Raw genomic sequence first — 56,332 nt, 5'->3', positions numbered from 1 at the left:
TACCGACTATCTCAAAAAAATCCTGACCGCGCGCGTCTATGACGTCGCCGAACAAACGCCCCTCGATCTGGCGCCCACGCTGTCCGCTCGCATGGGTAACCGCATCTATTTCAAGCGCGAGGACATGCAGAGCGTGTTCAGCTTCAAGCTGCGCGGCGCCTACAACAAGATGGCCAACCTGACGCCCGAGCAGCGCGCCCGCGGCGTGATCTGTGCCTCGGCCGGCAACCATGCCCAGGGCGTGGCCCTGTCGGCCTGTCGTCTCGGCTGCCGCGCGCTGATCGTGATGCCCACGACCACGCCGGGCGTCAAGATCGACGCCGTCAAGGCGCGCGGCGGCGCCAGCGTCGAGATCGTGCTGCACGGCGACTCGTACACCGACGCCTACAACCACGCCCTGCTGCTGGAAAAAGAACAGCGCATGACCTTCGTGCACCCGTTCGACGATCCGGACGTGATCGCCGGCCAGGGCACGATCGGCATGGAAATCCTGCGCCAGCATTCCGGCCCGATCCACGCGATCTTCGTCGCCATCGGCGGCGGCGGCCTGATCGCGGGCATCGGCGCCTACGTCAAGGAAATTCGCCCTGACATCAAGATCATCGGCGTGCAGACGCTCGATTCGGACGCGATGGCGCGCAGCCTGAAGGCCGGCCACCGTGTCACGCTGAACGATGTCGGCCTGTTTTCCGACGGCACCGCGGTGCGCCTGGTGGGCGAAGAAACCTTCCGCGTCGCCCAGATGGTGGTCGACGAGATCATCCTGGTCGACACCGACGCGATCTGCGCCGCGATCCAGGACGTGTTCCAGGACACGCGCAGCATTCTCGAGCCGGCCGGCGCGCTGGCCATCGCCGGCGCCAAGGCATACATCGAGCGCTCGCAGATGGACCGCGAGCCGGTCAAGGGTGAAACGCTGGTGGCCGTGGCCTGCGGCGCCAACATGAACTTCGACCGCCTGCGCTTCGTTGCCGAGCGCGCCGAACTGGGCGAGTCGCGCGAAGCCGTGTTTGCCGTGACCGTGCCCGAGCAGCGCGGGAGCTTCCGCCGCTTCTGCGGCCTGGTCGGGCCACGCAACGTGACCGAATTCAATTACCGCATCAGCGATGCCAGCGAAGCCCATGTGTTCGTTGGCGTGCAGGTGGGCAGCCGCAGCGAATCCGGACTGCTGGCGCGCACGTTCGAAGAGCATGGCTACAAGACGCTTGACCTGACCGGCGACGAGCTGGCCAAGCTGCATATCCGCCATCTGGTGGGCGGCAAAAGTTCGCTGGCCCACGATGAATTGCTGTATCGTTTCGAGTTCCCTGAACGGCCGGGCGCGCTGATGCGCTTCCTGGACAGCATGGCGCCGAACTGGAATATCTCGCTGTTTCACTACCGCAACCAGGGCGGCGATGTGGGCCGCATTCTCGTGGGGCTGCAAGTGCCGCCGACCGAAATGGCCGAGTTCCGGCAATTCCTGGCATCGCTCGGTTACCGTTACTGGGACGAAAGCAGCAATCCCGTCTATAAATTGTTCTTGGGCGCCTGACGCCCCATCTCCATGAATACACCTGACCAATCGCCCCTCGGCAAATCCTCCGCCTACCAGAGCCAGTACGCGCCCGAGCTGCTGTTCCCGATCGCGCGCCAGCAAAAGCGCGATGAGCTCGGCCTGTTTGCGGATGCCGGCACCATGCCGTTCTTCGGTGTCGACATCTGGAACGCCTACGAACTGTCGTGGCTGAACATGCGCGGCAAGCCGCAGGTGGCGATTGCGACGATCACGGTCCCGGCCGATTCGCCGAACATCGTCGAATCGAAATCGTTCAAGCTGTACTTGAATTCGTTCAACCAGACCCGCCTGGCCGGTCCGGAAGCCTTGCTGGCCCTGCTGCGCGACGATCTGTCGGACGGCTTCGGTGCGCCGGTCCACGTCACGCTGACCAGCCCGGACGCGTTCGGTGCGATCAAGATGGGCGAACTCGACGGCGTGCTGCTGGATCGTCTCGATGTCGAGATCGACGGCTATTCGCCATCCCCGGAACTGCTCAGCGCAGACCACGAAAACGGCCAGGTCGAAGAAACGCTGGTATCGCACCTGCTCAAGTCGAACTGCCTGGTCACGGGTCAGCCGGACTGGGGCACCGTGCAGATCCGCTATGTCGGCCCGCAGATCGACCAGGAAGGCTTGCTGAAGTACCTGATCGGCTTCCGTGAACACAACGAGTTTCATGAACAGTGTGTCGAGCGCATCTTCATGGACGTGCTGCGCCAGTGCAAGCCTATCAAACTGGCCGTGTACGCTCGCTACACGCGGCGCGGCGGCCTGGATATCAACCCGTGGCGCGCCAACTTCTCCACCGGCAAACCGCCCAATCTGCGTGGCGCGCGCCAGTAAATATCGCATTTCTGACAGGATGCGACTCGCACGCCTGTACGTTTTTGGCGACAGCCGTGCGCCGGGCCTGGCATCACGCCCGGCGTAGTGCAGTACTGAAGCTGCTTGTTTTTTCAGCAGAACTCGTGCAAAAATCGGCCAATCTCAGCGCAAGCATGTATTTACCGGCTGCGTTCTGCGATTTGTTAAAAAAATTGCGTGGTGGCGTTAACCTGAATCAACGCCGCTGCTGCCCTGTTTCGACGGGTATCGTGCGACCGTCCCGCCAACTGGCCTGACGCTCGCGATTTCGAGTGTCCCGGCCATAAAACAGGCCTATAATCCGTGCTCGCAAGCACGCCACTTGTGCTGCGCACTTGTGCCACGCACCTCACGTTATGACCAATTTAAGCAAAATCCTTTCTCTCGAAAACGTCCAACTCGACATTGAAGTGTCGAGCAAAAAGCGCGCCTTCGAGCAAGCCGGCCTGATCTTCGAGAACAATTGCGGTATTGCCCGTTCGATTGTGTCCGACAACCTGTTCGCACGTGAGCGTCTCGGCTCTACCGGCCTCGGCCACGGCGTGGCCGTCCCCCATGGCCGCATCAAGGGCAGCAAGAGCCTGAAGGCGCCTCTGGCCGCGTTCGTGCGCCTGAAGGAACCGATTCCGTTCGAGTCGCCCGACGGCCAGCCGGTGAGCCTGTTGTTCTTCCTGCTGATTCCGGACCACGTCACGCAGCAGCACCTCGAGATCCTGTCCGAAATCGCCGAGCTGTTCTCGGACGAAGCCATCCGCACTGCGCTGGCGACCGACCCCGATCCGAAGGCCGTCCACGAGCGCATTATCAACTGGCAACCCAGCCTGCAAGCTCTGGGTTAAACTTCACGTCACTGCGAACGCGCGGCAATCATGTCGCGCGCCTTTTTTTGTGACGAAGACGATGCCCATGCTGCAGTCCCCGCTGACCATTCAACGGCTGTACGACGATAACCGCGACAGCCTGCAGCTCGGCTGGTTCGCGGGCTTTCCCGGCGGCGAACGCCAGATCGCCGGCGACGCCGCGTCGGCCGCCGACCAGGTCGGCCACCTGAACCTGATCCACCCGGGCCGCATCCAGGTCTTCGGGCACCAGGAACTCAATTACTACCACCGCCTGAAAGCCAATTCGCGCACCCACGTGATTGGCGAACTGATCGGCGGCGGGCCGCCGGCGCTGATCATCGCGCAGGGTCTCGAGACACCGCCCGACATCCTCGCGATCTGCGACGAGCAAAACATTCCGCTGTTTTCGACGCCGCTGCCGGCAGCGCAGGTGATCGACTTCCTGCGCGTGTATCTGTCCAAGAAACTGGCCCAGCGCGTGATCATGCATGGCGTGTTCATGGACGTGCTGGGCGTGGGCGTGCTGATCACCGGCGAATCCGGCCTGGGCAAGAGCGAACTGGGCCTGGAACTGATTTCGCGTTCGCACGGTCTGGTGGCCGACGATGCGGTGGAATTTTCACGCATCGCACCGAACATGATCGAGGGCCGCTGCCCGCCGCTGCTGCAAAACCTGCTCGAGGTGCGTGGCCTGGGCCTGCTGGACATCAAGGCGATCTTCGGCGAGACGGCAGTGCGCCGCAAGATGCGCCTGAAGCTGATCGTCCACCTGGTCAAACGCGGCGCGGCCGATGAAGAAGTCGAGCGCCTGCCCTTCCATTTCCCGACCGAAGACGTGCTGGGCCTGCCAATCCGCAAGGTTGTCATCCCGGTGGCGGCCGGCCGCAACATCGCCGTGCTGCTCGAAGCCGCCGTGCGCAACACGATCCTGCAACTGCGCGGCATCGACACGCTGCAGGAATTCATGGAGCGCCAGCGCCAGGCCATGAGCGCCGATTGACCCGGTGCCCGCGGCCGCGGGTGTACGGCTGACCGGCGCTTGCGGTATCATCGCCCCTATGCACATCGTCCTCATCACCGGAATTTCCGGCTCGGGTAAATCCGTGGCCCTGAATGTCCTGGAAGACGCCGGTTACTACTGCGTCGACAACCTGCCGCCGGCCCTGCTGACGGCCCTCGTTAATACTGTCAGCGAAAGCGGCGGCGGCAAGATCGCCGTCGCAGTCGATGCGCGCAGCGCCGAATCGCTGGCCGAACTGCCAGTGAGCGTGCGGCGCCTGCGCGAGGACGGCCACTCAGTCAAGGTCATATTCCTGACAGCGAGCACCCATTCGCTCGTGGCGCGTTTTTCCGAGACGCGCCGCAGCCATCCGCTGTCGCACGAACTGCGTCCGGGCGAAAACCCGGCATCGCGCCGGACCCTGATCGAGTGCATCGCCGAAGAACGCGAGCGCCTGTCGTCGATCGAGAACCTGGGCCACGTGATCGACACGTCCGAGCTCTCGTCCAACAAACTGCGCGGCTGGATCAAGGAACTCGCCGAGATCGACCACGCGCCGATGACACTGTTCTTCGAGTCGTTCGCCTTCAAGGTCGGCGTGCCGCTCGACGCCGACTTCGTGTTCGACGTGCGCGCGATCCCCAATCCTTACTATGATGTGGCGCTGCGCCCGCTCACCGGCAAGGATGCACCCGTGATCGCCTTCCTCGACGCGCAACCGAGCGCGCTCGAGATGCTGTCCGACATCCAGGGCTTCGTCGCCAAGTGGCTGCCATCGTTCAAGACCGACAACCGCAGCTACCTGACGGTGGCGATCGGCTGCACGGGCGGACAGCATCGTTCGGTGTACATGGCCGAACACCTGGGCGCGCACTTCGGCACGACCGAGCGCGTGATTGTCAGGCATCGCGAGCAGCCGAAGCATCCGGCGGCGTAGGCTTGCTGCCTGCCCTGCCACACGTTTAACGCTGACGACGAAATTCCATCGTCCAGTTGGTTTCCCATGTATTTCCCGCATCGGCAGAAAAAGCCTGGTCCCACTGCAGCAAGTTTTGATCGATCTGGCGCCAGATGAATCTGACGATAATCGGGATTTCCTGGAAAGTATCGTTGGCGAAGAACGTACCAACGCCATCAATGAATTCGCCTACCACCGGAACGTCGATCTGACTCGGAAGACGACCGTCAAGCCACCAGATCGACCATTTCTTCGTGTTCTGATCGTAGGAGCGTAACGCGATAGCGCGAAAGACCTCGTCATTCAGGCGCAAGACGTTGTCTTCAAGGTTGCCGAAGCCACCCAGAATTTTTTGGGTCGACATCTCACCATCAAACTCAACCCATTCATTGCAGTTTGCCAGGCGTTCCTTGAGCCGCCGATGCCTGACAACCCAATCCCCAATAACGAAATCGAAGTCAGTCGGTGCTGAACTCATCAGTTCCAGTGCCATGCCACTCCTTGAATATCAGGTGGTCCGTCGGCCCGCACACTTGTGGCCACCGACATCAATATGGTGCCTCGTCACTTCAGTACCGGCCCCGCATCCACGATCCGCACATCATGCATCTGATGCAGATACGATTCCAGATACCCCTTGTGCGACGCGCCGACGATGACCAGCATGCGCTGGCCCGGCATCAATCCCAGCACGTCCCGGATATTGGCCGCCATGCGCAGGTTGCGCGTTTCCCAGTAACCCACGTACTGACGGCCGAAGCGCTGCGCTGACGGCTCGTTGAGCGCCGCGCCGAAGTCGCCGTGGTAAATCAGGGCCGCCTGGCCAGGCGCATTTCTGGCGCGGTACATTGCCAGCACGCCTTCGGCACTCGCCAGCCCGCCCTCCTGCGCCTTGTCCACTGCCATGCGCTGTTTGAGGGCTGGGTTGTCCCACGCGGTCATTAGCGCATCGCCAAGCGCCTTCTGGTCTTCAGACGCGCTGTCGGCGGTATGGTCGTCCATCGCGTACAGGCGCTCGTGCCCGAGCCGGGCCGCCAGGCGCGCACCGATCATCAGGCTTTCGTCGCGCCTGGTTTCCAGCTTCACCAGCACGCCGACCAGTGTGGCGTCCAGGCCGTCGCCGGCACGGCGCTCGGCCTCGGGCAGGCGCAGCCACTGCACCAGGGCCGAGGCTTCCTCGCCGCCAGCAAAGAACAGTGCCGCCAGGCGCCGGCGCTGCGCGGGCGTGGGTGCGGCGGGCCAGACTGCCAGCAAGGCTTCGGCAGCCTCGGTCGCTGCCGGGACATCCAGCCCCGTGGCCAGCCGTGCCGGCGCGGGATCCCGGCAGTAGGAATCGATCGAATCCTTGTAGCGGGCCGGGTAGCGTCGCATGAAGTCGCACTGCGGCCCGGATACCGCCTCGATCGCAATCGCCTGCGGCTTCCATGCCGCCAGACGCTCGTTCAGCAGCGTCAGGCTGGCGGTCTGGAAGGTTTTCGGCAATTGCGACAAATGGGGCGAGCCTAATACCAGCACCTCGTTGGCAGGCCCGGAGGCCGGCCCCTTGAATGCGCTCGCATCGAAATCAGGCTGCCAGGCCTGCGCAGCGGCGCTGCCGCACAACGTCATCGACAGCAGCAAGGCGGTCATGCGCATCGGGGGTCCTCATCGGTTCATGAAGCCACGATGGTTGCACCGCCTGCACGAAAAGTCACGCGCAAACGGATATGCATGAAGACGCTTACGCGAGATGGCGCAGCGGATGCGCATGCGCCGGCCACACCGGCGTGAAGAAGTGCGCCACCATCGCATCGGTCACGAGATCGAGCGACGGCGGATTCCATTGCGGCGCATTGTCCTTGTCGATGACGAGCGCGCGCACGCCTTCGAGCACCTCGCCATGCTCGAAGTTGCGGCGCACGAGCGAGCGCTCCAGGCGCAGACAGGCGGCGACATTGAGCGACGCGCCGCGCAGCAGCAGCTCGCGCGTCACGCACATCATCAACGGCGAGCGCTGACGCATCGCATTCAATGCCTTCTGCGCGAACGGCGTGTCGTCACCCTCGAGCGACGCCATGATCGCCGCCACCGAATCCGCGCCGAAGTACATATCGATGCGCGCACGGTTGGCCTGCAATTGACTCTCGCCGGCATGCTGGATGGCGAACGTGCGGATCGCCGCCGGCAGATCCGCGCCCGGCGTCGCTTCGATCAGCGCGTGCAAGGCCGGCAGGTCGGCGCCTGGCACGAACACGTCGGCCAGGCCCACGTACAGCGCGTCGGCCGCGCCGATCGTCAGGCCGGTCAGGCCCAGGAACATCCCCAGTCGCCCCGGCGCGTGCGACAGAAAATGGCTGCCGCCGACATCGGGGAACAGGCCGATATTCACTTCGGGCATCGCCATCTTGGTGCGCTCGGTGACGATGCGCAGGCCGCAATCGGGCCCGCCCTGCGCGATGCCCATGCCGCCGCCCATGACCACGCCGTCCATCAGCGCGATATACGGTTTCGGATAAAAATGGATCAGGTGGTTCAGCGCGTATTCTTCGGTGAAGAAATCCTCGAGCAATGCGCTGCCGCCTTGCGGCGAGGCGTTGCCGACGTCGTGGAAGAAACGGATATCGCCGCCCGCGCACAGCGCTTTTTCGCTGCTGCTGGTGATCACGACCGCATCGACGGCGGCGTCGAGCTGCCAGTCAAGAAGGATCGCGGTCAGCGCGCGCACCATGTCCAGCGACAGCGAATTGAGCGCCTTGGGACGGTCGAGGGTGATGATGCCGGTGCGGTTGGCGATGCGGGTCAGGACGTGTTCGGACATGGCGTGATCCATCGAAAGGAAACACGTATTTTACCGGCAGCGGGATGCAAAAAGGGCGTCCCGAAAAGACGCCCCTGGCGGTGGTGACCTGCGCTCGATCAGGCGGCAGCGACGTCTGCTTCGTCGACGTCCAGGCGTTTGATCGCTGTGCGGTTATGGTCTTTGAGCATCTGCTTGTGCTTCAGGATTTGTCGATCCAGTTTATCCATCAACATGTCGATCGCGGCATACAGGTCTTGCGCGACGCTCGCCACGTGCAGGGTCTTGCCCGACACCTGGACATTGATTTCAGCTTTTTGCCTTTTTTCTTTTTCAGTGAGGTTATCGACGGCCAGGAAGACGTGGGTATCTATGACTTGATCGAAATGGCGAATAATGCGTTCCAGCTTATTCTGAACGTATTCACGGATGGCAGGGGTTACTTCGAGATGGTGACCACTGATGGTGAGGTTCATACACACTCCTTTGAAGATGTCACGTCGCTTGCACCACACAGGAGCTGAAGGCACAGACTGTATGAGCGGCGTTGTTACAAGGCTTTGCGGAGACTGACGGGGGGGATCTTGAGCGCTTCACGGTATTTTGCGACCGTCCTGCGCGCAATGACCATGCCTTGTTCCCCGAGCATTTCCGCGATCTTGCTGTCGGATAATGGATTCTTAGGGTCTTCTGCTCCTGTCAATTGTGCGATGAGCGCACGGATTGCCGTTGAGGATGCTTCGCCTCCCGCTTCGGTGGCAACGTGGCTACCGAAGAAATACTTCAACTCGAACATGCCGTGCGGGGTCAGCATGTATTTCTGGGTTGTGACACGAGAGATGGTGCTCTCATGCAGACCTAGTGTATCAGCTATCTCACGCAAAACAAGGGGCCGCATGGCAACTGCGCCATGGCTGAAAAAGTTGCGCTGGCGTTCGACAATCGCCTCGGCCACACGCAGGATCGTGTCGAAACGCTGGCGCATATTCTTGATGAGCCACTTCGCCTCTTGCATCTGCGCGCCCATCTGGCTCTCGCTGCGGCCCTGCTTGAGCATGGTCGCGTACAGGCTGTTGACGCGCAGGCGCGGCATCACGTCCTGGTTCAGCGTGACCGCCCAGCCATTCTTGGCGCGCCGCACGATCACGTCCGGCACCACGTAATCTGACACGTTCGACGCGAACGCGGCGCCCGGATGCGGATTGCACTGGCGGACCACGGCCTGCACTTCGCGCAGGTCTTCGTCGTCGCAATCGAGCGCTTTTTTCAGTTTGCTGTATTCGCGCTGCGCGAACCAGGTCAGGTAGCCTTCGACGATCTTCAGGGCCATGCGGCGCGTGACCATCGGCACGCCCGGCATGCGCCGGATCTGCAGCGCCAGGCATTCGGCCGCGCTGCGCGCGCCCACGCCCACCGGGTCCATGCTCTGCACCATCGCCAGCGCGCAGCGCAGTTCGTCGAGGTCGACCTCGAGTTCTTCGGGCAGGCGTGCGTGGATGTCGTCGAGCGGTTCTTCCAGGTAGCCGTTGTCGTCGAGCGCGTCGATCACCAGTTCGGCCAGCGCGCGGTCGCGCGTTGACAGCAGCGTTTCGCGCACCTGTTCCATCAGGTGTTCGCGCAGCGTGATCGCGCACGCCTCCAGCTGCGGGCGGCCGTCTTCGTCGTCGCTGCTGGCGCTGCCGGACGACGTTCCGCTGCCTTCGCTCCACTCGTTGTCGGGCCGGTCGCCATCGACCGCACCGCCTTCAGCGCCCTCGCCCTCAGCCGGCGCGCTGCCCTCGCCTTCGGCCTGCTGGCCTGGCGCCGGCGGCGCCTCGCCAGGTGCCGGCGCATTGTTGATGGCCCCATCGGCCAGCAGGCGCACCGAATGATCGAGCGGGTCGTCGAGCCTTTCGAGCAGCGGGTTATCGCCCAGTATCTGCTCGATCTCCTGATGCAGTTCGAGCGTCGACAGCTGCAGCAACCGGATCGATTGCTGCAGCTGTGGCGTGAGCGCCAGGTGCTGCGAAGTGCGGAGCTGAAGGGACTGTTTCATCAATTGAGTATGGCTTACATGCGGAAATGTTCACCAAGGTACACGCGGCGCACCGACTCGTCGGCGATGATATCGTCGGGACGGCCGGATGCGAGCACCGCGCCCTGATTGATGATGTAGGCGCGGTCGCAGATGCCAAGCGTCTCGCGGACATTGTGGTCGGTGATCAGGACGCCGATCTTGCGCTCCTTGAGGAAGCGTACGATGCGCTGGATCTCGATCACGGCGATCGGGTCGACGCCGGCAAACGGTTCGTCGAGCAGGACGAAGCGCGGGTTGGTCGCCAGGGCGCGCGCGATCTCCACGCGGCGCCGCTCGCCGCCCGACAGCGACAGTGCCGGATTCTCGCGCAGCTTCTCGATCTGCAGGTCGGCCAGCAAGGTATCGAGGCGGTCGCTGATCTCGGTTTTGGTGAGCGACTTGCCGTTAACCTTCTGCAGTTCGAGCACGGCGCGGATGTTCTCTTCCACCGTCAGCTTGCGAAACACCGAGGCTTCCTGCGGCAGGTACGACAGGCCGAGCACCGCGCGGCGATGGATCGGCAGGCTGGTGATGTCGGTGCCGTTGATGCTGATCGAGCCGGCGTCCGACGGCACCAGGCCGACGATCATGTAGAACGAAGTAGTCTTGCCGGCGCCGTTCGGGCCCAGCAACCCCACCACTTCGCCGCATTCGACATCCAGCGACACGTCGCGCACGACCAGGCGCTTGCCATAGCTTTTCTGCAGGCCCTTGACGACCAGCGTGCTGCGATCGTTCAGTTCCGTCATTGCGTGCCTCCGGCCGGCGCACGCTTGGGCGCCAGGATCAGCGTGCCGCGCCCGCCGCCAACCTTGCTCTCGCCGCTGACGTCATTGCGCACGGCGACGACTTCCTTGCGGTTGTCGTACGAGATGAACGGGCCGGTCATCTGGTTGGTCATCCGGTCGTTTTCGAGTTCCTTGACGATGGCGTTCGAGTACAGGCGCACCAGCTCCGAACGTTCGTCATATTCGATGCGTTCGGCCTGGCCTTCGACCCACAGGTTCGGGCCGCCGTCGCGCTTCTGGCGGAACGTGGCGGGCTTGCCGTTGGCCGCGGTGAGCGTCACGCTCATATAGCCTTCGGGCGTCTCCCTGACCACGGCGCGTTCGGCCTTGACCAGCAGCGTGCCGCGGGTCAGGATCACGTTGCCGGTGAAGGTGCGCACGCCTGCGACGCCATCGAGGTCGCCGTTGTCGTATTCGAGCGCCGCCTGCTTGAGCGAGTCGGCCTTTTCGGCCATGGCGGTCAAGGAAAGGAGTGACAAGAAAGCGGCAGCAAAGAGTTTTTTCATTGTGGTGCTGGTCCTGGGTTAGCACGCGCGCATGGCTGATGGCCTTCAGCGCTGGCGTGGCGGATAGACGATACGGCCGCGGCCTGACAATTGCATCTGCATGGTCGCGTTGTTGGCCATCATGCCGGTGGCCTTGAGGCTGGACGCGCCAAGCTCCATGTCGATCGGCTGGTCGGTCTTGACGATTTCTTCGTCGGGCAACACGGTCATGGCCTGCGTGCGCACGCGCAGTGCTTCGCTGGCGGGCGTCTTCGGGCGCTGCAGATCGACGTCGCCGAACAGTTCGACGCGGTGTTCTTCGTGGAAGATGCGCGCGTTCTTGGCCACCACCGTCATCGGCGGACGGCCCGGTTCGACGCCGCGCATCAGCGGCTGCTCGACGTTCGACACGTCGCCCAGCGGGATATGCGCCAGGCGCTTGCCCGACACCACGTAGCTCGGCTGGCCGTTGGGCGTCATGCGGACGAACGAGAAATTCTCGACGATGTAATCCGGCTCGTCGGGCGGGCCGCCCAGCTGCGCATCGATGTCGGTCGCCTGCATCAGCTGCAGCAGCCAGAAGCTGCCGAAGGCGAAGAACACGCCGATCACGATCATCGCCAGCAGATTCCAGCGATGCGCGGTGCGTTTGTTGGAGGCGATCGTGGCCATGGCGGTCAGGCGAAATACGGCGCGAGCGCCTGGTCATAGGTGCCCTGCGCGCGCATGACGAGGTCGCAGATCTCGCGCACCGCGCCACGTCCGCCACCGTTCCTGGTCACGTAATGCGCGCGGTGCTGCACGTCCGGATGGCCGGATGGCACCGCAACGGCAAAGCCCACGCGCGCGAACAGCGGCAGGTCGATCACGTCGTCGCCGATGTAGCCACATTGGTCGGCGGTAAAGCCGGTGGCGTCGAGCAGATTGGCAAAGCCGATGCGCTTGTCGTGGTTGCCCTGGTAGACGTGCGAGATGCCCAGATCGGCGGCGCGGCGGACGACGATCGGCGACAGGCGCGCGCTGATGATTGCAGTCTGCACACCGGATTTATTCAGCATCTGGATGCCCAGGCCATCGAGCACATTGAAGGTCTTGGTCACTTCGCCATCGGGGCCATAGGTCAGGCTGCCGTCGGTGAGCACACCGTCGACGTCGAAGATCATGACCTTGATGCGCGCGGCGCGTTCGATGTGGGCCAATACGGGAGTGTTCATCAGATTACCTTTGCGCGGGTCAGGTCGTGGATGTGCAGCGCGCCGACCAGCTGGCCCGCCTCATCGATCACGAGCATCTGGTTGATGCGGAATTCTTCCATCACGGCGACCGCGTCGACCGCCAGCTGCTCGGGGCGCACGCTGCGCGGATTGGCGTGCATGACGTCGCGAATCAGCACGTTCGAAAAATCGTGCATGCGCTCGATCACGCGGCGCAAGTCGCCGTCGGTGAACACGCCCAGCGGCCGGCCAGCAGCATCGACCACGGCGGTCATGCCCATGCCCTTCTGGCTGATCTCGAGCAGCGCCTTGACCAGCGGGACATCCAGGCCCACCGACGGGATGGCGTCACCGGTGCGCATCACATCGCGCACGTGCGTCAGCAGGCGCCGGCCCAGCGCGCCGCCCGGATGCGACAGCGCGAAATCCTGCTCGCGAAAACCGCGCACGTCGAGCAGCGCCACGGCCAGCGCATCGCCCATGGCCAGCGTGACGGTGGTGCTGGTGGTCGGCGCCAGGTTGAGCGTGCAGGCTTCTTTGGCTACCGCGATGTTAAGGTGGACGTCGGCCAGCCTGGCCAGGCGCGAGGCCGGCTTGCCGGTCATGGCGATCACGCGCGCGCCCAGGCGCTTCACGGCCGGCAGGATGTCGAGCAGTTCGGACGATTCGCCCGAATTGGAAATGGCGATCAGGATGTCATTCGCGGTGACCATGCCCAGGTCGCCGTGCGCCGCTTCGCCCGGGTGCATGAAGAACGCCGGCGTACCGGTGGACGACAGCGTGGCGGCGATCTTGCGGCCGATGTGGCCCGACTTGCCCATGCCCGAAACGACCACGCGGCCGGTGCCGGCGTAGATCAGCTGCGCGGCGTCGACGAAGCTGCTGTCGTCGCCCAGGCGCGCGTGCAGCGCCACGATGGCGTCGGCCTCGATGGCAAGCGTCTGGCGACCCAGTTCCAGCACGCGCTGCGCCAGGGTTTCGTCAAAACTTTTCAGCATTATTTGGTCATCAGTTACACTCATTCCAGAAGTATAAACGAATTGCGAAAGCAAAAAACTTGCCAGTCGTAACATTCGATGACAAGCACGCCTCGCGGCGCATCGCCACCACAACCACCGCCCGCTTCACCCCATGCATTCTGGTCTCGAACTTACCCTGTTGCTGCTTGGCTGCGCCGTCCTCGGCGTGGTCGCCTTTCGCACCCTGCAGCTGCCGCCGATGCTCGGCTACCTGGCCGTCGGCGTCCTGATCGGCCCCCACGCCCTGGCCCTGGCCGAAGACAGCCCCACCACCCACGCGCTGGGCGAATTCGGCATCGTCTTTTTGATGTTCTCGATCGGGCTCGAATTCTCGCTCGGGCAACTGCGCTCGATGCGGCGCATCGTGTTCGGGCTGGGGCTTGGCCAAGTGGTGACGACCGTCGCTGCGGCCATGGGCATCGGCCTGCTGGCGGCCTACCTGATGCCCCACCTGACGCTGGCCTGGCAGGCCGCGTTCGCACTGGGCGGCGCGCTGGCCATGTCGTCCACGGCCATCGTCGTCAAGCTGCTTACCGAGCGCCTCGAGCTCGAGAGCGAACATGGGCGGCGCATCATCGGCATCCTGCTGTTCCAGGACCTGGCGGTGGTGCCGCTGTTGATCATGATCCCGGCGCTGGCGCGCGATCCGGAAGACATGGCCATCACGCTCGGCCTGGCCGCGCTCAAGGCCGGCCTGGTGCTGGCACTGCTGCTGTTCTTCGGCCAGAAGCTGATGGGCCGGTGGTTCACGATCGTGGCCAAGCGCCGCTCGCAGGAGCTGTTCATGCTCAACCTGCTGCTCGTCACACTGGGGTCGGCCTGGATCACCGAGCAGGCCGGCCTGTCGCTGGCGCTCGGCGCGTTCGTCGCCGGCATGCTCATTTCCGAGACGCCCTACAAGCACCAGGTGGAAGAAGACATCAAGCCGTTTCGCGACGTGCTGCTTGGCCTGTTCTTCATCACGATCGGCATGCTGCTCGACCTGCGCCTGGTGAGCCAGTACTGGTGGCAGGTCACGCTGCTGCTGGCGCTCGTGGTGCTGCTCAAGGCCGGCCTCATTGTGCTGATGGCGCGCGCATTCGGCGCGCCGCTGGGCACCGCGCTGCGCACGGGTCTCGCGCTGGCGCAGGCCGGCGAATTCAGCTTCGTGCTGCTCAGCCATGCATCGGGCTCGAAGCTGATCGATCCGTTCGTGATGCAGCTGGTGCTGGCCTCGATGGTGCTGTCGATGCTGCTGGCACCCTTCATCATCGGCTACATGGACCGGATCGTGATGAAGGTCGCGGCCAACGAATGGATGATGCAGTCGCTGCAATTGACGCAGCTGGCCACGCGCACCATGACCACCCAGAAGCACGTGATCATCGCCGGCTTCGGGCGCAGTGGCCAGAGCCTGGCGACGCTGCTGAAAGAAGAGGCCTTGCCGTGGTACGCGCTCGACCTGGATCCGGAGCGCGTGCAGAAAGCGCAGGCGGCCGGCGCCTCGGTCTCGTACGGCGATGCGGCGCGCCGCGAAAGCCTGATCGCGGCCGGCGTACACCGCGCCAGCGCGCTGGTGATCACGTTTGCCGACACGCGCCAGGCACTGAAGGTGCTGCACCTGGTGCACGAACTGGCGCCCGCCCTGCCCGTGATCGTGCGCAGCCACGACGACGGCGACATGGATGTGCTCAAGGCGGCCGGTGCGACCGAGGTGGTGCCGGAAGCCCTTGAGAGCAGCCTGATGCTCGCCTCGCACGCGCTGGTGACGCTCGGCGTGCCGCTGCGCCGCGTGGTGCACCGGGTGCAGGCTGCGCGCAAGGGCCGCTACGCCACGCTGCGCGGCTACTTCCATGGTGCGGACGATAGCGGCGCAGACCTCGAACATGGCCAGGTGAAGCTGCATTCGGTACGCCTGCACGCGCAGGCGGGGGCAATCGGCCTGTCGCTGGACGCGTTGCGGCTGGCCGACGTGGCGGTGGAGGTAACCGCCTTGCGACGCGGCGGCCAGAATATCGCGCCCGGCCCGGCCGTGCTGCTGGCGGCGGGCGATGTTGTGGTGCTTCGCGGGGACAGCGAAGCGGTCAGCCGCGCCGAGGAGCGGCTGCTGTAGCCATCAGGCAGCCGTGACGACCTGGTTGCGGCCCGCGGCCTTGGCCTGGTACAGCGCCGCGTCGGCCGACGCGATCAGCTCTTGCGCGACGCCTTCGATGGCATGATCGCGCTCGAAATCAGTCAGCGCCGCCACGCCGATCGACACCGTCACGCTCACCTGCTCGCCCGTGCTCAGGTCCACCGGCAAGCCGGCCACGCTAGTACGGATGCGGTTGGCGACGATGCTGGCGTTTTCCAGGTCGGCGTCGATCAGCACCACGACAAATTCCTCGCCGCCGAAGCGGCACAATGTATCGGACATCCGCAGTTCAGCCTTGATGCGGGTGCACACCTCGCGCAGCACGTCGTCCCCGCCCTGGTGGCCGACCGTATCGTTGACGCGCTTGAAGTGGTCGATGTCGATGTACATGCAGGACAGGCGGTAGCCCTGGCGCCGCGCACGCGCGATTTCTTCGGCCAGGCGTCGGTCCATGTAGCGCCGGTTATAGGCGCCGGTGAGCGAATCGGTCAGGCCGATGTACTTGAGCATCTCGTTGCTGATCACGTTCTCGAGGCAGATCGCGATGATCGAGCCCATATGCTCGACGAAATCGGTGCCCAGCGCCGGCGTGAACCGGCTCGCGTCGGCGCTGCCCAGGTTCAGGCTGCCGATCAGGCGCTTGTTGCGCATCAAAGGCACCAGCGCCACGCTGCGCAGGTTGGCCGGTGGTTGCGGGAACATCGCACGGTGCTGGCCCGGCGCATAGGCGCCCAGGATGGGCCGCAGCGGAGATTCCGGCGCCATGTCAAAGCCAAGTTCGACCGCATGCTCGCAGAAGATCAGGTTGGGCAGCGTTTCGAAATCGACGCCCAGTCGATGCATGACTGTGTAGATATCGGCGTTCTGATCGATCAGCGACAGCGTGACGATATCGAGGTCCGAGATCACCGGCAGCGTGGTAAAAATCGTGCCGACCAGATCAGGGAAACTGCTGGCACCGACGATCTGCAGGTCGAATGCCTGGTGGCGGCACATGATCGCGTGATTACGCTCGGCCTGTTCGAGCAGATACGCCATGCGTGCGCGCAAGGTCTCGTTTTCCGCCATCAGTTCCCGCGACGACACGCTCGGCTCGTGCATGAAGAATTCCTTTCAGCAATAACCGTAACATTACGCCATCCTCCTGGGCTTGGATACGAAAAACCGCCTGATCACGCAGGCGGTTAGGCGATTTTGCGACAGTGGCGTGGTCTGTTTAGAAAGCCAGTTCGGCGTTCAGTGGCTGGCCGACGCGCAGCGTCTGGCCGATCCCATTCTGCACGATCACGTTCATGCCCACCGTGACGGCGCCATCCATGCGCGGGTTGGCGCGCCAGGCTTGCAGGATGTCGAGCGGATCAGGGCCGGGAATGCCGGTGGCCTGGTCGACGGCCGGGATTGGGCAGCGCGCGCAGGGCTTGACGGGGCGCAGCGTCATTCCGTCGCCGTGGAAGGCCGCGACGAAATCTTCCTCGAACGCGGCGATGCCATCGACGATGACGTTCGGGCGGAAGCGGTTCATCGGCAGCTTGTCGCGACCGGCCTGCACGAGTTTTGTGTTGATGTCGTCGAGCGAGGCTTGGCCGATCAGCAGGATCGGGTAGCCGTCCGAAAACCGGGTGGCGGCAGGGACGCCTTGCGTCCATTTGGTGCTGGTCGGGCGGTGCACGTCAGGGCGAAAGCGCACCAGGCGGCATGGGGCGTTGAGGGCGGTGGTGAACCAATTGGCGGCCGCGTCACCGCAATCGGCGGCGGGGAGGCGGTGTTCCCACAGCAGGACCTCGATGGTGGGCGCGGCGGCGTCGTGCGCGAGCGGCAGGTGCAGGGGCGGCATGCCGGGGGCGTTGACGATCAGCGCTGTGGCGTCGATGCGCGACGTGACCGTGGCCATGCGCGGCACCTCGCGCTGGGTCAGGAACAGGCCGTCGGGCGTGACGAGCATCCATTCGCGGTCGTGCACGCCGTTTGCGAAGAGGCCGTCGAGGGCAAGACGGGCTTCAGGGACAGACAGGCCGGCGCAGGATTTGATCGGGTAGATAACGAGTTCGGTAACGGTGGCCATGTGGTCGAAATAGGACGGCGTCAAAAAAGGGCCCCGGAGGGCCCTTTCGCGATAATCAGATCAGACGTTGAACAGGAAGTTCAACACATCGCCATCCTTGACGACATATTCCTTGCCTTCAGCGCGCATCTTGCCCGCTTCTTTCGCGCCGGCCTCGCCCTTGTACGCCAAAAAGTCGTCATACGCGATCGTCTGCGCGCGGATGAAGCCGCGTTCGAAGTCGGTATGGATCACGCCCGCCGCCTGTGGCGCGGTATCGCCCACGTGGATGGTCCAGGCGCGCACTTCCTTCACGCCTGCGGTGAAGTACGTCTGCAGGCCGAGCAGCTTGTAGGCGGCGCGGATCAGGCGGTCCAGGCCCGGCTCTTCCATGCCCATGTCGGACAGGAAGTCGGCCTTGTCGGCATCGTCCATCTCGGCGATTTCGGACTCGATCGCGGCGCTGATGGCGACGATCGGGGCATTCTGCTCTTTCGCGTACGCGGTCAGCAGGTCCAGCAGCGGGTTATTGGTAAAGCCCGTGTCGGACACGTTGGCCACGAACATTGCCGGCTTGGCCGTGATCAGGTGCAGCGTCTTGATCATTTCCATTTCGTCGGCGTCCAGGCCCAGCGTGCGCACTGGTTTGCCCTGGTCCAGATGCGGCATCAGGCGTTCGCAGACGGCGACCAGCTTGGCGGCATCCTTGTCGCCCGAACGCGCTTTCTTGCCTTCGCGGTGGATCGCTTTTTCGACGGCGGTCATGTCGGCCAGCGCCAGCTCGGTCTGGATGACTTCGATGTCGTCCAGCGGGCTGACCTTGCCGGCCACGTGGATCACGTTATCGTCCTGGAAGCAGCGCACGACGTTGATGATGGCGTCGGTTTCGCGGATGTGCGACAGGAACTGGTTGCCCAGGCCCTCGCCCTTCGATGCACCGGCAACCAGGCCGGCGATGTCGACGAATTCGACGATGGCATTGACCATGCGCTCAGGCTTGACGATGGCCGACAGCGCATCCATGCGTGGATCCGGCACTTCGACGACGCCGACGTTCGGTTCGATGGTGCAGAACGGATAATTTTCAGCCGGGATACCGGCCTTGGTCAGCGCGTTGAACAGGGTGGACTTGCCGACGTTTGGCAGGCCGACGATGCCGCATTTGAGAGTCATGAGAAATCTTTCAGATTCGGTAAAAAGCGAGCGATCAATGAACCGCCCTAAACCCTGCATTGTAACCCGGACCGGCTTTTCTGCTGAAAAAAAAGGCGCATTGCCCCATGCTGCAACGTATCGATTGTCCCAATGACAAGCTAGATTGGCTGGACGCGCGCCAGGTCGGGCCGCAGCGCGAATTCGGCCAGTTCATCGCGCAGGCGCTCACCCTCCCCGATCGCGCGGCGCCACACCCGGATGCGCTCGTCATGATCGAGGCCGAATGACGTGAAGTCGGTCCGGTCCGGCAATTTGCCGCGCGGCAGCGAGCGCAGGAATTCTGCGGAAGGCGTCACCAGCAGCACATTCTCCAGCCAGCTGCGGTTGGGACCGCGCGCGGCGCGCCGCCACGGCATGCTCTTGTCGAGCCAGCCCGGCACGATGTGATCGGTGAAATGCGGATACAGCACCAGTTCGCTTTTGTCGGCGCCGACCGCGCGCGCATATGGCAAGGCCAGGTGGTAGTCGATGATGCCGCCATCCCAGTAGCTGCCGGGAGGCGCCTCGGCGATATCCGTCACCGCTTTCATGATCAAGGGCAGCGTGCCCGAGGCCAGCAAGCCAGAGGCCAGATTCGCGCGCGTCAATGCCGAAAAATGCGTCGTGAAACGATCGAACGGCTCGCGCAACCATGGCGCCTGGCTGCGTGCGTCATGGATGACCACCCTCTCCATCAGGCGCCCCAGCCAGGCCCGTGAGCCGGCGTTGTGCAGCGCGGCCGAGGCGAAGCCGCGCAGTTCGGCGTGGCGGCCGACCGGCGCGGCCAGCGAACGCAGGCCACGGTCGGCCAGGATGTGCAGGCGATGATGGGGATGTCCGATGATGTCGTCTTCATGCCCGCTCACCAGTTCGGCCAGCAGGGCTTGCACGACCTCGTCGATCTCCTGCGCACTGGGTTTCAGGCGCGTGTAACGCTGGCCGGTGTAGAGTTCGGCCAGGCGGGCAAACGCCTTTGCCGGATCCTTCTGGCACGCGGCCGCCATGCGCCAGGCGCCGATGGAGGCGCCGATCAGGGTTCGTTCGCGTGGCGCTGTGGGCAACCACTCGCCGAACAGCCACGCATCGAGCGAGGCGAAGATCAGGCCCTTGGGGCCGCCCGCCGCAGCAGGCACGATGGCAATGTCCTGCGCGCGCAAGCCATGCGCGGCGATCTGGGCCATGGCAAGGGGGCCGGCCTGGAAGGTGAGCGCTCTCATCGTGAAATTATCGCAGAAGTCGGGCCGACAGCAGGCGCTTGCGCGACATCAATCCTGCACGGACACCGCCCCGTACCATGGGTCGGTCGTGTATCTGGAGATTGCCATGATGCTGCGCTTTGTCGTCATGCTGTGTCTGCTTCTGTGGCCATTACTCGGCCTGCAGCCGGCATGCGCGCGTGATACGGGCGTCGACCGCCACGTACGCCACTTTGTCGTCGAACCCAGTGGCGCTTACCTGCTCACGGTCGAACAAACCAGGAGCATCGCCCAGAACAATGCACTGCACGACTACGCCCGGTACGAGATCGGCTACAACCAGGCGCTCGAGGACATCATCGCCATCGAGGCATATACCGAAAAGGCCGACGGACGCCGGCTCGCCGTGCAGCCGCACCAGATTCGCGACCAGCAACAAGCCGCGTCGGTCGACGCTCCGATGTTCCGGGACACACGCCTGAAGATTGTCATGTTTCCTGACGTCGACGTCGGCGACCGGGTGGCCGTGCGCTACGTCGTGCGGCGCCACACGCCGCTGTTTCCCGGCCACTTCGAAGACCTGTCCAGTGCCCGCCTCCAGCGCCAGCGCGACTTCCGGCTGGTCTATGACATGCCGGCCGCGATGGTTCTGCAGGCCGACGCCATCGGTTTTTTGCCCACGACGGTTACCGACCTGCCTGCGCCGGCAGCTGGCAAGCGGCGCTACGCGTGGCGCTATCTCGATGGCGACGATGCGCGGCCAGAGACCGACTCGGTCAGTTATCTTGATTACGGCAAGCGGCTCGCCGTCTCCACTTTCTCCGATTACGCCGCACTTGCCCGCGCCTACCAGGACCGCGCTGCCGCAAGCGCACTGCCCGACGACACGGTGATGGCGCTCGCAGCGCGCGTGACCGGTGATGTGGTCGAGCCCCGTGCGCGTGCGATCGCGTTATCCGACTGGGTGCGCCGCAACGTGCGCTACGTGGACATGCACCTCGGCCCCGGCGGCGTGGTGCCGCACGCGGCGGCCAGCGTGCTGACGAACCGCTACGGCGACGCCAAGGACCACACAACGCTGCTCGTCGCCCTGCTGGCCAGCGCTGGCATCGACAGCACCGTCGCTCTCGTCAACAACGGCAACGCCTACCAGTTGCCGGCCGTGCCCACGCTCGGTGTGCTCAATCATGCCATCGTCTACGTGCCATCGCTGCAGCTGTATCTCGATTCGACGGCCAACAGCGTGGCCGGCGGCTTCTTGCCGGCGGTTTTGCTCGGCAAACCGGCAGTGCTGACGCGCTCGGGCGAGTTCGCGATGGTCCCCTTCTTCCAGCAGGCGCGTAGCCACACGCTCACGCAATTCACCATCCAGCCCGATGGCAGCAGCCGCTTTACGGTCACGCGCACCGGCAGCGGCGCCCTGGCAGAACTGTATCGGGACGTCCCGGACGGCGATGTCGCAATATCGTTGCGCGGCGCCAGCAACGGTTTCACGCAACTGCCCGGCCCGGCGCGGCTGGCCACGAGCTACGATCTGAAGGGTAGCCTGGGCGATGCCGTGTTCGCGTTCGCGCAGGAACCCGAGCGACACCAGGACTTCGTGTGCCCGGCGATCGATGCCGAGGACGAATTGCGCTTTCATCTGCCGACGCGCTCGCGTGTGCAGGCCTTGCCCCGCGCCGTGCACGTAGACGACGCCAACTTTGCCTACCACTCGCGCTATGCGCGGCGCGGCGCGCTGGTAACGGTGCAGCGCCAGCTCAAGTTTCGCCACACGGCGGCAACCTGCACGCCCGACGACTACCGGCGCATGCGACCCGCGATCGAGCGCATGGTGCGCGACCTGCGCTCACAGGTCGTGTTCAAGCGCGGCTGAAAACGGCGAAGCACCGCCTGTCAGGCGGTGTGCAACCGCATCGTGGCCGTGTCGAACTTGCCTTCGCAGACGAGTGGAATGATGTGCAGGCTCTTGTCGATCGATTCTTCGATCAGGCTCTGCTCTTCGCGGCGCGGGCGGTGCAGAACGAAGTCAGCCACCACCTGTTGCAGATTCATCGTGCGCGGGTGGCCGATGCCCAGGCGCAGGCGCCAGTAATCCTGGGTACCCAGCGCCGCCGTGATGTCCTTCAGGCCGTTGTGCCCGCCGGACGAACCGCCCTTCTTGAGCTTGGCGACGCCCGGTGGCAGGTCGAGTTCGTCGTGCACGACCAGCACTTCGTCCGGATTGATTTTATAAAACCGCGCCAGGCCGCCGACCGACTGGCCGGAGCGGTTCATATAGGTCTGCGGCTCGAGCAGCCAGACGTCGTTGCCGGCAATGGATGTCTTGGCGACCAGCGCATTAAAACGCGATTCGCGCTGCAGACGGCAGCCGGGCAAGCCATTGGCCAGGTTGTCCACGAGCCAGAAGCCGGCATTGTGGCGGGTTTGTTCGTACTCGGGGCCGGGATTGCCGAGGCCAACGATCAGTCGAATGGACATGCGTGAGATTCTGTCGAGAAAAGGCGATTATCGCCGAAACGTGCAAATCAAAAAATAAAAACCCGCCGGGCAAGCCGCGGCGGGTTTCTGTGCGATGCGTCGCCGGAGCGACGCGTCAGCTGCGATTACTCGGCAGCTGGGGTCTCTTCAGCGGTGACTGCGCCGCGTGGGATGGTTGCGGTGACGATGGTCAGGTTCTGGCCATGGGTCAGTGCGGTGACGCCTTCTGGCAGGACCAGGTCGTCGGTGTGGATCGAGTTACCGGCTTCCAGGTTTGCCAGATCGACTTCGATGAACTCTGGCAGTTTGCCTGGCAGGCACGACACTTCCAGCTCGTTCAGGACGTGCGAGATGACAGCGCTGTTCAGCTTGACGGCTGGCGAGTTCTCGGCGTTGACGAAGTGGAAAGCGACCTTGGTGTGCACTGGCTTCGACGAATCGACGCGCTGGAAGTCAGCGTGCAGGACCAGTTGCTTGAACGCGTGCATCTGGAAGTCACGCAGCAGGACTTGCTGGGTCTTGCCGTCGATTTCCAGGTCCAGAACCGAACCGTGGAACGCTTCTTTTTTCAGCGCGTGCCACAGGGCGTTGCCGTCCAGGGCGATCAGCTCAGGCGTACCTGCGCCACCGTAGATGATGCCTGGCGTTTGACCAGCTTTACGCAGGCGGCGGCTCGCTCCGGTCCCCTGCAGAGTGCGGTTGAATGCGACTACTTTCATGTGATACTCCAAAAATAAAACAGGCCCGAATGCCGAAGAAAACGATCAACAGCCCGGTAGCCAAGTGGCGACCACCCCCGCGACCAGGGGCAGTCAGGAAAGAGCGCATTGTTACGCGCTCAAAAGATACGGAAATCCTGGATGCTACAACGGCGCGCCGGCTAATCAGCCAGGCGCGCCGTGGAATACAACGTCGATGAAGCTTAGTCGACGAACAGCGAAATCACCGAGTCACCCTTGACGATCCGCTTGAAGGTCTCGGCCAGCAGCGGTGCGCAGGTCAGCTGGCGGATCTTGCCGCAAGCGGCGCCGGCGGCGCTGAGCGGGATCGTGTCGGTGACGACCAGTTCGTCCAGCGGCGAGTTCGCGATGCGTTCGATCGCCGGGCCGGACAGCACCGGGTGCGTACAGTAAGCAACCACCTTCTTGGCGCCGCGCTCCTTGAGCACTTCGGCAGCCTTGCACAGCGTGCCTGCGGTGTCGACCATGTCATCCATGATCACGCAGTTGCGGCCTTCGACTTCACCGATGATGTTCATCACTTCGGACACGTTCGCCTTCGGGCGACGCTTGTCGATGATCGCCAGGTCGCAGCCCAGGCGCTTGGCCAGGGCACGGGCGCGGACCACACCGCCGACGTCCGGCGAGACGACCAGCAGGTCGTCGTAGTTGCGCTTCTGCAGATCGCTCAGCAGGATTGGCGATGCGTAGATATTGTCAACCGGGATATCGAAGAAACCCTGGATCTGGTCAGCGTGCAGATCCATGATCAGGACGCGCTCGACGCCGGCTTTTTCCAGCATGTTTGCCACGACCTTGGCCGAGATCGCAACGCGCGCCGAACGCGGGCGACGATCTTGACGGGCATAACCGAAGTAAGGAATCGCTGCAGTGATACGGCCAGCCGAGGCGCGTTTGAGAGCGTCGACCATCAGGATGATTTCCATCAGGCTGTCGTTGGTCGGTGCGCAGGTCGATTGCAGGACGAAGACATCCTTGCCGCGCACGTTCTCATTGATTTCGACCATGACTTCGCCGTCAGAAAACTTCGAGACGACAGCCTTGCCGAGTGGAATACCGAGGCTTTTTGCGACCCCTTCTGCTAGCGCCGGATTGGCATTGCCGGTAAAAACCATCAGGTTTTCGTAAGCCATGGGAGTCCCAAAAGGTAAGAAGCGTTAATACAGTAGAAAAACAATCAGCCGGCTATACCGGCTGATTAACATGCTGATGTGGTGCTTGGCACCGCATCGCGATTCTCTTGCTGGACGCATCGGCATCGACAGAACAAGAAAACTTTGGCAGGGGAACAAGGATTCGAACCTTGGAATGCCGGAATCAAAATCCGGTGCCTTAACCAACTTGGCGATTCCCCTACACGACCTGTAGTGCTTGCCGCTTCACATTGTGCTGCACATCTTTCTGTGCTGCTCAGCGTCGCGACAGGCAAAATTTTATTCTACAACTCACTGATTTGCAAGAGCGATTTTTTCAGCGGGTGTGTCTTCAACGACTTCGCTTTCCATGCCGCATACTTCTGCGGCACCTGCGCCAACACCTGGTCGGCAGCGTCTTCGCTGGAGACTGCGCAAAACACGCATGCCCCTGAGCCAGTCATCCTGGCATCACCGTAGCTGCTCAACCATTCAACCGCTTCGGCTACCGGCGGGAACAGGCGCATCGCCACGTTCTGCAAATCATTTTTACCAAACCCCACCATGCTGCCTGAATTGGTGTGGCTGGAAAAGTCCGCTATTCTGACCGGCTTTGCGTCTCTTGTCAAATCTGCCGCAGAAAAAATGGCAGGTGTTGGCACGGCGACACCGGGCTCGAGCACGACGTACCAGCAATCGGGGCCCTCTACGGCCTGCAAGGTCTCCCCCACCCCTTCGGCAAACGCCGTCTCGCCAAACAGGAAGAACGGGATATCGGCGCCCAGTGGCAAGCCCAGCGCCATCAATTCTTCACGTGTAAGGCCCGCCTGCCACAGGTGGTTCACGGCCATCAGCGCCGTGGCGGCATCGGACGAACCACCACCCAACCCGCCACCCATTGGCAGGATCTTGTCAACCGCCACATCGATGCCCGGCGGCAGACGTCCATGGCGGCGTGCGTATTCTGCCTGCAACAGGCGCAGCGCGCGCACGATCAGGTCCTGGTCATGCGGCACGCCGGGCACGTCGGTCGTGCGCACGATGCGCTCGTCGTCGCGCAGGTCGAAGTGCAGACGGTCAGCGCGGTCGATCAGCTGGAATACGCTTTGCAGCAGGTGGTAGCCATCGGCGCGCCGGCCGATGACGTGCAAAAACAGGTTGAGCTTGGCCGGGGCCGGGCAATCGTGCAGGGAACGCATGGAATCAGGCCGCCGGATTGACGACGATGCGGATCGCCAGATCCTGGATGTCGCCCGACGCGGCGCGCTCGGCCTGAATCAGGCGCGGCACCGGAGCAGCCGCAGCAGCACCAGCCGCTGCGTCACCAGCCCCGGCCGCTTGCCAGTCGATGAAGCGCAGGCGCCAGCCATCCTTCGTTGTCACGCTGTTGCTGGCCGGCGAAGCGCGAAAACGCTGCCCCTGTGCATCGACCGCATACCCCTGCAGCCAGTCGCGCAAGCCCGACACGGGCAGTGGCCAGCCCAGCGTCTGCTGGGTCAGGCTATCGATGTCGGCGGCCGTGCGCGGCGCCTGGCCGGCCTGCGTGAGCGTGGCCGAGCCTGGCGTGACATTGATCGCAGCAACTGTCTGGCCCAGCGGCGACATCAGGGTGACGTCGATCGTGCCCGGGCGCTGTTCCCAATTGAAACTGCCACTGATGGATTCGGGCCGGCCATCCTTTTGATAGTTCACCGACAGGCGCCCTGCCAGGTCAATGGTTTCGCGGTACGCGCCGACCGTGGCGGTGGACAGGTTGGCGGTACTTGTCGCGCAACCGGTCAGAACCGTGGCGGCAAGGGCGAGGATGGCAAGGCGTCGGGTAAGCAGCATCATGGGGCAGCAAAAAATCGCAGCAAATCAATTGAACGGAAGTGGATTATTTCACAAGGACAGGCCAAGGCGGGCCAGCGTCTCGCGCAGGGCCTCGTTCTGCGGGTCCTTGGCGCGGGCGTCGCGCCAGAGTGCCTGGGCAGCCGACTTATCGCCCTTTTGCCACAGCACTTCACCCAGGTGAATACCGATTTCAGCATCCTTGCGCACACCATACGCGCGGCGCAGGAACTTTTCGGCTTCGTTCAAGTTGCCCATGCGGTAGTGAATCCAGCCCATGCTATCCATGATGAACGGATCGTCGGGCGCCATCTCGAGCGCCTTCGCGATCAGCCCGTAGGCTTCCTGCAGGCGCACATTGCGTTCGGCCAGCGAGTAGCCGAGCGCATTGTAGGCGTGGTGATTGTCGGGTGCCTGCGCCATTACTTCGCGCAGTTGCGCCTCCATCACATCGACCTTGCCCATTTTTTCGGCCAGCAGCGCGAAGTCGTACAGCAGATCGGGATTCTTCGGGAAGCGCCGGGCCGCTGCTTCCATCACCGCATACGCTTCCGGCAGCTGATTCGCCTGACGCAGCAGTTGCGCGTCGGCCGCCATCAACTGGGCTTGGCGCGCCGGCTCGGTCGGCTTGACCTCGGCCAGCAGCGCACGCGCAGCAGTCAGGTCGCCGCCCTTGTTCGTCAAATGCGCACGGCGCAATTGCGCGTTGAAACGGGTTTGTTCGTCGGTGTTGTCAGGCACCTTGTTCAGCCACAGCAGCGCGCCAGCCAGGTCGCCCCGTTCTTCGGCCAGTTGCGACAGGATCAGGAGTGCGCGCGACGGATCGCGTTCGTCGTTCGGATTGCGGCCGAGCACGTCCACGAAGCGGGTGAAATAGGTTTCAGCGCCACGGGCATCGTCCGTTTGCGTGGCCAGGATGCCCAGCGCGTACAGCGTCGCGGCATTGTCGGGCTGCACCTTGAGCAGCGACTCGAATTCGCGCCGCGCCGCCGGATAATCCTTGCGGTTGACCAGCACGCGCGCATAGGCGGCGCGCACGTCGTTGGCCTTTGGATAGCTCTTGAGGAATTTCTCCATCATGACCACCACCTGCGCCTCGTCGTCGGTGACCTGCGCCAGCATCAGCAGAGCGATCTCGGCGTCGGGCTTGGCGGTCAGCGCCGACTGCGCGTAAGTGCGCGCCAGTGCCTTGTCACCGCGCACCAGCGCGATCTGGGAGCGCACGATGCGCGCTTCCATCATCTTGTCGTACGGCTCGATCAGGCGCTCGAGCATGGCGAGCGCGGCGTCCTTGTCCTTGGCCCGGCCCAGCAACTGCTGGACCTGGAACATCAGGATGCCGCGCCGGGCCACCGGCGCTTCGCGCAGGCGCTCTTCGAATACGGGCTCGAGCTCGGCGATCTTTTCGGACGTGACCACCATGCCGACGAAATACTGGGTCGCTTCATCCGACTCGGGATCGAGCCGGTACCACAGACGCACCGCGGCGAGCGTGTCGTCGGCCTGCTTGGCAGCGACCGCCATCTCGGCAGCGCGGCGGGCCAGGCGCGGATCGCGCGTCTGCTGGGCCAGGCTCAGCACCGTAAGGTACGGGCCTTGCCAGTCGCCATTGCGAAACGCAAATTCGGCCTTAAGTAACTGGTCGAGCATGACCGGGGTCATTTCGACCTTCGGCAGGCGGGCTTCTTCCTCGGCTTTTTGCCTGGCGGCCTGCGCTTCGTCATCGAGCAAGGGCTCGGCGGCGGGCGTGGACGAGGCCTGGACATCGGCAGCGACGGATTGCTGTTGCGGCGCGGCAGCACATGCCGTCAACAGACCGGAGAGGGTTACAATGGCGAAAGCGTTTTTCAAAGCAAGTCCAGAAGTCCAAAGTGAGTTTGATTCTACGCTCATGCGCAGACCTGCCGCGCATGCGCTGCGCCGTCAACTGACTCTACACGAATCCCCTTAGGCATGCCTGAACTCCCAGAAGTCGAAGTTACCCGGCGCGGCGTCGCGCCCCATCTCGAAGGCCGCATCGTCGAGCACGTCATTTGCCGTCGCGAAGGGTTGCGCTGGCCCTTCCCGCCCGGCCTGTCCGCGTTGCTGGAAGGCCGCCGCATCCTGCATATCGGCCGGCGCGGCAAATATCTTTTAATCAATTTTGAGCACGGCACCCTGATCATCCACCTTGGCATGTCGGGTCACCTGCGCGTGCTGCCTCCGGGTATCGAGCCGCGCACGCACGATCACTTCGATCTGGTCGTGAACGGCCCCGAGGGCCGGCAAGTGCTGCGCCTGAACGACCCGCGCCGCTTCGGCGCCGTGCTGTGGCACGCCAACGAAGACGGGCCGCTGGCCGAGTATGTGCTGCTGCGCGGCCTGGGTGTGGAGCCGCTCGACGAGGGTTTCGACGGCGCCCTGCTGTTTCGCGAAACCCGCCGCCGCAGCGCCCCGATCAAGCAGGTGCTGCTGGCTGGCGACATCGTTGTTGGCGTGGGCAATATCTACGCGTGCGAAAGCCTGTTCCGCGCCGGCATCAACCCGAAGACGGCGGCCTCGCGCATCAGCCGTGCGCGCTACGACCGGCTGGCCGAAGCGATCCGCGTCATCCTGGCTGAAGCGATCGTCCAGGGCGGCAGCACGCTGCGTGACTTTATTGCCGTAAATGGCCAATCTGGATATTTCCAGCAGACATATTTCGTCTATGATCGTGCTGGCGTGCCCTGTCGCCAATGCGCGCTGCCGGTACGCCAGATCAAGCAAGGGCAACGTTCGACGTTCTACTGCGCCCAGTGCCAGCGCTAGTCATCCCTACGAGCAAACACGATGCAGGATTTACAACAGTACGGCGCCTGGCGCGCCCGGGTCGCCGCCTCCCTCACCGGCTACGGCAGCGCACTGCGCGACGCCGGGCTGATCGATGCGGCCGGCGAGCAGTTGCTGGCGCGCGCGCTGGGGCGTCTGCGTGACGACCGCCTGTCGGTCGCCTTCGTGGCTGAATTCTCGCGCGGTAAAACCGAGCTGATCAACGCACTGTTCTTCGCCGACTACGGCCAGCGCATCCTGCCATCCAGCGCCGGCCGCACCACCATGTGCCCGACCGAACTGCTGTGGGATGCGAGCCTGCCGCCCTGCCTGCGCCTGCTGCCGATCGACACCCGCGCCGGCCACCTGTCCACCGGCGACTACCGCGACGATCCTGCCGCCTGGACCTTGTTTCCGCTCGATCTCGATTCGCCGGCGGCCATGCACGACACGCTGCGCCAGGTCAGCCAGACCCGGCGCGTCTCGACCGTCGAAGCGCAGCGCTACGGCCTGTACGATGCCGACGATCCCGACCTGGCGGCCACTCTCGACCCGGATGGCACGATCGAAATCCCGCGCTGGCGTCACGCGATCATCAACCTGCCGCACCCGCTGCTCAAGCAAGGCCTGGTGATTCTCGATACGCCGGGCCTGAACGCCATCGGCACCGAGCCGGAACTGACGCTGAACCTGATCCCGAACGCGCATGCGGTGCTGTTCGTGCTGGCCGCCGAAACGGGCGTGACCAGGAGCGACATCGAGGTCTGGCGCACGCATATCGGCGCCGGCCCAGGGCGTCTGGCTGTGCTCAACAAGATCGACGCCATGTGGGACGAGCTCAAGTCGCTAGAGGCGGTGGACGCCGACATCGCGCGCCAGCAGCACGACGTGGCGCGCCAGCTGGGCCTGTCTGCCAGCCAGGTGTATCCGGTGTCGGCACACAAGGCGCTGGTCGGTCGTATCGGCGGCGACATGGCCCTGTTCGAGCGCAGCCGCCTGGGCGCGCTCGAAGCAGCGCTGTTCCATGAACTGATTCCGGCGCGACGCGCGATCGTCCAGCGCCAGCTGCGCGCCGATCTCGATGCGCTGGTGGCCAGCCAGCAGATGCTGGTGGCCACGCGCCTGCGCGAGCTGGTCGAGCAGTTGCAGGAACTGCGCAGCCTGCGCGGCAAGAACCAGGGCGTGATCGCGCACATGGTGCGCCGGGTCGAGGCCGAGAAGAAGGAATTCGATGCCGGCCTGTTCAAGCTGCAGGGCACGCGCGCCGTGTTCACGCGCCTGTCGACCGAGCTGTACACGCTGCTGGGCATGGACGTGCTGCAGGACCGGACCGAGACCGTGCGCGTGGCGATGAGCGCAGTGCGCTTTGCTACCGGCATGCGCGCACCGGTGCGCAACTACTTCGACGGCGCCCGCGCCGGCCTGGCCGACGCCGACGCCAAGCTCACCGAAATCACGTCGATGATGGACGCCATGCACCGCAAGTTCGCCGCCGAGCATGGCATGAGCCTGGGCCTGCCGCCGACCCTGTCGCTGGCGCGCCACCGCGACGAGATCGACGCCATCGAAGAACTCTTTTCGCGCCAGTTTGGCACCGCCACCTTGTGGATGAACAGCCGCGCCACGCTGCTCGAGCGCTTCTTCGATTCGATCGCTTCGCGCGTGCGCCGCGTGTATCGCGCCGCCAACGCCGATATCGAAGCGTGGCTGAAAGTGGCCAACGCGCCGCTCGAAGCGCAGATCCGCCAGCACCGCGACAACCTGCGCCAGCGTCAGGCAACGGTAAAACGCATCCACGAAGCGAGCGACAGCCTGGAACAGAAAATCGGCGCCTTCGAGAGCGGCCAGGCCGAACTCGATGTCACCCGCACGCGCCTTGGTTCGCTGGCCGCCGGCGTGACCGCCACCTTGTCCGACAACCTACCCAACTCCGCGACGGCCACCAGCGCCGACGCCCACTACACGACTGCATGAAGCGACTGACCGAGTTCGACCAGCTGGCCGATCCGACCTTTTCCCGGGCCGTGATCGACTGGCAGCGCAGCCATGGCCGCCACACCCTGCCATGGCAAAACACCACCGACGCGTATCGCGTGTGGCTCTCCGAAATCATGCTGCAGCAGACGCAGGTCGCCGCGGTGCTGGGTTACTACGCGCGCTTCCTGGAACGCTTCCCGACCGTGCACGCGCTGGCCGAAGCCCCGGCGGAAGACGTCATGGCCCACTGGAGTGGCCTGGGTTACTACACCCGCGCGCGCAATCTGCACGCCTGCGCCAAGCGCGTCGTGGCGGACTACGACGGCGTGTTCCCGAGCGACCCGGCGCTGCTGGCCGACCTGCCCGGCATTGGCCGCTCGACTGCCGCCGCCATCGCCGCCTTCTCGGGCGGCGTGCGCGCCGCGATCATGGATGGCAACGTCAAGCGCGTCTTCGCCCGCGTGTTCGGGATCGATGCCTACCCCGGCATCAAGCCGGTCGAGGACGCGCTGTGGCGCCGCGCCGAAGCGCTGCTGCCGGAAGATGGCGGCATCGAGTCATACACGCAGGGCCTGATGGACCTGGGCGCCACGCTGTGCACGCGCTCGCGCCCCGACTGCGGCCGCTGCCCGCTGCAGGCGCGCTGTGTGGCCTTCGCCACCGGCCGCACGGCCGAACTGCCGGTGCGCAAACCGAAGAAGACGACGCCCGAAAAACGCACTGCGATGCTGGTGCTGATCGACCGCGGTGAAGTGCTGCTCGAACAGCGCCCGCAAACGGGCATCTGGGGCGGCCTCTTGTCGCTGCCGGAAGTGGGCGGCCATGTCGCGATGGATGGTGATGCCGATCCCGTCTGCACGGCGGACATCGCCGCGGCCAGCAGCGCCTTCGGCACGATTGACGAAGTGCGCGCGCTCACGCCGTTAATGCACGGGTTTACGCACTACAAGCTGCACATCGCGCCGTTCGCCGTGACGCTGGCTGCGCGTGGCCAGCATGGCGCCGGGCATGTGTGGTGGAAGCTCGACGCGATTGGTGATGCGCCGTTGCCAGCGCCGGTCAAGAAGTTGTTGCTGGATCTGGCGACGCCGAATCTGTTCGATTGATCATCGGCGCCGCGCAGCCCTAGAAGTGATCGAGCGAGAAAATGCGCCGGTGCTCACGGATCGCATAGCGATCGGTCATGCCCGCAATGTAATCGGCAATCTTGCGCGCCTGCTTGTGCGGATCGCCCTGCACCTGGTAGTCGCCCGGCAGCAGCACGGGATCAGCAAGGAACGCCTCGAACAGCTCGCGCACGATGCGGCTGGCCTTCACGCGCATGCGGTTGACCTGGAAATGGCGGTACAGGTTCGCGTACAAGAAGCGTTTCAGCGCCACGGTCTCGGCGCGCATCGCGTCCGAGAAGCGGATCAGCGGCGGCGCGGCGCGCACGTCGTCGATGGTCGCTGGCGCTGCCTCGGCAATCAGGCGCGCTGACGTGTCGACCAGGTCGGCCGTCATCGCCGTGATCATCAGGCGGATCGTCTCGTACAGGGCGCGCCGGCCGGGCAAGCCCGGATAGCGCGCCTCGACCTCGCGATGCAGGCGCGCGAACAGTTCGACTTCTTCCATCTGCGCCATCGTGAGCAGACCCGAACGCAGGCCGTCGTCGATATCGTGGTTGTTGTACGCGATCTCGTCGGCCAGGTTGGTCAGTTGCGCTTCGAGGCTGGGCTGGCTGCGCTCGATGAAGCGCTGGCCCAGGTCGCCCAGCTGGCGCGCGTTGTTCAGCGAGCAGTGCTTGAGGATGCCCTCGCGCGTCTCGAACGTCAGGTTCAGGCCATCGAAGGCGCCGTAGTGTTCTTCGAGATGGTCGACCACGCGCAGGCTTTGCAGGTTGTGCTCGAAACCGCCAAAGTCCTTCATGCATTCGTTGAGCACATCCTGGCCCACATGGCCGAACGGCGTGTGGCCAAGATCGTGCGCCAGCGCCGTGGCCTCGACCAGGTCTTCGTTCAGGCGCAGGCTGCGCGCCAGCGTGCGGCCGATCTGGGCCACTTCGATGCTGTGGGTCAGGCGCGTGCGAAACAGGTCGCCTTCGTGGTTGATAAAGACCTGCGTCTTGTACTCAAGGCGGCGAAACGCGGTCGAGTGGATGATGCGGTCGCGATCGCGCTGGTACTCGCTGCGCGAACCGGGGCCCGGCTCGGCGTGCGTGCGCCCGCGCGACTGGGCCGAATGCGCCGCGTACGGGGCCAGGCCCGCGTCGAAGTCGCGCATCAGGCTGCTCATGCGCTGCAGGCCGCAAGCGTCGAGCGCAGCACGTCCAGCGGCGCGGTCGTGATCGACGGGCTGCCCAGCGGTTTGAGCAGAATGAAGCGGATTTCGCCGCCCTCGTTCTTCTTGTCGACTTCCATCAGCTCGATCCAGCGCGCTTCACCGAGATCCGGCGCCACGGCCGGCAGGCCGGCAGCGCGCACCAGCGCGCGCACGCGCTCCACGGCGGCCGGCTCGATCAGGCCCAGGCGCGCCGACATGTCGGCCGCCATCACCATGCCGCAGCCGACGGCTTCGCCGTGCAGCCAGGCGCCGTAGCCGAGGCCATTCTCGATCGCGTGGCCGAAGGTATGGCCGAAGTTGAGCACCGCGCGCAGGCCGCCTTCGCGCTCGTCCTTGCGCACGACGTCGGATTTGATTTCGCACGAGCGGGCGATCGCGTAACCGATGGCCTGGCGATCGCGCGCGATCAGTGGCTCGATGTTCGCTTCGATCCAGTCGAAGAAATCGGCGTCGAGGATCGCGCCATGCTTGATCACTTCGGCCAGGCCCGCCGACAGCTCGCGCGCCGGCAGCGTGTCGAGCGTGGCGGTGTCGGCAATCACGGCGCGCGGCTGATAGAACGCGCCGATCATGTTCTTGCCGAGCGGGTGATTGATGCCGGTCTTGCCGCCCACCGATGAATCAACCTGCGCCAGGAGCGTGGTCGGGATCTGTACGAACGGCACGCCGCGCATGTAGCTCGATGCGGCAAAGCCGGTCAGGTCGCCGATCACACCGCCGCCCAGCGCCACCAGCGTGGTCTTGCGGTCGCATTTGTTCTGCAGCAGCGCGTCGTAGACGAGGTTCAGCGACTGCCAGTTCTTGTGCTCTTCGCCGTCCGGCAAAATAATCTCGAGCACGTCGCGGCCCGCCGCGCGCAGGTGGCCCGCGACCTTGTCGAGGTACAGTGGGGCAACCGTGGTGTTGGTGACGATCGCGACCTTGTGGCCGCCGATGTGGCGCGCCAGCAGCGCGGCGTCGTCCAGCAGGCCGGCGCCGATCTCGATCGGGTAGCTGCGCTCGCCAAGTTCGACGTTGAGGGTGATGTGTGCCTGTTCGTTCATTGCTGTCCTTGCATGCTTGCGCGCGCGGGCGTTCTCCTGCGCGGCCAGCTGGTCCAATATGGTTTGAACCATCGATTGTACGTTAGGCCTGCCGGTATCGATGACGAGGTCGGCGATCTCGCGGTACAGCGGATCGCGTTCGGTCCAGAGTTGCTCGAGTTTGCCGCGCGGGTCGGCGGTCTGCAGCAGCGGGCGGTTCTTGTCGTGCGCGGTGCGCTGAAGGATGCTGCCAATTGACGCGCGCAGGTAGATCACGGTGCCGCGCTCGGCCAGCAAGGCGCGGCTGACCGGATTGAGCACGGCGCCCCCGCCGGTGGCCAGCACCAGGCCCTGCTGCGCCGACAGGTCGCGGATCACATCGGCTTCGCGCCGGCGAAAGCAGGCTTCGCCCTCGATCTCGAAGATCCATGGAATGGTGGCGCCGGTGCGCGCTTCGATCTCATGATCGGCGTCGACGAAGCGGCGATTGAGCTTGCGAGCAAGCAATCGACCGATCGTGGTCTTCCCTGCCCCCATCAGGCCAACAAGGAAGATATTGTTGTTCTTGGGATGTGGCACAACCAGACCCGTTGAGATGAAAAAGACGGCCAGTATAGACTGGCCGCCTCTCATTCCGCCAATTTTACGGGCAGGTGAAGTTGAGTGTGAACGGGATCGAGGTGACTGCACCGCGCGGTGTGGTTGCACGCACGCTGAAGTTGGCCACACTGGCGGCGGTACACGGCTTGGCACCGGTGGCAGCCACCGTGATGCGGTGATTCGATCCCTGTGGACCGTTGCCAGGCGCAGCAAAGATGCTCGGCACGGTTTCGGGCGCCACTTCGACGCTGCTCGCGTTGACTGCACCACTGACTGCGATGGTGGTGCCAGCAGGCAGCGCGTTGCCATTCCGATCAACCAGCTGGACCGAGAACACCTTCGATTCGTTTGCGCTGGCATTGCCAAGGCTGATCGGGAACACGGTGCTCGGGCTGGCGGCGCCGTTGACGTACACAGCAGCCACCGATTCATCGCTGAACGTGATCGTGGTCTTGGCAAACTGGGTGTTCAGACCGTCGGTCGTGCTGGCGCAGATCGTGGCAACACCAGCCCGCGTGGTGTCGGCGGTCGAACCGGCCCCGGAATTGCACGGCGTGACCGGCGTGCCGGGCGCGGCGACGCGGGGATTCTGGGTACGGAAAGCAACCGAGCAGCCGCCATTGACCGTATTGCAGCCGCCTTTGCTCGACGACCCGATGGCGCCGAGGTTGGTCTGGAACACGATCGGCGTGCCATCCGCGACAGGATTGCCAAAGTTATCGGCCAACAGCACATTGACAGTGGCAGCCGGGGTAGTCGGACCGCTGTCAAACGACCAGCCGTCCACATTGCCCTGGCTGACGCTGAGCGAGAAGGCGCGCTGCACCGGCAGGCCTGTGGTCACGACGATCGAATCGGAGGTCGTCGAAATATCCGGGCGGCTGGCGTTCGCAGTGCCTGGCAACACGGCCTGGACGCGGAAGGTGGTCGGCACGTCCAGCGAATTGACCGTGGTGATCACTTCGCCATTCTGGTCGGTGCTGTCGGTGGCCTTGTTCAGGGCCACGGCGCCGCTTGGCACGATGCTGAAATCGACGCGACGACCGGCCAGCGGCCGATCGAACACGTCGAACACGCGGAAGCGCAGCGTGGCGGTCTCGGTGCGATTGATGCCACCCTGGCCACGGATCACGATCGATTTGTCGGTCGGCAGCGCTTCAACGAACTGGACCGAAGCAGCGCTCGGCGGCGCGATGGCCAGTGCTGCCGAGGCCGCCGTGGCGACACCGTCGGCGGTCGCAGTAATGATGTCGTTATTGCCGCAACCCTGGTCGCGGTAGACGGTCTGGGCAGTACCATTGTTGGTGGCGACGGTCGCCGCCAAGGTCGCCTTGCCGGATGTGACGCACGCCGAGCTGAAGCGGACATTGACCTGCTGGCTGGTGTACTTGACGCCATTGGCCAGCAGATCGACCGAGATCACCGTCGAACCATAGGCATCGATGCTGGTCGGGGCCAGGGTCAGGGCGCTGAACGCCAGCGAAGTGGCGTTGACCGAGTACGCGGCATCACCCGTTACGGTAACACCGGCCACGCTCGCGCTCGCAGTCACGCGACCGGCGCCACCGGCAGCCAGGCTGGCGCTGCGCAGCGTGATGGTGGCCGTGCCACTCGCATCGGCCAGTGCAGTGCCCGCGCCCGGCGCAAATACGGCCAGGTCGGCATCGGTAGTAAACGTCACCAGCGCATTCGGCACCGGCTGGTTGGCCGCATCGCGCACCACAGCGCGCACCGTCAATGGCGTGGCGCCGCTCAAGGCATTGCTGGCCTGACCACTGGCATTGACGAGGCTGACACCGACGGTCGGGCTGGCAGGCGTGGTCGGTGTAGTCGGTGTGGTCGGCGCGGTGCCGCCGCCAACGGTGCCCGGGCTGCCGCCGCCGCCGCCGCACGCACTGAGGGCTGCAGCCAGGAGCAGTGCCAGACTGCCGTAGGTGATTTTCTGATTTTTCATATCGGTTCGTTGTTGTTATCGGTCATTGATCAAACAAGAATCAGCGTGCGCCCGCCACGTTGTCGTTCACGATCTTCGGGGTAATGAAGACCAGCAGTTCGGTCTTGCTGCTTTCGCGTGCGGTGGTCTTGAACAGATAGCCCAGCAGCGGCACGTCGCCCAGGAACGGCACCTTGCTCTCGTTGGTGCGCTCGGTCTGCTGGTAAATTCCGCCCAGTACCACGGTGCCGCCGTTTTCGACCATCACCTTGGTCTTGACGTGCTGGGTATTGATGGCAAAGCCCGCGCGGGTGTCTTCGCCCTTCGAATCCTTGCTCACGTCCACTTCCAGCACCACGTTGCCGTCCGGCGTGATCTGCGGCGTGACTTCCAGGCGCAGATTGGCCTTCTTGAATTCGATAGCGGTGGCGCCGCTGCTGGTGCTGTTTTCGTAAGGCAGCTCGACGCCCTGCTCGATCAGTGCGACCTGCTTGTCTTCGGTGACCACGCGCGGGCTCGAGATGATCTTGCCCTTGCCGTCCGCTTCCAGCGCCGACAGTTCCAGGTTCAGGAAGCGGTTGGCCGCCGACGAGAACAGCGAGAACGCCAGCGACGACGCCGGAATGCCGCCGATGCCGGCCGCCGGCAGGTTGACCATCGTCGTGTTGTTGAAGCTGTCGGCGCTGTTGGCCACCTGGCCGGTGGTCTGGCCCACGCCGACCAGGTTGCCGCCGATGGCGATGCGTTCGTTGCCATTGACCTGCCAGCCCGAATCGCCGCCGCGCATCGTGCGCATGTCGGCAAAGCCCAGCTTGGCGCCGAGGTTGCGCGAGAAGCCGTCATTGGCTTCCACCAGGCGCGCTTCGATCAGGACCTGCTTCGAGGCGACGTCGGTTTTCTGGATCAGCTTGCGGATGTCTTCGATCTTCGCTGCGATATCGGTCACGAACAGCTGATTGGTGCGCGGATCGATGATCGCGCTGCCGCGCCGGGACAGCACGCGGTTGCGGCCCGCATCGCCGGCAGCGCCGGCGCCGACGCCATTCTGGTCCAGGCCGAACACATTACGGAACGATTCGGCTTTCTGGTAATTGAGCTGGAAGATCTCGGAGCGCAGCGGCTCCAGTTCGGCGATCTGGGCGCGCTGCTCGAGTTCGAGCTTTTCCTTGGTCAGCAGTTCTTCCTTCGGCGCGATCCACAGCACGGTGCCGTTCTTGCGCATGTCCAGGCCCTTGGCGGTCAGGATCACGTCCAGTGCCTGGTCCCATGGCACGTCCTTCAGGCGCAGCGTCAGAAAGCCCGCCACCGAATCGCTGGCGATGATGTTCAGGCCCGAGATGTCGGCCACGGCCTGCAGCGCGGCGCGCACTTCGACGTTCTGGAAATCGAACGAGAGTTTTTCGCCGCGGTAGCCCTGCGGGTTGTTGCTCGAGCCGGGGCTGTTGCGGTTCGGGTCTTCCACGACCGGGCGCACTTCGACCACCAGCTGCGAGTCGCTCTGGAACACCGACTGCTCCCAGGCGCCCTGCGCCTCGATCGTCATGCGCACGTTGTCGCCCTGGGCGCTGGTGGCCACGCGCGTGACCGGCGTGCCGAAGTCGGTCACGTCCAGGCGACGGCGCAGCGATTCGGGCAGGCGCGCGCCGATGAAGTCGACCGTCACGCCGGTGCCGGTCTGGCGCACATCGACGGCGACCTGGTTGTTTGGCAGGTCGACCACGACGCGACCAGCGCCGTTGGCGCCGCGCTTGAAATCGAGGTCGCGCAGTTGCGGCCGCGCTGCGGGCGCCGCAGCAACTAGTGCGGCGCTGGTGGCGACCGGCAGGCCGCTGGCGTTGACCGCGCGCGCCACGCCGCCCGTGCCTTCGACGGTCACGATGATCGACTTGCCGTCGATGGCGGTCGCGTAGTTCAGCGCGCGCGCCAGGTTGACCACCATGCGGGTGCGCTCGCCGGCCTGCACCAGGTTCAGGCTGCGCACGTCGCCGAGGTTCAGCTCTTGCATGTTCTTGCCGGTGGCGTTCGCGGTCGCGCCGAAGTCGAGCGCGATGCGCGCCGGGTTGGTGATCGCAAAACCGATCGGCGCGCGGCTTGGCGCATCGCGCATGGTCACGTTGATGACCACGTTGCTGCCTTGCTGGTTGGCCGTGATCGATTCGATCGCATTGCCCTGGGCCAGGGCGGCGCCGGCGCACGTCAACAGCACGAGTGCGGTAGCAGCGCGCGCCAGCCAGGCCGGCATGGCGAAGCGAATCTGGACATTGGGGGTCATTTACTGCTCTCCTGGTTGTGCTGCAGCTCGATGTTGGCTAGTCGTTCCACCCAATCGCCGGTGGCGTCCTGCACCGATTCCCTGATTTCGATCGCCTCGTCACTCACGCGGGTGACGCGGCCATAGTTCTGTCCCATCCGCTGGCCGGGCCGGACGCGGTACAGCGCCCGGTCGATCTGCACCAGCGCGTAGCTCACGCCGCCTTTTTTCATCGTGCCGACCATCCGCATCGTGTCGAGCGGGAAGTGCTCGAGCGGCTCTTTCGGGCGGTTCAGGTCAGGCTGGTTGGCGTTGGGGCTGGACTGCGCCATGCGCGCCAGTTCACCCAGCAGCTTGGTCTGATCGAACGGGTCGAGCGCTTCGCCCGGCACGTAGCCATGCGGCTGGAACGTCTTTGGCTCCGGCAGCGGCTTGACCTTCGAGACGGTGCGGCCCTCGACCTGTTTCATCCAGGCGCGGGTTTCACCGACGCCGCCATCGCCGCAACCGGCCAGCAAGGCCGCCGTGGCGAGCAGCGCAATCACGTGAGCTCGTATCATCACTTGCCTTTGCCTTTACCCTTGCCTTTGCCTTTGGCGGCTTTCTTCTCGGCCGCGCGCGCGGCGCGTTGGGCGATCAGTTCTTCCTGGTCGAGATAGCGGAAGGTCTTGGCGATCGCCTCCATCTCGAGGTTGCCTTCCTTGACGCTCGCCAGCGACAGGTTGTTGAGCGTGACGATGCGCGGCAGGTTCGCCATGTCGGCGGCAAACGCGCCCATGTCGTGGTATTGCCCGCTCACCTTGATGCTGATCGGCAGCTCGGCGTAGTAGTCGCGCACCACTTCCTGGCCCGGCTTGAACAGCTCGAACTGCAGGCCGCGGCCCACGCCAGCCTGGTTGATGTCCGACAGCAGCGCGGCCATTTCCGACTTGCTCGGCAACTGCTTCTCCAGGCGCACCACGTACTGGTCGACCTGCGCCTTCTGCGCCTTGAGCGCCTCGAGGTTGATCGCCTGCGCCATCTTGGTTTCGTACTCGCCGCGCAGCCGCACTTCTTCCTGCGCGAGCGTTTCCTGCTGGGCGAACTGGTCGCTCCAGTAGAAATAGTAGCCCAGGCCGACCACCAGCGCCACCACGCCTGCCGCGCACAACAGGCGCGGCGCGAGCGGCCACTGGCCAGGCTGACGGCCTTGAAGGTCTTCGAATTGCGCCGCGAACTGGGCGAACAGCGCCTTGATATCGATGTTCATGATTTCCCCGGCGCGCCAGGCTTGGTCGCGGCGCCGTCGTCAAGCGCATCGCTGTTGCGGGCGCGCTTGATCGACACGGCCAGCGTGAATTCGACCACCTTGCGCGCGCTCTTGCTCTGGGTGATGGTCGCGGCGCGCACTTCGGTCAGGTCGGGTTTTTCCAGCCATGCCGACTGGCTCGACAGGTTGCGCAGCAATTCGGCGACGCGCTCCTGCGACTGGGCGGCGCCGGTCAGGATAACGCGCTGGCCATCCTGCTTGACGGTCTTGAGGTGCACGCCGTCGGGCGTCTGGCGCACCAGTTCGTCGAGCAGGTAGACCGGCTGGTTGCGGTCGCCCTGCAAGTCTTCGACCGCCTGCTGGCGTGCTTGCAGCGCGGCGATTTCTTCCTTCAGCGTGGTGATTTCGCCGATTTTCTTGTCGAGATCGGCGCTGGCCTGCTTGAGCACCTCGTTGCGCTCGTTCTGGACCGAAATCTGGCTGGCGTTGTAGCCGCCCACCAGCAGCACGATGCCGGCGCCGACCAGGCCGCCAAGCGCCATCAGCGCCACGAACGCCGATTGCTTCTGCTTGCGTTTTGCCTCGCGGTGAGGCAACAGGTTAATGCGGATCATCAGCCGAACCTCCGCAACGCCAGGCCGCAGGCGACCAGGTAGGCCGGCGCTTCCTGGCGCAGCTGGTGTTCACGCACGCCGGGGCCGAACGCCATATTGTCGAACGGCGACGCCAGGCTGGTGGCAATGCGGGTGCGGCCAGCCACGATGTCCATGATCCCCGGCAGCAGCGCGCAGCCGCCAGCCAGGTAGATACGGTCGATGCGCGTGTACGGCGTCGAGGTGTAGAAGAACTGGATCGCACGCGTGACTTCCAGCGCCGCGTTCTCCAGAAATGGCGCGAGCAGGTCGGCGCGGTAGTTTTCCGGCAGGTCGCCCGCCTTCTTGCGCGTTTCGGCTTCCTCGAACGCCATGCCATAGGCGCGCACGATGTCTTGCGTGAGCGTGTTGCCGCCGAACGGCTGCTCGCGCTCGTAGACCGCTTCGCCATTGAACAGCACCGACACGTGGGTGGCTTGGGCGCCGATCTGAAACAGCGCCACGATCTGGTCGCGCATCAGGCCGGCGGCGTTTTCCAGGGCACTGCGCGCGGCGTAGGATTCGATGTCCATCACGGTCGCGAGCAGGCCGGCGCCTTCGGCGATGGCGATGCGGTCCTCGACTTTTTCGCGGCGGGCAGCGGCCAGCATCACTTCCATGTCGTCCGCTGAATTGGGCGCCGGGCCGATCACGTCGAAATCGAGGCTGACTTCATCGAGGGCAAACGGGATGTACTGGCTGGCTTCGGATTCGACCTGCACTTCGAGCTGGTCTTCCGACAAACCGGCCGGCAGGATGATTTTCTTGGTGATCACGGCAGCCGGCGGCATGCCCAGCGCGACGTGTTTGGCGCGCGTGCCGCTCTTTTTCCAGACCCGGCGCACGGCGTCGGCCACCTGGTCCATGTTTTCGATATTGCCATCGACCACGGCGCCGCGCGGCAGCGATTCGGTCGCATAGCGCTCGAGACGCACGAGTCCCTTGCCGGCGTCGGCCAGCTCGACCAGACGAACGCCGGACGTGCTGATATCGAGCCCGATCATTGGCGGACTCGACTTTCCAAACAAGGAACCCAGATTGATCACCAAACACTCCTTGACACCGATTGGGGCAGAATCTGGCTGTAGACGCCCTTGCAACGGTCGTTGTCGTTAACCAAACACCTGTTATTTTCTTATAAAAATCCGATACTTACGTGAAAGCACCGTCTCGGATCGTAGCAATAAAGGATGATGCGGGACAAGATATTTCTACTCGGGAACATCAGAATGCGGGGCATGCGCACCACACTTTGCCGATTCGTTGCCAGCTAAATATTGTTCTGTGGTTCGATTAAGCTCGGGCCAGTATCGGGTGCCAAACTGCTGTCTTATAATGAGGCGGATCAACAAAGCGAAAGTCAGCATGAAAGAGAAACAGGCAGCACCTTCTTCCTCCTCGAAGTTCAGCCCCAAGCGCCTGATCCTCATCGCATTCGCCAGCCTGTTCGGTCTGGGTGCGATTGGCGTACTCGTGCTCGTGTTCGCTCTGGCCATGGCGTACCCGAACCTGCCGGCGCTGGACACGATCACCGATTACCGGCCCAAGATGCCACTGCGGATCTTTACGGCCGATAACGTCCTGATCGGCGAATTCGGCGAAGAGCGCCGCACGCTGGTTCATTTCAAGGACATCCCCGATGTCATGAAGAAGGCCGTGCTGTCGATCGAAGACGACCGCTTCTATGAACACAGCGGCATCGATTACCTGGGCATCATGCGCGCGGCCTTCCGCAACGCCACCGGCGGCGCGCGCCAGGGCGCATCCACCATCACCCAGCAAGTAGCGCGCAACTTCTTCCTGTCGTCGGAGCAGACCTTCAAGCGCAAGGCATATGAAGCGATGCTGGCCTGGAAGATCGAGAAGAACCTGTCCAAGGACCAGATTCTCGAGCTGTACATGAACCAGATCTACCTGGGCCAGCGCGCCTTCGGCTTTCAGTCGGCGGCCCAGATCTATTTCGGCAAGGACCTGCGCGACATCACCGTGGCCGAAGCGGCCATGCTGGCCGGCCTGCCGAAAGCGCCATCGGCCTATAACCCCGTGGTCAATCCGACCCGCGCCAAGACGCGCCAGCAGTACATCCTGGTGCGCATGCACCAGCTGGGCTATATCAGCGACGCGCAGTTCGCCCAGGCCAAGGTCGAGCCACTCAAGATCAAGACCGACAGCGCCGCCTTCGGCGTGCACGCCGAGTACGTGGCTGAAATGGCGCGCCAGCTGGTCTATGAACAGTTCAAGGAAGACACCTACACGCGCGGCCTGAACGTATTTACCACCATTACCAAGGCTGACCAGGACGCTGCCTACCTGGCGCTGCGCCGGGGCGTGATGGACTATGAACGCCGCCGTGCCTATCGTGGCCCGGAATCGTTCATCGACCTGCCATCGGGTAAAGCGGCGGCCGACGAAGCGATCGAAGCCGAACTGGCCGAGCATCCGGACAGCGACAACATCATCGCGGCCGTCGTGCTGCAGGCATCGAGCACGCAGGTCCAGGCAGCGATCGCATCGGGCGAGACGATCACGCTGTCGGGCCCGGGCCTGGCGTTTGCCAAAGCCTGGCTGTCGGACAAGGCCGCGCCGAACCGGGGCGTGCGCCGCGGCGCCGTGATCCGCGTGATGCAGGATGACGAATCGAAGTGGCTGATCACGCAGATGCCCGAAGTGGAATCGGCCTTTGTGGCGGCCAATACCGAAGACGGCGCGATCCGTGCGCTGGTGGGCGGCTTCGACTTCAACCGCAACAAGTTCAACCACGTGACGCAAGCGTGGCGCCAGCCCGGTTCGTCGTTCAAGCCGTTCATCTATTCGGCCTCGCTCGAGCGCGGGCTGTCGCCAGCCACCATCATCAACGATGCGCCGATCAGTTTCGATGCCGGCCAGACGGGCGGCCAGGCGTGGGAACCGAAGAACTACGACAGCAAGTACGATGGCCCGATGACGATGCGCCGCGGTCTGCAGCAGTCGAAGAACATGATCTCGATCCGCATCCTGAACAAGATCGGCGCGCGCTATGGCCAGGAATACGCGGCCCGTTTCGGTTTTGACCCGGAACGGAATCCGGCGTACCTGACGCTGGCACTGGGCGCCGGCGCGACCAATCCGCTGCAGATGGCCGGCGCCTACGCGGTGTTCGCCAACGGCGGCTACCGCGTCAGCCCGTACCTGATCTCGAAGGTCACCGACAGCGACGGCAAGGTGCTGTCCGAAGCGCGGCCGGCGCGCGCGGGTGATGAAGCGAACCGCGTGATCGATGCGCGCAACGCCTTCCTGATGGACAGCATGCTCAAGGACGTGGTCCGCCACGGCACCGCGAACAAGGCGATGGCCCTGAAGCGCACCGACCTGGCCGGCAAGACCGGTACCACCAACGACTCGATCGACGCCTGGTTTGCCGGCTACCAGCCGAAGCTGGTGGGCATTGCCTGGATGGGCTACGACAAGCCGCGCAATCTGGGTGCGCGCGAGACCGGCGGCGGCCTGGCCCTGCCGATCTGGATCGGCTACATGCAAAAGGCGCTGAAAGACCAGCCGATGGTCGAACGTGAAGTGCCGGCCGGCCTGGTGCAGTACGGGTCCGAGTACTACTACGCCGAGACGCCGCCGGGCAGCGGTGTCGAAGCGCTCGACGTCGGCCAGCCGCCGCCGGCGCAGCAACAGCAGGAACGCGACGCGGTGCGGAACGAGTTGTTCTGATCACCCGTGCATGAAACGACAAAGGCGGCCAATGGCCGCCTTTGTTTTTAGTGCGAGATCGCGTTACACCAGGTTGACCGGCGCCCCGCCCTGCTCGCTCGCATAGCGCCCGAGCGCCGCGAAGAACTCGCTGTCGTCGCGCGTGTTGCGCCATTCGTCGCCCACGCGCTTGTAGTGGTAGCCACCCGAGCGTGCGGCCAGCCACATCTCTTGCAGCGGCGCCTGGCTGTTGATGATGATCTTGGTGCCGTTGTCGATGAACTCGATTTCGAGCACGTTGCCGCTGCGCTTGCACTCGACGTCGACGATGTCTTCGTCGTTCAGGCGATCGAAGGCGGTTTCGATCCGTTTCAGGGTCAGGTCGGCCAGGTCCAAAAATTCGGTTTCGGTCATGCTACACTCCAAATCTGCTAATCAAACCTTGATTCTAATCGTGAAGTCCTCCCTCGCGCTTCCTTTCGGCGCTGCGCTGCTCGCCTCGGCCCTGGCCGGCTGCGGCCAGACCGGCCCGCTGTACATGCCCAACCCACCTGCCAGGCCCGTGCCGGTCGTCGTCGACCAGCCCGCCCAGCCCGTCCCGTCGAACAATGCGTCCACCCCGGCGCCGTACCGCTAACCGTCCGCTTCCACCTTCGTTCCCACCCTATGCCCCATTTCTTGTACCAGGACGGCGTGCTGCACGCCGAAGGCGTTTCCCTGTCCGCCATCGCCGATGAGTTCGGCACGCCGACCTATGTCTATTCCAAGGCCACGCTGCTCGAGAACTTCAACGCCTACCAGGACGCCTGCGCCGGCCGCGACGCGCTGGTCTGCTATGCGATGAAGGCCAACTCGAACCTCGCCGTGCTCGACCTGCTGGCGCGCCAGGGCGCAGGCTTCGACATCGTCTCGGGCGGCGAACTGCTGCGCGTGATCGCTGCCGGCGGCGATCCTGGCAAGACCATTTTCTCGGGCGTGGGCAAGACCGAGGCCGAGATGACGCTGGCGCTCGAAAAAGGCATCCTGTGCTTCAACGTGGAATCGATCCCCGAACTGCACCGCCTGAACGCCGTGGCCGGCAAACTCGGCATGCGCGCGCCGGTCTCGCTGCGCGTGAACCCGAACGTGGACGCCAAGACCCACCCGTACATCGCCACCGGTCTGAAGGCCAATAAATTCGGCGTCGCGTTCGATGAAGCGCTCGACACCTACCGCGCAGCCGCCGCACTGGCGCACCTGGACGTGGTCGGCATCGACTGCCATATCGGCTCGCAGCTGCTGGACGACGCACCGTTGCTCGAAGCGCTCGACAAACTGATCGACCTGATCGACACGCTGCACGCCGAAGGCATCCACCTGCACCACCTGGACATCGGCGGCGGCATCGGCGTCGACTACGGCGTGGCCGGCGACGCGCCGCCAGTGCCGGTGGGCGACTACCTCGGCCGCCTGTTCGCGCGCATCGACGCTTGGCGCGCAGCAAAGTACGACGGCCAGCCACTCAAGGTGATCTTCGAGCCGGGCCGCTCGATCGTCGCCGAGGCCGGCGTGCTGCTCACGCGCGTGGAATACCTCAAACCTGGCGCCGAGAAGAACTTCTGCATCGTTGACGCTGCGATGAACGACATGATGCGTCCGACGCTGTACGGAGCCTGGATGGGCCTGCAGGCAGTAACGCAGCGCGAGAGCGAAGCACTGATGTGGGATGTCGTGGGACCAATCTGCGAATCGGGTGACTGGCTGGCACGCGAGCGCGAGCTGGCACTGGAACCCGGCGACCTGCTGGCCATGATGACGGCCGGCGCCTACGGCATGACAATGGCGTCGAACTACAACACGCGCGGCCGCGCAGCCGAAGTGATCGTCGACGGCGACACCATCCACCTGGTACGCCGCCGCGAAACACCCGCCGAGACCTTCGCGCTCGAAACGCTCATCAAATAAAAAAAAGCCGGGGTCAGGTCTGACATTCGGACACGACCTCAGCTTTAGCCAGTTCCAATCTTTCCTGCCAGCAGTAGCATTGCGCGGTACCAGCTAGTTCCGACCAAGAGACTGTCGAGGTCGTGTCCGAATGTCAGACCTGACCCCCGCTGTTCTGCCCCCCGCTGCTCAGGCGCGCACGGCTTGCTGCTTGCGCCTGAAGTGCCAGAACACCCGCAACCCCAGCAGCAGCGCGATGATCGATCCGAAGATGATCGGTCTGGCGAAATCGTTCTTGCCCTCTTTCATCCACCAGAAGTGCAGGATCGACAGCGGTGCGATCACGTAGATCAGGCGGTGCAGCCACTGCCAGCGCTTGCCACCCAGGCGCTTGATCATCGCGTTGGTCGAGGTTGCCGCCAGTGGGATAAGCAGCACGAAGGCGATGAAGCCGACCAGGATGAACGGGCGCTTGATGACGTCGGCCAGCATTGCCGGCACGTCGAAGAAGTGGTCAAACCACAGGAACGCGGTGAAGTGCACGAATGCGTAGAAAAACATGAACAGGCCGATCATGCGGCGCAGCTTGACGAGCCAGTTCCAGCCGGTCAGGCGCCGCAGCGGCGTCACCGCCAGCGTGATGCACAGGAAGTACAGCGCCCATTCGCCGCTGCCCTTGGTGATCGCCGCCAGTGGATCCGAAAAGCTGCCGCTGGCGGTGCCCCACACCAGGCGCGCGAAGGGGATCAATGCCAATACGAACACCAGCGCCTTGACCCACCCGATCTGTTTGCTGTTCAACCCTGCCATCAGAAATAACGCTTCAGATCCAGGCCGGTATACAGCGACGACACCTGGTCGTAGCCATTGAACATCAGGGTCTTGCGCTTTGGTGCAAACAGGCCCGATTCACCGATGCGACGCTCGCTGGCCTGCGACCAGCGCGGGTGGTCCACGTTCGGATTCACGTTCGAGAAGAAGCCGTATTCGCGCGGCGCCATGTCATTCCATGCGGTCTTCGGCTGGCGTGAGAGCAGGCGGATGCGCACCAGCGACTTGGCCGACTTGAAACCGTACTTCCATGGCACGACGAGGCGCACCGGCGCGCCGTTCTGATTCGGCAGCACCTGGCCATACATGCCCATCGTGAGCATCGTCAGCGGGTGCATGGCTTCGTCGATACGCAAACCCTCAACGTACGGCCAGTCGAGCACGCCACTACGAAGACCTGGCATCTGCTTGGCGTCGGCCAGTGTCGTGAATTCGACGAACTTGGCGTTGCCGGTCGGTTCCACCTGCTTGAGCAGGTTCGACAGCGAATAGCCGACCCATGGAATGACCATCGACCAGCCTTCGACGCAGCGCAGGCGGTACACGCGTTCCTCTAACGGCGCGAGTTTCAGCAGGCTGTCGATGTCGAGTGTCAGGGGCTTCTTGACCTCACCCTCAATGCGCACGGTCCAGGGCCGCGTACGCAGCGTGTGCGCGTTCTCGGCCGGATCGCCCTTGTCGAGGCCAAACTCATAGAAATTGTTGTAGCCGGCAGCGTCCTTGAACGGGGTCTGCTTTTCATCGGTCGACAGCGCCACATTGGCGCGCGCCGCGAGTTTCTGGCCAGCGGTCTGGGCAAAGGCTTCGCGGTTGGCCATCTCCCAGACGCCGCTGCCGACAGCGGCCGTGGCGGCCATGCGGGTAATGAATTCACGCCGGCCGGTATAAATCTCTTGCGGCGTGATTTCGGAAGGGTACGGAAGATCGAGTCCGTTGGGATTGCGTTTGAAGAGCATGGCTGGCCTCGCGAGCTTGGGAAGCTTCACATTACACGAAGTTCCCTTAAGCTTGCGTTAGGCGGCCAACACTATCGGGTCAGCGCCCGCCCGTCTTTACAGCTCGCCGTACGAGTGCAGGCCCGACAGGAACATGTTCACGCCCAGGAAGGCGAACGTGGTCACCAGCAAGCCGACCACCGCCCACCAGGCCGCGACACGGCCGCGCAGGCCCGTCATCAGGCGCATGTGCAGCCACGCCGCGTAGTTCAGCCACACGATCAGCGCCCACGTCTCTTTCGGATCCCACGACCAGTAGCCGCCCCACGCTTCAGCGGCCCACAGCGCGCCGAGGATCGTGGCGACGGTGAAGAACGCGAAACCGACCGAGATCGACTTGTACATCACGTCGTCGAGCACCTCGAGCGAAGGCAGGCGGTCGACCAGCATGCCGTGCGACTTGAGCAGATAGGCCGACGCGACCATCGCGGCCAGCGCAAAGGTGCCATAGCCGATGAAGTTGGCCGGCACGTGGATTTTCATCCACCAGCTCTGCAGCGCCGGCACCAGCGGCTGGATCTGGGCAGCGTCGCGCGAGACCGTGTACCACAGCAGGAAGCCGACGGCGGCGCCGATGATCAGCATCACGAACGGGCCCAGCTGGCGCGTGGCGTAGTGTTCTTCGTAATACAGGTGGAACAGCGCGGTGATGATGGCAAACAGGATGAACACTTCGTACAGGTTCGACACCGGAATGTGGCCGACATCCGGGCCGATCAGGTACGACTCGTACCAGCGCACCATCATGCCGACCGCGCCGATCACGACCGCGGCCCAGCACAGCGCAGCACCCACACCGCCGCCGAACTTGCCGCGGCTTACCAGGCCAACCCAGTAGAACACGGTCGAGAACACGAACAGCGCGCTCATCCACAGGATGGCCGACTGGCTCGACAGCATGTATTTGAGGAAGAATTTCTGCTCGGCAGCGGCAAGGTTGCCGTCGTACAGCGCGATGGCGCCCAGCGACAGCACGGCGACCAGCGGCAGCAGCCAGCGCATCGGCTTCCAATACCAGCCCAGCACGGCAAACACGGGCGCCGTGCACACCAGGATCACCTCTTCATAGATGTCCATGAAATGGCCGTACCGGTTCAGCGCGAACAGTGCTGCAGCGCACAGGGCAAGCGCGTACAGCCAGTCGAGCGCACCCAGGCGGCGGAAATAGCCGGGCGCTTCCTGATATTGGTCGGTCGAGCGCGCCGGGGCGCCAGTCTTTGGTTGTGACAGTTCCATTGTTTTCTCCAGGCCCGCGCAGCTTACGCCGGTTGTGGCAGCTTTACTGACAAGTCTTCGTACTCGCGCTCGAAATCGAGCGTCTTGCGCTGCGTGCTCATGGCCATCAGCGCCTCGGCGCCAGCCTCAGGATTACCGGGCACGTCGCGCACCCAGATCCAGACACGCCGCTCGCGGATGTAGAACATCGCGAACACGCCCAAGACAAGCAGGACACAGCCGAAGTAGACCACGTTCTTGCCCGGCGAGCGCGTCAATTGCAGCACCGAGGCCTTCACTTCGGTGAAATCGTCGAGCTGCAGGTAGACCGGCGCGCCGTACAGATAACTGTCCGACAACGCATTGGTGGCCAGTTGCAGGAAGCGGCCATTGGCGTCCGTTGGCGCGGCCGCGGCGTCGCCGTGTTTTTCGCGCGCCACTTGCCACAGCTCCCACAGGGTGCCGTTAAGCATCTTCATGAAAATGCCGGCTGCTTTCTCCTGCTCGGCCTGCGGAATCTTTTCCAGGAACTGGGCCACGCCAACGAAGCCGCCGCGACCGTCGCCGCCGGCAAAGATGACGAGCGTGCGCGCCGCCGACTCCTGCAACTGGCCAGCCAGCGCGCTGCCCTGGTTGCCGCCCAGCGCCCGCGCGGCATAGCGGCGTGCCGCCACGGCGCGTGCTTCGGGATCGGCCAGCGCCGCGCGCAGGCGCATCCAGTCGCCAACGCCATAGCGCTCGTCCACGGGAATGCGCAGGAAGCTGAAGCTTTCAGACGGGTTCGCGCGCACGCCGGCCAGATAGACCTGCGACCCATCGAGCGTCATCGGCTGCATGTAGTTCATGAATTCGCGCGCCTGGCCGCTGGCGTCGCGCAGCTTGTATTGCACGCTGGGGCCGACGTTCTTGAGGTCTTTCGTGGCGTCCGGATTGGCAGCCGAACCCGAGGCCTTGCCCAGCGTAGCGGCGAACTGTTCGTTGAACGTTTTGCCCTTGCTCACCGCGCGCACGTCATTGCCCTGGCTGATGTTTTCGACGTTGAACGGACGGAAGCCCGACCACTCGACCGCATAGGTCTCGCCGCCGATTTTCAGTTCGGTGGCGCCGTTGACTTCGCCTTCGATCGGGAAACTGGCGCTGGCGGCGCCGTTCATCGGGTACCCCGTCAACCGGAGCTTGCTGCCGCCATCGTCAAAGCTCGACTGGTAGACGGCGATGCCCTTGTAGATCAGTGGGTGATTGACCTTGATGGTCGATTCGAACGTGTGGCCGTTTTCCAGATCGCGCACGACCACATCGCTGGCAAACAGTTTCGGCATGCCGGTCGAATAGAACTCGATATGGAATTTCTTGAGCTGCAGCGAGAACGGGAGCTCCTGCACCAGGACGCCTGTCGGCTGGTTCAGGATCGCAGTGCGGCTGGCCTGCCCTTCGGCAATGGCGGTGTTGCCACGGAAGGTCGGGTTGCCCGTGCCCAGGCGGTGCTGGGCCGGAATGTCGGCGATCACGCCGCTGCCGGTGAATGGGGTTTTGTTGAACAGCCACTGCTGGATGCGCACCGGCAAGTCCGAATCGAGCGTGCCGCCCACCAGGATCACGATGATCGACGAGTGCGCGAAGATGTAGCCGAATTTGTTGCCCGCGCCTTTCTTGGCCGTGACCAGCGTGCCGCCGTCCTTCTCGACGATTTTCGTGGCGTAGCCGGCGTGGCGCAGGCGCAGCGCGCTCTGCTCGGCCAGCGCGCTTTTGGCCAGCGGCGCCTGCCATTCGAGCTTGTGGTGGAAGTTGCGCAGCGAATCGAAGCGCACGTTTTCGCGCCAGCTGCGCATGTCGCGCATCATTTTCGGCGCGTTGCGGATCAGGCACAGCCCGGTGGACATCACCAGCACCACCAGGATCACCAGGAACCACCAGCTGGAATACACGCTGTACAGACCGAACTTGTTGAAAATCTCGAACCAGAATGGACCGAACTGATTGACGTAATTCGACATCGGCTCAGCCTGCTTGAGCACGGTGCCGATGATCGACGAGATGGAGATGATGGTGAGAAGACTGATCGCAAACCGCATCGATGAGATCAGTTCGACCGCCTCGGCCAGACCACGGCGTTGGGTGTTCAGTTCAATTCCGGTGGTGCTCATGCTTTACAACTTTCTTCCTGCGCGGCGGGTAGCCGCTTGCAGGAAGGGGGTCAGCCCGTTGCTGCCGTCCTTCCTGCGTTCAATATTGCTTATGCGAGATCGTAGAGTCTCTTAGCGCAAGCCGGCGATATAGTCGGCCACCGCGCGCATTTCAGCCGTCGACATGCGCTGCGAGAGCGTGGTCATTTGCGGGCTGTTGGCGCGGGTGCCGCTCTTGAATGCTTCGAGCTGGGCAGTAGTGTAATCCTGATGCTGGCCTGCAAGGCGCGGATATTGGGCGGGGATGCCGCTGGCGTTGGCGCCATGACAGCTGGCACAGGCCGCCACGCCACGCTCGGCGATGCCACCGCGATAGATCTTGCGACCCAGTTCAACGGTGTCTTTGTTCTTGGCTGCGCCCGGTTTGTGCACCTGCACCGCCAGCCAGGCCGCGATGTCTCTCTTTTCAGCCTCGGTGAGCATCTTGGCGTAGAGCGTCATGATCGGCTGCTGGCGGTTCGGGGTCGTGAAATCGATCAGTTGCTTGTGCGTGTAGCTGGCGAACTGGCCCGACAGCTTGGGATTGGCAACGATGGACGAATTGCCCGCCGCGCCATGGCACGAGACGCACGCCGGCAGGCCGCGCGCGGGATCGCCCGCATCGTACAGCGCGCCGCCCCGGGCCGGATCGGCCTTGACTGCGGGCGCTGCAGCGGGCGCCGCTGCTGTTGCCGCCGGGAGTCCCCCGAAAACAGTTAGTGTGACCAACAATGTTTTGAGCAGGGGGGACGACAAGCGGTTCATACTAGCACCTTGAAAAAGTCAATAATTGAAGGTTCAGTGCAGCGCCCTGATTGCTTGGGCCATGGGGCTGGCAGGCAGCAATCAACCCCTTATTGTACAATAGCTTTGTTTCTCAAACGCCATTTCGTAGTCCTCTTACCCTCTTCCCCCCATGTCCAGATTATGGCAAGCCCGGTTCTTTACGACCGTGAATCAGTTGCGCGACCTCCCCGACACCAATGTGCCGGAAATCGCCTTCGCCGGGCGCTCCAACGCCGGCAAATCCACAGCCATCAATATCCTCACGAACCAGAAGGGTCTGGCGTTCGCGTCCAAGACGCCGGGTCGTACCCAGCACATCAATTACTTCTCGATTGGCGGCGCCCACGTGGGCCAGCACCGCAAGGATGCGGTTCGCGTTGATGAAATCGAAGCGCTGCTGGTCGACTTGCCGGGCTACGGCTACGCCGAAGTGTCGGGCACGGCCAAGCTGCACTGGCAAAAGCTGCTGGGCGACTATGTCCAGCGCCGCGACCAGCTCGCTGCGCTCATCCTGATCATGGATTCGCGCCGTCCGTTCACCGACCTCGACGTCCAGATGCTCGAATGGTTCGCCCCCACCGGCAAGCCGATCCACTGCATCCTGACCAAGGCCGATAAGCTCAACCGCAACGAATCGACCAATGCCCTGCGCGAAGCGCGCGGCGTGCTCGAAAGCTATGTCGATGAAGATGGCGTTGGCTTCCCGTTCACGGTGCAGCTGTTCTCGGCGCTCAAGCGCATCGGCATCGAAGAAGCCGATGCCAAGATTCTCGAGCTGGCCGGGCTGGATGGCGTTGCCGGTGAGTACGAAGGTGAGGAAGAAGAAGAGCACGACGAATCTGGCGCGCCGTCGGCGGACGACGATCAAACCTCCGCCTGATCCTGCAAGGAGCCACTCGATGAGCATCATCACTTCCGCCTATCCGGCGGCCCGGCCGCGCCGCATGCGCCGCGACCCGTTCTCCCGCGCCATGATGCGTGAGAACACGATTACCGCGTCCGACCTGATCTATCCCGTGTTCGTGCTGGAAGGCCAGAACGTGCGCCAGGAAGTCGGCTCGATGCCGGGCGTGGCCCGCGTTTCGCTCGACCTGCTGCTGAAAGTGGCCGAAGAATGCGTCGCGCTCGGGATTCCTGCGCTGGCGCTGTTCCCGCTGGTCGACCAGTCGGTGAAGACTTACGATGGTGTCGAAGCAACGAACCCCGACGGGCTGGTGCCGCGCGTGGTCCGCGAACTCAAGCGCAACTTCCCCGAACTGGGCATCATCACCGACATCGCGCTCGACCCGTACACGACCCACGGCCAGGACGGCCTGCCGGACGAGAACGGCTATATCGTCAATGAAAAGACGATCGAGATGCTGGTCAAGCAAGCGCTCACCCACGCCGACGCCGGCGTGGACATCGTGGCGCCGTCGGACATGATGGACGGGCGCATCGGCGCGATCCGCACCGCCTTCGAGGCGCAGGGCCATATCCATACGCGCATCATGGCGTATTCGGCCAAGTATGCGTCCGCGTTCTACGGCCCGTTCCGCGATGCGGTCGGCTCGTCGGCCAATCTCGGCAAGGCCGACAAGAACACGTACCAGATGGACCCGGCCAACAGCGACGAAGCGCTGCGCGAAGTGGCGCTGGACCTGGCCGAAGGCGCCGACATGGTGATGGTGAAACCAGGCATGCCGTACCTGGACATCGTGCGCCGCGTGAAAGATGAGTTCAGGGTGCCGACGTTTGCCTACCAGGTCAGCGGCGAGTACGCGATGCTGAAGGCGGCCGCGCTCAATGGCTGGCTCGACCATGACAAGGTCATGATGGAATCGATGATGGCGTTCAAGCGCGCCGGCGCCGATGGCGTGCTGACATACTTCGCGCTGGATATTGCCCGGAAATTGAAGGCAGGTTAAACACCCGCACACCCAACAAAAAACCGTGCCATGGCACGGTTTTTTACGACAAAGCTGGGGTCAGGTCTGACATTCGGACACGAGCTCAGCCTTTTCCACATCTAACGGTGTCTTGCCCAGTATCGGCATGGCCCGGTGCAAGCTAGTCCTGACTGCCAAACTGTCGAGGCCGTGTCCGAATGTCAGACCTGACCCCGCTTTTTTCGATCTCCGACTGCTCTACTGTCGAGGTCGTGTCCGAATGTCAGACCTGACCCCGGCTTTTTTTGCCACATTCATCAGCCTCCCGGTGGCGGGCGGTATTCCGGGAACATTTCTTTGTACAGGAACTCGGTCAGGCGCGCTTCGTCTGCGGGTCGGGCGCTGAGCTTGACCACGCGGCCCAGGCGGTGCGAATCCCATTCGAAGTCGCCGGTCTTTTCCTTGCGGATCAGCTCGATCATTTTCTTGATGACGGCTGTTTCGATGTCGCGTGCGCTGCCCTGCTCCACCGTTACCGCCGTCAGCCAGCGCCGCTTGAAGCTCGGGTTCCAGCCGCGGAACTTCAGGTCCATCGTGTTGAACGTCTTGTTCGACACCGAGAAGATGCCACCGGACTCGTTGCTGTCGTCGCGGCCGCGGCCGTTGATCGCGGCGATGTTCGCCAGCGCGTTGCGGTTGCCGCGGACGGCGTCGCTTTCCGGCGTCTCCACTTCGCTGCCGGTCGGCGCGCCACGGCGCTCGCGTTGGGCTTTGACGTAGGCGGCCATGTCCATGTCGGGCGGGACTTCGGTCTTTGGCTGCGGCGGCTGTGGTGGCGGTGGCCTGCGCTCGACCGGCTTTTCGTCGGGAATCGTGATCGTGTCGGGCAGGCGCTTGACGATGACGCGCTCCGGCGGCGTTGGCCGCGGCGTTTCTTGCCGGGGCGTTGGCTTCGGCGCCGGCTTGGGCTTTTGCTCGCGCTGCGCCTTGGTCGGCTGCTGCAGCGGCTGGACAAAAAAGACGTCGGTTTCGCGGTCCGACGCCGGACGCGCTGTCTTTTGCTCTTTTTCGGGCGGCTTGAAGATGAAGATCGCGAGCAGCAGCAAGTGCAGCACGATCGTGCCGATCAGGCCGCCGCGCTTGGAGCCCTCGCGCTCGTAATGCGGCCCCGGGCGTACCAGTGGCTGTCCGCAGTGGGAGCAAACTTCGCTGTCCTGATCGTAGGAGTGGGGATGGTCACGCAAGGTAGATCGGTATCCTGGAAGCGACGTCTAAGAAAACAGCAGAGAGGGCAGTCTAACCGTTTTAGAGTACCAACGCATCACGCCAGCGAGCGGACTGCCCCGCTGCTGGCGTTGATGGTTGTTACCAAATGTTTCCAAGGTTAAGCATGCTGGGCAACCGCGACATCGTCGGCCTTCGCAAGCTGTTCGTCCGTCATCGGCCCAGTGCCGCTGAAACGGTCCAGGTACAGATAGATGACCGGCGTGATGTACAGCGTGATGACTTGCGAGAAGATCAAGCCGCCGCACACCGCCAAGCCCAGCGGCTGGCGCAGCTCGGCGCCGGCACCGATACCGAGCGCGATCGGCAGCGCACCCATCAGCGCGGCCAGCGTCGTCATCAGGATCGGCCGGAAGCGCAGAATGCACGCTTCGCGGATCGCCTCTTGCGGGCTCATGCCGAGCGTGCGCTGCGCATCGAGCGCGAAGTCGATCATCATGATGGCGTTCTTCTTGACGATACCGATCAGCATCAGGATGCCGATCATCGCGATCAGCGTCAGGTCCTTGTCGAAGATCCACAGCGTCAGCAGCGCGCCAACCGCTGC

General features: G+C 63.8%; 51 protein-coding genes and 1 tRNA gene (2 of these 52 only partly in view). 15 read left to right on the top strand and 37 right to left on the bottom strand.

All coding sequences use genetic code 11. The features are described from left to right. The 5 genes from ilvA to rapZ all read left to right on the top strand — a co-directional run. Positions 1-1,534, top strand: the 3' portion of a protein-coding gene (ilvA, locus tag AC56LW_RS16385) for a threonine ammonia-lyase, biosynthetic (RefSeq protein WP_499500542.1). 5 nt of this gene lie to the left of the window's left edge; only the last 1,534 of its 1,539 coding nucleotides appear in the window; its start codon lies beyond the left edge, outside the window; it ends in the stop codon at positions 1,532-1,534. A 12-nt stretch (positions 1,535-1,546) separates the two neighbouring features. Beyond that, the gene (gene queF, locus AC56LW_RS16380) at positions 1,547-2,383 is read left to right on the top strand and encodes an NADPH-dependent 7-cyano-7-deazaguanine reductase QueF (protein WP_499636049.1); all 837 of its coding nucleotides are present in this window, start codon (positions 1,547-1,549) and stop codon (positions 2,381-2,383) included. A gap of 377 nt (positions 2,384-2,760) precedes the next feature. Next, on the top strand, positions 2,761-3,243 hold the full coding sequence (locus AC56LW_RS16375) for a PTS sugar transporter subunit IIA (protein WP_332530620.1): 483 nt from the start codon (positions 2,761-2,763) through the stop codon (positions 3,241-3,243). 67 nt (positions 3,244-3,310) lie between these two features. Continuing rightward, positions 3,311-4,246, top strand: coding sequence for an HPr(Ser) kinase/phosphatase (hprK, locus tag AC56LW_RS16370; RefSeq protein WP_332530621.1), 936 nt, complete (start codon positions 3,311-3,313; stop codon positions 4,244-4,246). 58 nt (positions 4,247-4,304) lie between these two features. Beyond that, positions 4,305-5,183: an RNase adapter RapZ gene (gene rapZ / locus AC56LW_RS16365; RefSeq protein ID WP_499636044.1), complete on the top strand. Its 879-nt coding sequence runs from the start codon at positions 4,305-4,307 to the stop codon at positions 5,181-5,183. 25 nt (positions 5,184-5,208) lie between these two features. Here the strand turns inward: rapZ and AC56LW_RS16360 are convergent, their stop codons facing one another. The 10 genes from AC56LW_RS16360 to AC56LW_RS16315 all read right to left on the bottom strand — a co-directional run bounded on the left by AC56LW_RS16360 (position 5,209) and on the right by AC56LW_RS16315 (position 13,545). Beyond that, positions 5,209-5,697 carry a DUF1579 domain-containing protein gene (locus tag AC56LW_RS16360; protein ID WP_499636041.1) on the bottom strand — a complete coding sequence of 163 codons (489 nt, stop codon included), beginning with the start codon at positions 5,695-5,697 and terminating at the stop codon, positions 5,209-5,211. A 71-nt stretch (positions 5,698-5,768) separates the two neighbouring features. Beyond that, complete coding sequence (locus AC56LW_RS16355; protein WP_332530624.1) at positions 5,769-6,839, bottom strand: DUF5694 domain-containing protein; 1,071 nt, start codon at positions 6,837-6,839, stop codon at positions 5,769-5,771. Between the two features lie 85 nt (positions 6,840-6,924). Then, on the bottom strand, positions 6,925-8,001 hold the full coding sequence (locus AC56LW_RS16350; protein WP_499636038.1) for an enoyl-CoA hydratase/isomerase family protein: 1,077 nt from the start codon (positions 7,999-8,001) through the stop codon (positions 6,925-6,927). Between the two features lie 98 nt (positions 8,002-8,099). Then, positions 8,100-8,456: a ribosome hibernation-promoting factor, HPF/YfiA family gene (hpf, locus tag AC56LW_RS16345; protein WP_183554132.1), complete on the bottom strand. Its 357-nt coding sequence runs from the start codon at positions 8,454-8,456 to the stop codon at positions 8,100-8,102. A 74-nt stretch (positions 8,457-8,530) separates the two neighbouring features. Then, positions 8,531-10,015, bottom strand: coding sequence for an RNA polymerase factor sigma-54 (locus tag AC56LW_RS16340; RefSeq protein WP_332530626.1), 1,485 nt, complete (start codon positions 10,013-10,015; stop codon positions 8,531-8,533). 14 nt (positions 10,016-10,029) lie between these two features. Beyond that, entirely contained in the window at positions 10,030-10,785 is a 756-nt protein-coding gene (gene lptB / locus AC56LW_RS16335) for an LPS export ABC transporter ATP-binding protein (protein WP_183554134.1), read from the bottom strand. Continuing rightward, complete coding sequence (gene lptA, locus AC56LW_RS16330; RefSeq protein ID WP_332530627.1) at positions 10,782-11,330, bottom strand: lipopolysaccharide transport periplasmic protein LptA; 549 nt, start codon at positions 11,328-11,330, stop codon at positions 10,782-10,784. The genes lptB and lptA overlap by 4 nt, the downstream gene beginning before the upstream one ends. 45 nt (positions 11,331-11,375) lie before the next feature. Continuing rightward, on the bottom strand, positions 11,376-11,981 hold the full coding sequence (lptC, locus tag AC56LW_RS16325; protein ID WP_183554137.1) for an LPS export ABC transporter periplasmic protein LptC: 606 nt from the start codon (positions 11,979-11,981) through the stop codon (positions 11,376-11,378). 5 nt (positions 11,982-11,986) lie between these two features. Further along, positions 11,987-12,523 (bottom strand): KdsC family phosphatase, encoded by a 537-nt coding sequence (locus AC56LW_RS16320; RefSeq protein WP_499636032.1) that lies wholly within the window; start codon positions 12,521-12,523, stop codon positions 11,987-11,989. Beyond that, positions 12,523-13,545: a KpsF/GutQ family sugar-phosphate isomerase gene (locus AC56LW_RS16315; protein WP_183554141.1), complete on the bottom strand. Its 1,023-nt coding sequence runs from the start codon at positions 13,543-13,545 to the stop codon at positions 12,523-12,525. The genes AC56LW_RS16320 and AC56LW_RS16315 overlap by 1 nt, the downstream gene beginning before the upstream one ends. Before the next feature lie 109 nt (positions 13,546-13,654). Between AC56LW_RS16315 and AC56LW_RS16310 the strand changes: the two genes are divergently transcribed. After that, positions 13,655-15,634: a monovalent cation:proton antiporter family protein gene (locus AC56LW_RS16310; protein ID WP_332530628.1), complete on the top strand. Its 1,980-nt coding sequence runs from the start codon at positions 13,655-13,657 to the stop codon at positions 15,632-15,634. A 3-nt stretch (positions 15,635-15,637) separates the two neighbouring features. Here the strand turns inward: AC56LW_RS16310 and AC56LW_RS16305 are convergent, their stop codons facing one another. From AC56LW_RS16305 to AC56LW_RS16290, 4 genes are all read right to left on the bottom strand, one after another. Further along, on the bottom strand, positions 15,638-16,756 hold the full coding sequence (locus tag AC56LW_RS16305; RefSeq protein ID WP_499636028.1) for a GGDEF domain-containing protein: 1,119 nt from the start codon (positions 16,754-16,756) through the stop codon (positions 15,638-15,640). 115 nt (positions 16,757-16,871) lie between these two features. Continuing rightward, the gene (locus tag AC56LW_RS16300; protein WP_499636026.1) at positions 16,872-17,717 is read right to left on the bottom strand and encodes an MOSC domain-containing protein; all 846 of its coding nucleotides are present in this window, start codon (positions 17,715-17,717) and stop codon (positions 16,872-16,874) included. 60 nt (positions 17,718-17,777) lie between these two features. Then, entirely contained in the window at positions 17,778-18,869 is a 1,092-nt protein-coding gene (gene ychF / locus AC56LW_RS16295; protein WP_499636022.1) for a redox-regulated ATPase YchF, read from the bottom strand. A 140-nt stretch (positions 18,870-19,009) separates the two neighbouring features. Further along, positions 19,010-20,107, bottom strand: coding sequence for a patatin-like phospholipase family protein (locus AC56LW_RS16290; RefSeq protein ID WP_499636019.1), 1,098 nt, complete (start codon positions 20,105-20,107; stop codon positions 19,010-19,012). Positions 20,108-20,213: 106 nt separating this feature from the next. Here AC56LW_RS16290 and AC56LW_RS16285 point away from each other — a divergent pair, with 106 nt between their 5' ends. Beyond that, positions 20,214-21,962, top strand: a complete 1,749-nt coding sequence (locus tag AC56LW_RS16285; protein ID WP_499636016.1) for a DUF3857 domain-containing transglutaminase family protein — start codon at positions 20,214-20,216, stop codon at positions 21,960-21,962. A gap of 20 nt (positions 21,963-21,982) precedes the next feature. On the opposite strand, the gene pth is transcribed toward AC56LW_RS16285, so the two are convergent. The 7 genes from pth to AC56LW_RS16250 form a co-directional block, all read right to left on the bottom strand. Continuing rightward, the gene (pth, locus tag AC56LW_RS16280; RefSeq protein ID WP_258837205.1) at positions 21,983-22,567 is read right to left on the bottom strand and encodes an aminoacyl-tRNA hydrolase; all 585 of its coding nucleotides are present in this window, start codon (positions 22,565-22,567) and stop codon (positions 21,983-21,985) included. Positions 22,568-22,692: 125 nt separating this feature from the next. After that, complete coding sequence (locus AC56LW_RS16275) at positions 22,693-23,286, bottom strand: 50S ribosomal protein L25/general stress protein Ctc (RefSeq protein ID WP_332530634.1); 594 nt, start codon at positions 23,284-23,286, stop codon at positions 22,693-22,695. 203 nt (positions 23,287-23,489) lie between these two features. Continuing rightward, positions 23,490-24,440 carry a ribose-phosphate pyrophosphokinase gene (locus tag AC56LW_RS16270; RefSeq protein ID WP_183554159.1) on the bottom strand — a complete coding sequence of 317 codons (951 nt, stop codon included), beginning with the start codon at positions 24,438-24,440 and terminating at the stop codon, positions 23,490-23,492. Between the two features lie 145 nt (positions 24,441-24,585). Continuing rightward, positions 24,586-24,662, bottom strand: a tRNA-Gln gene (locus AC56LW_RS16265). Between the two features lie 83 nt (positions 24,663-24,745). After that, the gene (ispE, locus tag AC56LW_RS16260) at positions 24,746-25,639 is read right to left on the bottom strand and encodes a 4-(cytidine 5'-diphospho)-2-C-methyl-D-erythritol kinase (protein WP_499636012.1); all 894 of its coding nucleotides are present in this window, start codon (positions 25,637-25,639) and stop codon (positions 24,746-24,748) included. 4 nt (positions 25,640-25,643) lie between these two features. After that, positions 25,644-26,273: a lipoprotein insertase outer membrane protein LolB gene (gene lolB / locus AC56LW_RS16255; RefSeq protein WP_499636010.1), complete on the bottom strand. Its 630-nt coding sequence runs from the start codon at positions 26,271-26,273 to the stop codon at positions 25,644-25,646. A 48-nt stretch (positions 26,274-26,321) separates the two neighbouring features. After that, complete coding sequence (locus AC56LW_RS16250) at positions 26,322-28,163, bottom strand: tetratricopeptide repeat protein (RefSeq protein WP_499636007.1); 1,842 nt, start codon at positions 28,161-28,163, stop codon at positions 26,322-26,324. A gap of 60 nt (positions 28,164-28,223) precedes the next feature. On the opposite strand from AC56LW_RS16250, the gene mutM reads away from it, so the two are divergent. From mutM to mutY, 3 genes are read left to right on the top strand one after another with little or no spacing between them, the layout of a single operon-like run. Further along, positions 28,224-29,057: a bifunctional DNA-formamidopyrimidine glycosylase/DNA-(apurinic or apyrimidinic site) lyase gene (gene mutM / locus AC56LW_RS16245; protein WP_499636004.1), complete on the top strand. Its 834-nt coding sequence runs from the start codon at positions 28,224-28,226 to the stop codon at positions 29,055-29,057. Positions 29,058-29,078: 21 nt separating this feature from the next. Further along, entirely contained in the window at positions 29,079-31,031 is a 1,953-nt protein-coding gene (locus tag AC56LW_RS16240; RefSeq protein ID WP_499636001.1) for a dynamin family protein, read from the top strand. Next, a complete protein-coding gene (mutY, locus tag AC56LW_RS16235; RefSeq protein WP_332530640.1) occupies positions 31,028-32,140 on the top strand; it encodes an A/G-specific adenine glycosylase in 1,113 nt (370 codons plus the stop codon). Before AC56LW_RS16240 ends, mutY begins: the two co-directional genes overlap by 4 nt. Before the next feature lie 19 nt (positions 32,141-32,159). Here the strand turns inward: mutY and AC56LW_RS16230 are convergent, their stop codons facing one another. The 8 genes from AC56LW_RS16230 to AC56LW_RS16195 form a co-directional block, all read right to left on the bottom strand. Beyond that, positions 32,160-33,308, bottom strand: a complete 1,149-nt coding sequence (locus tag AC56LW_RS16230; protein WP_332530641.1) for a deoxyguanosinetriphosphate triphosphohydrolase — start codon at positions 33,306-33,308, stop codon at positions 32,160-32,162. Further along, complete coding sequence (gene aroKB / locus AC56LW_RS16225; protein WP_499636373.1) at positions 33,305-34,915, bottom strand: bifunctional shikimate kinase/3-dehydroquinate synthase AroKB; 1,611 nt, start codon at positions 34,913-34,915, stop codon at positions 33,305-33,307. The genes AC56LW_RS16230 and aroKB overlap by 4 nt, the downstream gene beginning before the upstream one ends. Before the next feature lie 106 nt (positions 34,916-35,021). Beyond that, on the bottom strand, positions 35,022-36,932 hold the full coding sequence (locus AC56LW_RS16220; RefSeq protein WP_499635997.1) for an Ig-like domain-containing protein: 1,911 nt from the start codon (positions 36,930-36,932) through the stop codon (positions 35,022-35,024). A gap of 40 nt (positions 36,933-36,972) precedes the next feature. Next, positions 36,973-39,183, bottom strand: a complete 2,211-nt coding sequence (locus AC56LW_RS16215) for a type IV pilus secretin PilQ (RefSeq protein WP_499635994.1) — start codon at positions 39,181-39,183, stop codon at positions 36,973-36,975. Continuing rightward, the gene (locus AC56LW_RS16210) at positions 39,180-39,722 is read right to left on the bottom strand and encodes a pilus assembly protein PilP (RefSeq protein WP_499635991.1); all 543 of its coding nucleotides are present in this window, start codon (positions 39,720-39,722) and stop codon (positions 39,180-39,182) included. Before AC56LW_RS16210 ends, AC56LW_RS16215 begins: the two co-directional genes overlap by 4 nt. Further along, on the bottom strand, positions 39,722-40,411 hold the full coding sequence (locus AC56LW_RS16205) for a type IV pilus inner membrane component PilO (RefSeq protein WP_332530646.1): 690 nt from the start codon (positions 40,409-40,411) through the stop codon (positions 39,722-39,724). The genes AC56LW_RS16210 and AC56LW_RS16205 overlap by 1 nt, the downstream gene beginning before the upstream one ends. Next, entirely contained in the window at positions 40,408-41,025 is a 618-nt protein-coding gene (locus tag AC56LW_RS16200) for a PilN domain-containing protein (protein WP_499635988.1), read from the bottom strand. The genes AC56LW_RS16205 and AC56LW_RS16200 overlap by 4 nt, the downstream gene beginning before the upstream one ends. Next, positions 41,025-42,047 carry a pilus assembly protein PilM gene (locus AC56LW_RS16195; protein WP_499635985.1) on the bottom strand — a complete coding sequence of 341 codons (1,023 nt, stop codon included), beginning with the start codon at positions 42,045-42,047 and terminating at the stop codon, positions 41,025-41,027. The genes AC56LW_RS16200 and AC56LW_RS16195 overlap by 1 nt, the downstream gene beginning before the upstream one ends. Positions 42,048-42,408: 361 nt before the next feature. On the opposite strand from AC56LW_RS16195, the gene AC56LW_RS16190 reads away from it, so the two are divergent. Beyond that, the gene (locus AC56LW_RS16190) at positions 42,409-44,742 is read left to right on the top strand and encodes a penicillin-binding protein 1A (protein ID WP_499635982.1); all 2,334 of its coding nucleotides are present in this window, start codon (positions 42,409-42,411) and stop codon (positions 44,740-44,742) included. A gap of 63 nt (positions 44,743-44,805) precedes the next feature. Here the strand turns inward: AC56LW_RS16190 and cyaY are convergent, their stop codons facing one another. Next, the gene (cyaY, locus tag AC56LW_RS16185; RefSeq protein ID WP_258837190.1) at positions 44,806-45,135 is read right to left on the bottom strand and encodes an iron donor protein CyaY; all 330 of its coding nucleotides are present in this window, start codon (positions 45,133-45,135) and stop codon (positions 44,806-44,808) included. Between the two features lie 40 nt (positions 45,136-45,175). Between cyaY and lptM the strand changes: the two genes are divergently transcribed. Together lptM and lysA are read left to right on the top strand one after the other, a co-directional pair. Then, positions 45,176-45,358: an LPS translocon maturation chaperone LptM gene (gene lptM, locus AC56LW_RS16180; protein ID WP_332530650.1), complete on the top strand. Its 183-nt coding sequence runs from the start codon at positions 45,176-45,178 to the stop codon at positions 45,356-45,358. 29 nt (positions 45,359-45,387) lie between these two features. Continuing rightward, entirely contained in the window at positions 45,388-46,665 is a 1,278-nt protein-coding gene (gene lysA / locus AC56LW_RS16175) for a diaminopimelate decarboxylase (protein WP_499635979.1), read from the top strand. 168 nt (positions 46,666-46,833) lie between these two features. Here lysA and msrQ read toward each other — a convergent pair whose 3' ends face one another. From msrQ to AC56LW_RS16150, 5 genes are all read right to left on the bottom strand, one after another. Beyond that, entirely contained in the window at positions 46,834-47,454 is a 621-nt protein-coding gene (gene msrQ, locus AC56LW_RS16170) for a protein-methionine-sulfoxide reductase heme-binding subunit MsrQ (RefSeq protein WP_499635976.1), read from the bottom strand. Further along, complete coding sequence (gene msrP / locus AC56LW_RS16165) at positions 47,454-48,431, bottom strand: protein-methionine-sulfoxide reductase catalytic subunit MsrP (protein WP_258837186.1); 978 nt, start codon at positions 48,429-48,431, stop codon at positions 47,454-47,456. Before msrP ends, msrQ begins: the two co-directional genes overlap by 1 nt. 96 nt (positions 48,432-48,527) lie before the next feature. Then, positions 48,528-49,706, bottom strand: coding sequence for a c-type cytochrome biogenesis protein CcsB (gene ccsB, locus AC56LW_RS16160; protein WP_332530653.1), 1,179 nt, complete (start codon positions 49,704-49,706; stop codon positions 48,528-48,530). Positions 49,707-49,729: 23 nt separating this feature from the next. Then, positions 49,730-51,829, bottom strand: a complete 2,100-nt coding sequence (locus tag AC56LW_RS16155) for a cytochrome c biogenesis protein ResB (RefSeq protein ID WP_499635974.1) — start codon at positions 51,827-51,829, stop codon at positions 49,730-49,732. A 111-nt stretch (positions 51,830-51,940) separates the two neighbouring features. Further along, complete coding sequence (locus AC56LW_RS16150) at positions 51,941-52,612, bottom strand: c-type cytochrome (protein ID WP_499635971.1); 672 nt, start codon at positions 52,610-52,612, stop codon at positions 51,941-51,943. A 151-nt stretch (positions 52,613-52,763) separates the two neighbouring features. Here AC56LW_RS16150 and yihA point away from each other — a divergent pair, with 151 nt between their 5' ends. Next, positions 52,764-53,513, top strand: a complete 750-nt coding sequence (gene yihA / locus AC56LW_RS16145; RefSeq protein WP_499635969.1) for a ribosome biogenesis GTP-binding protein YihA/YsxC — start codon at positions 52,764-52,766, stop codon at positions 53,511-53,513. Between the two features lie 19 nt (positions 53,514-53,532). Further along, complete coding sequence (hemB, locus tag AC56LW_RS16140) at positions 53,533-54,540, top strand: porphobilinogen synthase (RefSeq protein WP_183554206.1); 1,008 nt, start codon at positions 53,533-53,535, stop codon at positions 54,538-54,540. 278 nt (positions 54,541-54,818) lie between these two features. Here the strand turns inward: hemB and AC56LW_RS16135 are convergent, their stop codons facing one another. Both AC56LW_RS16135 and AC56LW_RS16130 read right to left on the bottom strand, forming a co-directional pair. After that, positions 54,819-55,745, bottom strand: a complete 927-nt coding sequence (locus tag AC56LW_RS16135) for a hypothetical protein (protein ID WP_332530658.1) — start codon at positions 55,743-55,745, stop codon at positions 54,819-54,821. 140 nt (positions 55,746-55,885) lie between these two features. Further along, positions 55,886-56,332: the 3' end of an efflux RND transporter permease subunit gene (locus AC56LW_RS16130; RefSeq protein ID WP_499635966.1), read on the bottom strand. Its footprint extends 2,661 nt past the window's final position; only the last 447 of its 3,108 coding nucleotides appear in the window; its start codon lies off the right edge, out of view — the gene reads right to left on this strand; its stop codon occupies positions 55,886-55,888.

The sequence above is a fragment of the Telluria sp. LT2P80 genome (assembly GCF_059685955.1).
Note: the sequence above shows the minus strand (reverse complement) of the source record. Positions and strands in the feature narration are given on the sequence as shown.

Bases quoted from the DNA above. Each gene is read 5' to 3' on its own strand.
- AC56LW_RS16310 (WP_332530628.1), top strand. From the start codon at position 13,655: ATGCATTCTGGTCTCGAACTTACCCTGTTGCTGCTTGGCTGCGCCGTC.
- msrQ (WP_499635976.1), bottom strand. From the start codon at position 47,454: ATGGCAGGGTTGAACAGCAAACAGATCGGGTGGGTCAAGGCGCTGGTG.
- AC56LW_RS16285 (WP_499636016.1), top strand. From the start codon at position 20,214: ATGATGCTGCGCTTTGTCGTCATGCTGTGTCTGCTTCTGTGGCCATTA.
- AC56LW_RS16340 (WP_332530626.1), bottom strand. From the start codon at position 10,015: ATGAAACAGTCCCTTCAGCTCCGCACTTCGCAGCACCTGGCGCTCACG.
- mutM (WP_499636004.1), top strand. From the start codon at position 28,224: ATGCCTGAACTCCCAGAAGTCGAAGTTACCCGGCGCGGCGTCGCGCCC.
- queF (WP_499636049.1), top strand. From the start codon at position 1,547: ATGAATACACCTGACCAATCGCCCCTCGGCAAATCCTCCGCCTACCAG.
- AC56LW_RS16355 (WP_332530624.1), bottom strand. From the start codon at position 6,839: ATGCGCATGACCGCCTTGCTGCTGTCGATGACGTTGTGCGGCAGCGCC.
- lptA (WP_332530627.1), bottom strand. From the start codon at position 11,330: ATGAAAAAACTCTTTGCTGCCGCTTTCTTGTCACTCCTTTCCTTGACC.
- pth (WP_258837205.1), bottom strand. From the start codon at position 22,567: ATGTCCATTCGACTGATCGTTGGCCTCGGCAATCCCGGCCCCGAGTAC.
- AC56LW_RS16290 (WP_499636019.1), bottom strand. From the start codon at position 20,107: ATGAGAGCGCTCACCTTCCAGGCCGGCCCCCTTGCCATGGCCCAGATC.
- AC56LW_RS16250 (WP_499636007.1), bottom strand. From the start codon at position 28,163: ATGAGCGTAGAATCAAACTCACTTTGGACTTCTGGACTTGCTTTGAAA.
- AC56LW_RS16300 (WP_499636026.1), bottom strand. From the start codon at position 17,717: ATGGCCACCGTTACCGAACTCGTTATCTACCCGATCAAATCCTGCGCC.
- AC56LW_RS16275 (WP_332530634.1), bottom strand. From the start codon at position 23,286: ATGAAAGTAGTCGCATTCAACCGCACTCTGCAGGGGACCGGAGCGAGC.
- AC56LW_RS16320 (WP_499636032.1), bottom strand. From the start codon at position 12,523: ATGAACACTCCCGTATTGGCCCACATCGAACGCGCCGCGCGCATCAAG.
- lysA (WP_499635979.1), top strand. From the start codon at position 45,388: ATGCCCCATTTCTTGTACCAGGACGGCGTGCTGCACGCCGAAGGCGTT.
- hprK (WP_332530621.1), top strand. From the start codon at position 3,311: ATGCTGCAGTCCCCGCTGACCATTCAACGGCTGTACGACGATAACCGC.
- AC56LW_RS16305 (WP_499636028.1), bottom strand. From the start codon at position 16,756: ATGCACGAGCCGAGCGTGTCGTCGCGGGAACTGATGGCGGAAAACGAG.
- AC56LW_RS16350 (WP_499636038.1), bottom strand. From the start codon at position 8,001: ATGTCCGAACACGTCCTGACCCGCATCGCCAACCGCACCGGCATCATC.
- AC56LW_RS16215 (WP_499635994.1), bottom strand. From the start codon at position 39,183: ATGACCCCCAATGTCCAGATTCGCTTCGCCATGCCGGCCTGGCTGGCG.
- lptC (WP_183554137.1), bottom strand. From the start codon at position 11,981: ATGGCCACGATCGCCTCCAACAAACGCACCGCGCATCGCTGGAATCTG.
- ychF (WP_499636022.1), bottom strand. From the start codon at position 18,869: ATGACTCTCAAATGCGGCATCGTCGGCCTGCCAAACGTCGGCAAGTCC.
- hpf (WP_183554132.1), bottom strand. From the start codon at position 8,456: ATGAACCTCACCATCAGTGGTCACCATCTCGAAGTAACCCCTGCCATC.
- hemB (WP_183554206.1), top strand. From the start codon at position 53,533: ATGAGCATCATCACTTCCGCCTATCCGGCGGCCCGGCCGCGCCGCATG.
- AC56LW_RS16150 (WP_499635971.1), bottom strand. From the start codon at position 52,612: ATGAACCGCTTGTCGTCCCCCCTGCTCAAAACATTGTTGGTCACACTA.
- ispE (WP_499636012.1), bottom strand. From the start codon at position 25,639: ATGCGTTCCCTGCACGATTGCCCGGCCCCGGCCAAGCTCAACCTGTTT.
- AC56LW_RS16360 (WP_499636041.1), bottom strand. From the start codon at position 5,697: ATGGCACTGGAACTGATGAGTTCAGCACCGACTGACTTCGATTTCGTT.
- cyaY (WP_258837190.1), bottom strand. From the start codon at position 45,135: ATGACCGAAACCGAATTTTTGGACCTGGCCGACCTGACCCTGAAACGG.
- AC56LW_RS16155 (WP_499635974.1), bottom strand. From the start codon at position 51,829: ATGAGCACCACCGGAATTGAACTGAACACCCAACGCCGTGGTCTGGCC.
- aroKB (WP_499636373.1), bottom strand. From the start codon at position 34,915: ATGGGGGCAGGGAAGACCACGATCGGTCGATTGCTTGCTCGCAAGCTC.
- AC56LW_RS16200 (WP_499635988.1), bottom strand. From the start codon at position 41,025: ATGATCCGCATTAACCTGTTGCCTCACCGCGAGGCAAAACGCAAGCAG.
- rapZ (WP_499636044.1), top strand. From the start codon at position 4,305: ATGCACATCGTCCTCATCACCGGAATTTCCGGCTCGGGTAAATCCGTG.
- AC56LW_RS16210 (WP_499635991.1), bottom strand. From the start codon at position 39,722: ATGATACGAGCTCACGTGATTGCGCTGCTCGCCACGGCGGCCTTGCTG.
- lptB (WP_183554134.1), bottom strand. From the start codon at position 10,785: ATGACGGAACTGAACGATCGCAGCACGCTGGTCGTCAAGGGCCTGCAG.
- AC56LW_RS16205 (WP_332530646.1), bottom strand. From the start codon at position 40,411: ATGAACATCGATATCAAGGCGCTGTTCGCCCAGTTCGCGGCGCAATTC.
- AC56LW_RS16230 (WP_332530641.1), bottom strand. From the start codon at position 33,308: ATGAGCAGCCTGATGCGCGACTTCGACGCGGGCCTGGCCCCGTACGCG.
- AC56LW_RS16240 (WP_499636001.1), top strand. From the start codon at position 29,079: ATGCAGGATTTACAACAGTACGGCGCCTGGCGCGCCCGGGTCGCCGCC.
- lolB (WP_499636010.1), bottom strand. From the start codon at position 26,273: ATGATGCTGCTTACCCGACGCCTTGCCATCCTCGCCCTTGCCGCCACG.
- AC56LW_RS16220 (WP_499635997.1), bottom strand. From the start codon at position 36,932: ATGAAAAATCAGAAAATCACCTACGGCAGTCTGGCACTGCTCCTGGCT.
- ccsB (WP_332530653.1), bottom strand. From the start codon at position 49,706: ATGGAACTGTCACAACCAAAGACTGGCGCCCCGGCGCGCTCGACCGAC.
- AC56LW_RS16375 (WP_332530620.1), top strand. From the start codon at position 2,761: ATGACCAATTTAAGCAAAATCCTTTCTCTCGAAAACGTCCAACTCGAC.
- yihA (WP_499635969.1), top strand. From the start codon at position 52,764: ATGTCCAGATTATGGCAAGCCCGGTTCTTTACGACCGTGAATCAGTTG.
- mutY (WP_332530640.1), top strand. From the start codon at position 31,028: ATGAAGCGACTGACCGAGTTCGACCAGCTGGCCGATCCGACCTTTTCC.
- msrP (WP_258837186.1), bottom strand. From the start codon at position 48,431: ATGCTCTTCAAACGCAATCCCAACGGACTCGATCTTCCGTACCCTTCC.
- AC56LW_RS16195 (WP_499635985.1), bottom strand. From the start codon at position 42,047: ATGATCGGGCTCGATATCAGCACGTCCGGCGTTCGTCTGGTCGAGCTG.
- AC56LW_RS16190 (WP_499635982.1), top strand. From the start codon at position 42,409: ATGAAAGAGAAACAGGCAGCACCTTCTTCCTCCTCGAAGTTCAGCCCC.
- AC56LW_RS16270 (WP_183554159.1), bottom strand. From the start codon at position 24,440: ATGGCTTACGAAAACCTGATGGTTTTTACCGGCAATGCCAATCCGGCG.
- AC56LW_RS16315 (WP_183554141.1), bottom strand. From the start codon at position 13,545: ATGAGTGTAACTGATGACCAAATAATGCTGAAAAGTTTTGACGAAACC.